At 70.7% G+C, this 54,273-nt stretch carries 49 protein-coding genes (1 of these 49 only partly in view); 26 read left to right on the top strand and 23 right to left on the bottom strand.

Features of this window, described 5'->3' with window-relative positions:
- Positions 1-143: 143 nt before the first annotated feature.
- Complete coding sequence (locus BM430_RS01830; protein ID WP_093564706.1) at positions 144-1,256, bottom strand: CaiB/BaiF CoA transferase family protein; 1,113 nt, start codon at positions 1,254-1,256, stop codon at positions 144-146.
- Between the two features lie 202 nt (positions 1,257-1,458).
- Here BM430_RS01830 and BM430_RS01825 point away from each other — a divergent pair, with 202 nt between their 5' ends.
- From BM430_RS01825 to BM430_RS01815, 3 genes are all read left to right on the top strand, one after another.
- A complete protein-coding gene (locus tag BM430_RS01825) occupies positions 1,459-2,220 on the top strand; it encodes an SDR family NAD(P)-dependent oxidoreductase (protein ID WP_093564705.1) in 762 nt (253 codons plus the stop codon).
- Positions 2,221-2,230: 10 nt separating this feature from the next.
- Positions 2,231-3,364: an acyl-CoA dehydrogenase family protein gene (locus BM430_RS01820; protein ID WP_210188393.1), complete on the top strand. Its 1,134-nt coding sequence runs from the start codon at positions 2,231-2,233 to the stop codon at positions 3,362-3,364.
- A 302-nt stretch (positions 3,365-3,666) separates the two neighbouring features.
- Complete coding sequence (locus BM430_RS01815; RefSeq protein ID WP_177302885.1) at positions 3,667-6,282, top strand: sensor domain-containing phosphodiesterase; 2,616 nt, start codon at positions 3,667-3,669, stop codon at positions 6,280-6,282.
- A 336-nt stretch (positions 6,283-6,618) separates the two neighbouring features.
- On the opposite strand, the gene BM430_RS01810 is transcribed toward BM430_RS01815, so the two are convergent.
- The gene (locus BM430_RS01810; protein ID WP_093564699.1) at positions 6,619-6,972 is read right to left on the bottom strand and encodes a hydroxyisourate hydrolase; all 354 of its coding nucleotides are present in this window, start codon (positions 6,970-6,972) and stop codon (positions 6,619-6,621) included.
- Positions 6,969-8,372, bottom strand: a complete 1,404-nt coding sequence (locus tag BM430_RS01805; RefSeq protein WP_093564697.1) for an amidase — start codon at positions 8,370-8,372, stop codon at positions 6,969-6,971. Before BM430_RS01805 ends, BM430_RS01810 begins: the two co-directional genes overlap by 4 nt.
- Positions 8,373-8,479: 107 nt before the next feature.
- On the opposite strand from BM430_RS01805, the gene BM430_RS01800 reads away from it, so the two are divergent.
- The 7 genes from BM430_RS01800 to BM430_RS01770 all read left to right on the top strand — a co-directional run bounded on the left by BM430_RS01800 (position 8,480) and on the right by BM430_RS01770 (position 15,394).
- Positions 8,480-9,589 carry an ABC transporter ATP-binding protein gene (locus tag BM430_RS01800; protein ID WP_093564695.1) on the top strand — a complete coding sequence of 370 codons (1,110 nt, stop codon included), beginning with the start codon at positions 8,480-8,482 and terminating at the stop codon, positions 9,587-9,589.
- A 20-nt stretch (positions 9,590-9,609) separates the two neighbouring features.
- Positions 9,610-10,653 carry an ABC transporter substrate-binding protein gene (locus BM430_RS01795; RefSeq protein WP_093564693.1) on the top strand — a complete coding sequence of 348 codons (1,044 nt, stop codon included), beginning with the start codon at positions 9,610-9,612 and terminating at the stop codon, positions 10,651-10,653.
- Between the two features lie 24 nt (positions 10,654-10,677).
- The gene (locus BM430_RS01790; protein WP_093564691.1) at positions 10,678-11,523 is read left to right on the top strand and encodes an ABC transporter permease; all 846 of its coding nucleotides are present in this window, start codon (positions 10,678-10,680) and stop codon (positions 11,521-11,523) included.
- 9 nt (positions 11,524-11,532) lie between these two features.
- Positions 11,533-12,345, top strand: a complete 813-nt coding sequence (locus BM430_RS01785; RefSeq protein ID WP_093564689.1) for an ABC transporter permease — start codon at positions 11,533-11,535, stop codon at positions 12,343-12,345.
- A 386-nt stretch (positions 12,346-12,731) separates the two neighbouring features.
- Positions 12,732-13,418 (top strand): GntR family transcriptional regulator, encoded by a 687-nt coding sequence (locus tag BM430_RS01780; RefSeq protein ID WP_244539252.1) that lies wholly within the window; start codon positions 12,732-12,734, stop codon positions 13,416-13,418.
- Positions 13,415-14,092, top strand: coding sequence for a hypothetical protein (locus BM430_RS01775; RefSeq protein WP_093564685.1), 678 nt, complete (start codon positions 13,415-13,417; stop codon positions 14,090-14,092). The genes BM430_RS01780 and BM430_RS01775 overlap by 4 nt, the downstream gene beginning before the upstream one ends.
- 156 nt (positions 14,093-14,248) lie before the next feature.
- Positions 14,249-15,394 (top strand): iron-containing alcohol dehydrogenase, encoded by a 1,146-nt coding sequence (locus BM430_RS01770; protein ID WP_093564683.1) that lies wholly within the window; start codon positions 14,249-14,251, stop codon positions 15,392-15,394.
- A gap of 21 nt (positions 15,395-15,415) precedes the next feature.
- On the opposite strand, the gene msrB is transcribed toward BM430_RS01770, so the two are convergent.
- The 3 genes from msrB to BM430_RS01755 form a co-directional block, all read right to left on the bottom strand.
- Positions 15,416-15,826: a peptide-methionine (R)-S-oxide reductase MsrB gene (gene msrB, locus BM430_RS01765; protein ID WP_093564680.1), complete on the bottom strand. Its 411-nt coding sequence runs from the start codon at positions 15,824-15,826 to the stop codon at positions 15,416-15,418.
- A 95-nt stretch (positions 15,827-15,921) separates the two neighbouring features.
- A complete protein-coding gene (locus BM430_RS01760) occupies positions 15,922-17,082 on the bottom strand; it encodes a YihY/virulence factor BrkB family protein (RefSeq protein WP_093564678.1) in 1,161 nt (386 codons plus the stop codon).
- A gap of 126 nt (positions 17,083-17,208) precedes the next feature.
- On the bottom strand, positions 17,209-17,865 hold the full coding sequence (locus BM430_RS01755; RefSeq protein ID WP_093564676.1) for a GntR family transcriptional regulator: 657 nt from the start codon (positions 17,863-17,865) through the stop codon (positions 17,209-17,211).
- A gap of 176 nt (positions 17,866-18,041) precedes the next feature.
- Here BM430_RS01755 and dctP point away from each other — a divergent pair, with 176 nt between their 5' ends.
- The 5 genes from dctP to BM430_RS01730 all read left to right on the top strand — a co-directional run bounded on the left by dctP (position 18,042) and on the right by BM430_RS01730 (position 24,494).
- Positions 18,042-19,079, top strand: a complete 1,038-nt coding sequence (gene dctP / locus BM430_RS01750) for a TRAP transporter substrate-binding protein DctP (protein ID WP_093564674.1) — start codon at positions 18,042-18,044, stop codon at positions 19,077-19,079.
- Positions 19,076-19,741, top strand: coding sequence for a TRAP transporter small permease (locus BM430_RS01745; RefSeq protein ID WP_093564672.1), 666 nt, complete (start codon positions 19,076-19,078; stop codon positions 19,739-19,741). The genes dctP and BM430_RS01745 overlap by 4 nt, the downstream gene beginning before the upstream one ends.
- Entirely contained in the window at positions 19,738-21,090 is a 1,353-nt protein-coding gene (locus BM430_RS01740; RefSeq protein WP_093564670.1) for a TRAP transporter large permease, read from the top strand. Before BM430_RS01745 ends, BM430_RS01740 begins: the two co-directional genes overlap by 4 nt.
- A gap of 166 nt (positions 21,091-21,256) precedes the next feature.
- Entirely contained in the window at positions 21,257-22,663 is a 1,407-nt protein-coding gene (locus BM430_RS01735; RefSeq protein WP_093564668.1) for a malonyl-CoA decarboxylase, read from the top strand.
- A gap of 307 nt (positions 22,664-22,970) precedes the next feature.
- On the top strand, positions 22,971-24,494 hold the full coding sequence (locus BM430_RS01730; RefSeq protein ID WP_093564666.1) for a malonate--CoA ligase: 1,524 nt from the start codon (positions 22,971-22,973) through the stop codon (positions 24,492-24,494).
- Between the two features lie 147 nt (positions 24,495-24,641).
- On the opposite strand, the gene BM430_RS01725 is transcribed toward BM430_RS01730, so the two are convergent.
- The 3 genes from BM430_RS01725 to BM430_RS01715 all read right to left on the bottom strand — a co-directional run bounded on the left by BM430_RS01725 (position 24,642) and on the right by BM430_RS01715 (position 27,364).
- Positions 24,642-25,061, bottom strand: a complete 420-nt coding sequence (locus BM430_RS01725; protein WP_093564664.1) for a hypothetical protein — start codon at positions 25,059-25,061, stop codon at positions 24,642-24,644.
- A 180-nt stretch (positions 25,062-25,241) separates the two neighbouring features.
- Positions 25,242-25,748 carry a GNAT family N-acetyltransferase gene (locus BM430_RS01720; protein ID WP_244539251.1) on the bottom strand — a complete coding sequence of 169 codons (507 nt, stop codon included), beginning with the start codon at positions 25,746-25,748 and terminating at the stop codon, positions 25,242-25,244.
- A complete protein-coding gene (locus BM430_RS01715) occupies positions 25,745-27,364 on the bottom strand; it encodes a glucan biosynthesis protein G (protein WP_093564662.1) in 1,620 nt (539 codons plus the stop codon). Before BM430_RS01715 ends, BM430_RS01720 begins: the two co-directional genes overlap by 4 nt.
- A gap of 747 nt (positions 27,365-28,111) precedes the next feature.
- On the opposite strand from BM430_RS01715, the gene BM430_RS01710 reads away from it, so the two are divergent.
- Both BM430_RS01710 and BM430_RS01705 read left to right on the top strand, forming a co-directional pair.
- Positions 28,112-29,278: a type III PLP-dependent enzyme gene (locus BM430_RS01710; protein ID WP_093564756.1), complete on the top strand. Its 1,167-nt coding sequence runs from the start codon at positions 28,112-28,114 to the stop codon at positions 29,276-29,278.
- A gap of 178 nt (positions 29,279-29,456) precedes the next feature.
- Positions 29,457-29,993 carry a GNAT family N-acetyltransferase gene (locus tag BM430_RS01705; protein ID WP_093564660.1) on the top strand — a complete coding sequence of 179 codons (537 nt, stop codon included), beginning with the start codon at positions 29,457-29,459 and terminating at the stop codon, positions 29,991-29,993.
- Positions 29,994-30,255: 262 nt separating this feature from the next.
- Here BM430_RS01705 and BM430_RS01700 read toward each other — a convergent pair whose 3' ends face one another.
- From BM430_RS01700 to paaG, 4 genes are all read right to left on the bottom strand, one after another.
- Entirely contained in the window at positions 30,256-30,885 is a 630-nt protein-coding gene (locus BM430_RS01700) for a TetR/AcrR family transcriptional regulator (RefSeq protein WP_093564658.1), read from the bottom strand.
- Positions 30,886-30,893: 8 nt separating this feature from the next.
- Positions 30,894-32,228, bottom strand: coding sequence for a phenylacetate--CoA ligase PaaK (paaK, locus tag BM430_RS01695; protein ID WP_093564656.1), 1,335 nt, complete (start codon positions 32,226-32,228; stop codon positions 30,894-30,896).
- A 235-nt stretch (positions 32,229-32,463) separates the two neighbouring features.
- Positions 32,464-32,910 (bottom strand): hydroxyphenylacetyl-CoA thioesterase PaaI, encoded by a 447-nt coding sequence (gene paaI, locus BM430_RS01690; protein ID WP_093564653.1) that lies wholly within the window; start codon positions 32,908-32,910, stop codon positions 32,464-32,466.
- Complete coding sequence (gene paaG / locus BM430_RS01685) at positions 32,907-33,713, bottom strand: 2-(1,2-epoxy-1,2-dihydrophenyl)acetyl-CoA isomerase PaaG (protein WP_093564652.1); 807 nt, start codon at positions 33,711-33,713, stop codon at positions 32,907-32,909. Before paaG ends, paaI begins: the two co-directional genes overlap by 4 nt.
- Before the next feature lie 234 nt (positions 33,714-33,947).
- Here paaG and BM430_RS01680 point away from each other — a divergent pair, with 234 nt between their 5' ends.
- The 4 genes from BM430_RS01680 to BM430_RS01665 all read left to right on the top strand — a co-directional run bounded on the left by BM430_RS01680 (position 33,948) and on the right by BM430_RS01665 (position 38,983).
- The gene (locus BM430_RS01680; RefSeq protein WP_093564650.1) at positions 33,948-35,105 is read left to right on the top strand and encodes an ABC transporter substrate-binding protein; all 1,158 of its coding nucleotides are present in this window, start codon (positions 33,948-33,950) and stop codon (positions 35,103-35,105) included.
- Positions 35,106-35,415: 310 nt separating this feature from the next.
- Entirely contained in the window at positions 35,416-36,453 is a 1,038-nt protein-coding gene (locus tag BM430_RS01675; protein WP_093564648.1) for a branched-chain amino acid ABC transporter permease, read from the top strand.
- Between the two features lie 2 nt (positions 36,454-36,455).
- A complete protein-coding gene (locus BM430_RS01670; protein WP_093564646.1) occupies positions 36,456-38,234 on the top strand; it encodes a branched-chain amino acid ABC transporter ATP-binding protein/permease in 1,779 nt (592 codons plus the stop codon).
- Positions 38,231-38,983: an ABC transporter ATP-binding protein gene (locus BM430_RS01665; protein ID WP_093564644.1), complete on the top strand. Its 753-nt coding sequence runs from the start codon at positions 38,231-38,233 to the stop codon at positions 38,981-38,983. The genes BM430_RS01670 and BM430_RS01665 overlap by 4 nt, the downstream gene beginning before the upstream one ends.
- Before the next feature lie 575 nt (positions 38,984-39,558).
- Here BM430_RS01665 and BM430_RS01655 read toward each other — a convergent pair.
- The 7 genes from BM430_RS01655 to BM430_RS01620 all read right to left on the bottom strand — a co-directional run bounded on the left by BM430_RS01655 (position 39,559) and on the right by BM430_RS01620 (position 43,899).
- Complete coding sequence (locus tag BM430_RS01655) at positions 39,559-41,028, bottom strand: site-specific integrase (protein WP_143131918.1); 1,470 nt, start codon at positions 41,026-41,028, stop codon at positions 39,559-39,561.
- A gap of 374 nt (positions 41,029-41,402) precedes the next feature.
- Positions 41,403-41,885: an HIRAN domain-containing protein gene (locus BM430_RS01645; RefSeq protein WP_093564640.1), complete on the bottom strand. Its 483-nt coding sequence runs from the start codon at positions 41,883-41,885 to the stop codon at positions 41,403-41,405.
- A gap of 6 nt (positions 41,886-41,891) precedes the next feature.
- On the bottom strand, positions 41,892-42,164 hold the full coding sequence (locus BM430_RS01640) for a hypothetical protein (protein WP_093564638.1): 273 nt from the start codon (positions 42,162-42,164) through the stop codon (positions 41,892-41,894).
- The gene (locus tag BM430_RS01635; RefSeq protein ID WP_093564636.1) at positions 42,161-42,430 is read right to left on the bottom strand and encodes a hypothetical protein; all 270 of its coding nucleotides are present in this window, start codon (positions 42,428-42,430) and stop codon (positions 42,161-42,163) included. The genes BM430_RS01640 and BM430_RS01635 overlap by 4 nt, the downstream gene beginning before the upstream one ends.
- The gene (locus tag BM430_RS01630) at positions 42,423-42,902 is read right to left on the bottom strand and encodes a hypothetical protein (protein ID WP_143131917.1); all 480 of its coding nucleotides are present in this window, start codon (positions 42,900-42,902) and stop codon (positions 42,423-42,425) included. Before BM430_RS01630 ends, BM430_RS01635 begins: the two co-directional genes overlap by 8 nt.
- Complete coding sequence (locus BM430_RS01625) at positions 42,866-43,609, bottom strand: hypothetical protein (RefSeq protein WP_093564632.1); 744 nt, start codon at positions 43,607-43,609, stop codon at positions 42,866-42,868. The genes BM430_RS01630 and BM430_RS01625 overlap by 37 nt, the downstream gene beginning before the upstream one ends.
- Positions 43,606-43,899, bottom strand: coding sequence for a hypothetical protein (locus BM430_RS01620; protein WP_093564631.1), 294 nt, complete (start codon positions 43,897-43,899; stop codon positions 43,606-43,608). Before BM430_RS01620 ends, BM430_RS01625 begins: the two co-directional genes overlap by 4 nt.
- A gap of 429 nt (positions 43,900-44,328) precedes the next feature.
- Between BM430_RS01620 and BM430_RS01610 the strand changes: the two genes are divergently transcribed.
- From BM430_RS01610 to BM430_RS01590, 5 genes are all read left to right on the top strand, one after another.
- Positions 44,329-45,327: a hypothetical protein gene (locus tag BM430_RS01610; protein ID WP_244539250.1), complete on the top strand. Its 999-nt coding sequence runs from the start codon at positions 44,329-44,331 to the stop codon at positions 45,325-45,327.
- A gap of 2 nt (positions 45,328-45,329) precedes the next feature.
- Positions 45,330-46,415, top strand: coding sequence for a hypothetical protein (locus BM430_RS01605; protein ID WP_093564627.1), 1,086 nt, complete (start codon positions 45,330-45,332; stop codon positions 46,413-46,415).
- A gap of 613 nt (positions 46,416-47,028) precedes the next feature.
- The gene (locus tag BM430_RS01600) at positions 47,029-47,400 is read left to right on the top strand and encodes a hypothetical protein (protein WP_093564625.1); all 372 of its coding nucleotides are present in this window, start codon (positions 47,029-47,031) and stop codon (positions 47,398-47,400) included.
- Positions 47,401-47,528: 128 nt separating this feature from the next.
- A complete protein-coding gene (locus BM430_RS01595; RefSeq protein ID WP_093564622.1) occupies positions 47,529-48,899 on the top strand; it encodes an efflux RND transporter periplasmic adaptor subunit in 1,371 nt (456 codons plus the stop codon).
- A gap of 14 nt (positions 48,900-48,913) precedes the next feature.
- Positions 48,914-52,168: an efflux RND transporter permease subunit gene (locus tag BM430_RS01590; protein WP_093564620.1), complete on the top strand. Its 3,255-nt coding sequence runs from the start codon at positions 48,914-48,916 to the stop codon at positions 52,166-52,168.
- A gap of 54 nt (positions 52,169-52,222) precedes the next feature.
- Here BM430_RS01590 and BM430_RS01585 read toward each other — a convergent pair whose 3' ends face one another.
- The 3 genes from BM430_RS01585 to lspA form a co-directional block, all read right to left on the bottom strand.
- A complete protein-coding gene (locus BM430_RS01585; protein WP_048463721.1) occupies positions 52,223-52,945 on the bottom strand; it encodes a cytochrome c biogenesis CcdA family protein in 723 nt (240 codons plus the stop codon).
- A gap of 36 nt (positions 52,946-52,981) precedes the next feature.
- Entirely contained in the window at positions 52,982-54,049 is a 1,068-nt protein-coding gene (locus BM430_RS01580; protein WP_093564619.1) for a L,D-transpeptidase family protein, read from the bottom strand.
- A gap of 88 nt (positions 54,050-54,137) precedes the next feature.
- Positions 54,138-54,273, bottom strand: the end of a protein-coding gene (gene lspA / locus BM430_RS01575; protein WP_093564617.1) for a signal peptidase II. It continues 377 nt past the right edge of the window; 136 of the gene's 513 nt are visible here — the last part of the coding sequence; the start codon falls outside the window, past its right edge; its stop codon occupies positions 54,138-54,140.

Genomic DNA, 54,273 nt, shown 5'->3' with positions numbered 1-54,273 from the left:
AGGACCAGCACCTGACCAAGGTCAGGCTTGCCGGCCCAGACTGTCTCGAAGATGGTTCAGCGGCCGGTCCGCGGGAGCGGCCGGCGCCGATGGGTGGTCGTATAGGCCCCGTTCCCGGAGCCGTCAACACTCATTTCTCCGGCTCAGCTTCGAAAACTCCCCTCCCCGCTCCAGCGGGCGATCGCCTCGGCCAGCGTCAGCGGTCCCGGCGGTGTCCGGATTGCCGAAGGTGTGCCGGAGAACCGGGGCGCCGGCGCGGGCTGGACCGTACCGGCGATCGTGACGAACGTTTCTCGCGCCGCGAGGTGCGGGTGGCCGGCAGCTTCGCTCAGGCTGAGGACCGGCGCTACGCAGGCATCCGTTCCCTCGAGGAGCCGGCACCACTCGTCCCGCGTCCGCTCGGCGAACAGAGCTTCGAGCTTGCGCCGCAGGATCGGCCACGTCTCCGGATCGTCGCGCCGGTCGAAATCCGGGTCGGACTCGAGGCCGGTCAGGCGGCGGAAGAGGGCGTAGAATTGCGGTTCGAGGGGGCCGATCGCGATGTGCCGTCCGTCGCGGCACGCATAGGTGCGGTACCAGGGTGCGCCGCCATCGAGCAGGTTCGCCGCGCGGCGGTCGCTCCAGCGACCCTGCGCGGTCAATTCCGAAAACATCGCCATCAGGGAGGCGGCGCCGTCGCAGATCGCCGCGTCGACGACCTGGCCTCGGCCCGTGCGGCCGGCCGAGAGCAGTGCGGCAAGGAGTCCCGCGACGAGGTAGAGCGAGCCGCCGCCGTAATCCCCGACCAGGTTGAGCGGCGGCACCGGGTGCTCCGCCGGCCCGATCGCCGCGAGGGCGCCGGTGACCGCCATATAGGTGATGTCGTGCCCCGCGGCGTGCGCCAGCGGGCCGTCCTGGCCCCAGCCGGTCATGCGGCCGTAGACGAGGCGCGGGTTGCGGGCGAGCACCACATCGGGCCCGAGGCCGAGCCGTTCCATCACGCCCGGGCGGAATCCCTCGATCAGGGCGTCGGCGCGATCCAGGAGCGCGAGGGTGCCGGCGCGGTCCTCCTCGTCCTTCAGGTCCACCGTCACGGACGGGCGCCCGCGGGAGACGATGGTCTTCGAGTAGGGATCGCTGCCGCCCGGCCGGTCGAGTCGCACCAGCTCGGCGCCCATGTCGGCGAGCAGCATGGCGGCGAAGGGGCCGGGCCCGATCCCGGCGAACTCGACGATGCGCAGGCCCGCGAGCGGCCCGCCCTGATGCGACGGGTTCATGTGCTGCCCTCCCCCGATAGCGCTCGTCCGGCGCTTGTCGTTGCCTGACCCGGCGCGCCTTGACGATGTCCGGTCTGATCCATAGCGATGGGACCCATGCCCTGCCGCGTAGCAGACCGGTTCGCCCTTCGCCACGGGCGCATGGTGCACGCGGCGGGCTCACCCACCGGACGAGTGGGGCCATGATACGGGAGGACGCGGCATGAAGGTCAACGGCGTAGCGGCGATCGTCACGGGCGGCGGATCGGGCCTGGGCGCGGCGACCGGCCGGGCGCTGGCGGCGGCGGGTGCGAAGGTCGCGCTCCTCGATCTCAACGAGGGGGCCGCGGCCGAGGTCGCCCGTGAGATCGGCGGAATCGCCCTGGCCTGCGACGTCGCGGACGCCGCGAGCGCCGAGGCGGCGGTCGCCCAGGCGGCGGAGGCGCACGGGCCGGCCCGCATCCTGCTCAATTGCGCCGGCGTCGCGACGGCGGGCAAGATCGTCGGCCGCAACGGCCCGATCGATCTCGCGGCCTACGCCAAGGTGATCCAGGTCAACCTGATCGGCAGCTTCAACCTGATGCGCCTCGTGGCGGCGGGCGCGCTCGCCCTCGATCCGCTGGAGGGGGGCGAGCGCGGCGTCATCATCTCCACCGCCTCGATCGCGGCCTACGAGGGCCAGGTGGGCCAGGCGGCCTACGCCTCCTCGAAGGCCGGGATCGTCGGCCTCACCCTGCCGGCGGCGCGGGAATTCGCCCCCGCCGGGATCCGGGTCTGCGCCATCGCGCCCGGCATCTTCGAGACGCCGATGCTGCGCGGCCTGCCGCAGGAGGTGCAGGATTCGCTCGGCGCCGCGGTGCCCTTCCCCTCACGCCTCGGCCGGCCGGAGGAATACGCGCGGCTGGCGCTCGCGATCATCGACAACCCGATGCTCAACGGCGAGGTGATCCGCCTCGACGGGGCGCTCCGCATGCAGCCGAAGTGAGGGGGCTCGCGTGATGCTGAGCGACGACCAGATCCTGATCCGCGACACCGCCCGCAGTTTCGCGCGGGAGCGCTTGAAGCCGTTCTCGGCCGAGTGGGACCGCGAGGCGCGCTTCCCCCGCGAGGCGATCGCCGAGATGGGCGCGCTGGGCTTCATGGGCATGCTGGTGCCCGAGGAGCACGGGGGCGCGGCCGCCGACCACGTCGCCTACGCGCTCGCCATCGAGGAAGTGGCGGCCGGCGACGGCGCGGTCTCGACGGTGATGAGCGTGCACAACTCGGTCGGCTGCATGCCGATCCTGAAGTTCGGCAGCGACGAGCAGAAGCAGCGGTTCCTGGGACCGCTCGCCCGCGGCGAGCAGCTCGGCGCCTTCTGCCTGACCGAGCCCGGCGCCGGCTCGGACGCCGCCGCCCTCAAGACCCGGGCGCGGCGCAAGGGCAATGCCTGGGTGCTCTCGGGCACCAAGCAATTCATCACCTCGGGGGCGAATGCCGACCTCGCCATCGTGTTCGCGGTGACCGATCCGGCGGCGGGCAAGCGCGGCATCTCGGCCTTCATCGTGCCGACGAAGACCCCGGGCTACAAGGTCGCGCGGATCGAGCACAAGCTCGGGCAGCGCTGCTCGGACACCGCCCAGATCGTGTTCGAGGAGATGGAGCTCACCCCCGACCTGATGCTCGGCCAGGAGGGCGAGGGCCTGAAGATCGCCCTCTCGAACCTCGAGGGCGGGCGGATCGGCATCGCCGCCCAGGCCGTCGGCATGGCCCGCGCGGCCTTCGAGGCGGCGCTCGCCTATGCGGGCGAGCGCGAGACCTTCGGCCAGAAGCTGTCGGGCCACCAGGCGGTCGCCTTCCGCCTCGCCGACATGGCGACGAAGATCGAGGCGGCGCGCCTCCTGGTGCTGAACGCCGCGCGGCTGCGCGATGCCGGGCAGCCCTGCCTGAAGGAGGCGGCGATGGCCAAGCTCTTCGCCTCCGAGATGGCGGAGGCGGTCTGCTCCGACGCGATCCAGATCCACGGCGGCTACGGCTACCTCGCGGACTACCCGGTCGAGCAGATCTATCGCGATGTGCGGGTGTGCCAGATCTACGAGGGCACCAGCGACGTCCAGCGCATCGTGATCAGCCGGGCGCTGACCGCGTGAAGCGACGATCCGGTCGTCGCACCCGCGACGGCCGGAGACCGGGCGCGGCGATCAAAGATCGACGAGCGCCGCGCCGGATCCAGACGACAATACTCGTTCGTTCAAGGGCAGTTCATCGCCGCGCGGCGGAGGATGCCGGCATCAAGCCGCACCCCGCCGTGACGTACATCGCCCGACCTAGGCCGTCTCGTCCACAGCGATAGAGCGCGGCGGGCGCGGTTTAACGGCCGCTTAACGTTTCTGACGTTGTGTCGAGTCCCGCCTGGCGTTCCAGCGCCGACCCGCCGGCAAGGAGCGTCGTGGTGCACCCTCGTCCCGACCGGGAGGCCGAACGCCTCTCCGCCCTGCACGCGCTCGGCATCCTCGACACGCCCCCCGAGGCCCAGTTCGACGCGGTCTGCCGGCTCGCCCGCGCGCTGTTCCGGGTGCCCTACGCGTGGATCTCGCTGGTCGATGCCGACCGGCTGTGGTGCAAGGCCTCTGCCGGCATCGTCTTCGGCCCCACCGCCCGGGATGCGGCCTTCTGCGACCGCGTCATCCTGGGCGACACCCCCCTCGTCGTCGAGGATGCGGGCCGGGACCCGCGCTTTCGCGACTCGGCGCTCGTGACCGGCACGGCGGGCGTGCGGTTCTACGCCGGCGTGCCCCTGGCGCTGCAGCCCGGCCTGGCGCTCGGCACCCTGTGCCTCGGCGACACCGTCCCGCGCCGGCTCTCGGAGGACGAGAGCGCGCAACTCGCCGACCTCGCGGCGGTGGTGGTGTCGCAGTTGCGGCACTACGAGGCCCGCATCGCCAGCGAGGCCGAGGCCCTGCGCCGGCGGGCGAGCGAGGAGGCCCTGGCCTTCGCCAACCGCAACCTGACGCTCGCCGAGCAGATGGCCCGGATCGGCCACTGGCGCGTCGATCTCGCCTCCGGCGCCGTCGCCTGGTCGGACGAGGTCTGCCGCATGCACGGGCGGGCGCCGGGCGATCCGGTGACCACCATCGCGGAAGCGCTCGATTACTACCACCCGGAGGATCGCGAGCGGATCGTGGCCCTCGTCGCCGAGGCGCAGGAGCGGCGGCACGGCTTCTCCTTCAAGGCCCGGATCGTGCGGGCGGACGGCGAGGTCCGGACCGTCGTCTCGCGCGGCATCTGCGAGCTGGACGAGGCGGGCGCGGCCGCGGCCCTGTTCGGCAGCGTGCAGGACGTGACCGAGGTCGACCGCGCCGAGGCCGAGCTGCGCGCCAGCACCACCCTCCTCGACGCCACCCTGGAGCACATGGACCAGGGCCTGATGATGGTCGACGAGGCCGGCATCGTGCGGGTCTGCAACGAGCGCGCCATCGCGCTCCTCGACCTGCCGCGGGAGCTGATGCGCTCGGGGCCGAGCTTCGACGCGGTGCGGCGTCACCAGCTCGGGCAGGACGATTTTTCGCGGTGCGACACCGCATTGCGCGAGCAGGTCGCGCACGCGCCGATCTTGCTGCACCCCCATACCTATGAGCGCGAGCGGCCGAACGGCACCGTCCTGGAGATCCGCACGGTGCCGCTCCCCACCGGCGGGGCGGTGCGCACCTATACCGACGTCACCGCCCGCAAGGCGGCGGACGCGCAGGTCGCCCACATGGCCCGGCACGACGGCCTGACCGGGCTGCCGAACCGGGCCCTGTTCCGCGACAGCCTCGACCGGCGCCTCGCCGGCTTACGGCGCCACGGCGGGACCTGCGGCGTGCTCTGCCTCGACCTCGACGCGTTCAAGGCGGTCAACGACACCCTCGGCCACTCGGCCGGCGACGCCCTGCTGCGCGAGGTCGCGGGTCGGATCCGCGACGCCCTGCGGCAGGAGGACCTGCCGGCGCGCCTAGGCGGCGACGAGTTCGCGGTCCTGCTCGGCGGCGAGCCTTGCGCGGCCAGCGCCGCCGCGACGGCCGAGCGGCTGGTCGCGGCCTTGCGCGCGCCGGTGGATCTCGGTGGGCGGGAGGCGACGGTCGGGGTCAGCATCGGCATCGCCTTCGCGCCCGAGCACGGGCTCGACAGCGACACCCTGCTCAAGCGGGCCGACGTCGCGCTCTACCGGGCGAAATCGGAGGGGCGCAACACCCACCGCCTCTTCGCCGCCGCCATGGACCGGGCGGCGGAGGAGCGCCACCGCCTCGGATGCGACCTGCGCCTGGCGCTCCAGCGCGGCGAGTTCGCCCTGCATTACCAGCCGGTCTTCGATCTCGCGGCGGGCCGGGTCGCGGCGGTGGAGGCGCTGCTGCGCTGGCATCATCCGGCCCGCGGCCTCCTCGGCCCCGCCGCGTTCCTGGCGCTGGCCGAGGAGTCCGGCCTCGCCGTGCCCCTCGGTGAATGGGTGTTGCGCGGGGCCCTGCGCGACGCGCGCGGGCTTCCGCCGGGGATGCGGGTGGTGGTGAACGTCGCGGGCGCGCAGCTGCGCCAGCCCGGCCTCGCCGCCACGGTGCGGGCCGCCCTGGCGGCGGCCGGGGAAGCGCCCGCGCGCCTGGAGCTCGACATCGCCGAGAGCGCGGTCGCGGAGGAGAGCGGCCGGCTGGCGGAACTCGCCGCCCTCGGCGTCGGCCTCGCCTTCGACGATTTCGGCGCCGGCGCCTCCTCCCTCGGTGCCCTGCAGCGCCTGCCCTTCGGGCGGATCAAGCTCGACCGGGCGCTCTCGGCCTCGGCGTCCTTGCGCGAGAGTGCCGGGCTTTTGCGCGCGGTCGTCGGTCTCGGTCGGGCGCTCGGCCGTGAGGTCGTCGCCAAGGGTGTCGAGACCGAGGCCCAGCTCGCCGGCCTGCGGGCGGCGGGCTGCACGGGGGCGCAGGGATTCTGGCTCGCCCGGCCGGTGCCGTTCGGCGAACTCGCGCCGATGCTCGGCAGCCGGGGCGGGCAGCAGGGCGGAGCGATGCGCGGCGGACCCGTGCCGCGCTGGCGCGCGTGATACGATTTCCGCTTGATCTGGTCAGATAAGGATTGAGCGCGTCTCCCCTCTCCCGTGTGGGAGAGGGGCCGGGGGTGAGGGTGACACGCTTCCGTGTGAAGCGCTGAGCGTGGTGCTGGCAGCTCAACGGTCGAGTTTCACACGGACGCGTGTCACCCTCACCCCTACCCCTCTCCCAAACGGGAGAGGGGATCCCGCGCTCTACTTGCTTCGGAAGAGATCAAGCGGAGATCGTATGGAACACTCCCCTTTCCCGGACGACTGAAACGAAGTGGAAGGAGATCCGGGAAAGGGGTGAGCCTGTGAGGACGGTTGCCGGCCCCGCCCACGGCTCCGTCACACCCCCCGGAACACGGCATAGCCGAAGCGCGTGAACTTCAGCGGCAGGTGGTAGTGCTCCGCCGCATCCGCGAGGGTGAAGCGGAACGGCACCTGGTCGAGGAAGTGCGGCCCCGGCTGCCCTCGCGCCGTGAAATACGCGCCGAGGTGGAACACCGCCTCGTAGATGCCGGGCCCGATCCCGGTGCCGCGCACCACCGGGTGGTCGAAGGTGCCGTCCGGGCCGATCACCCCCTCGGCGACCGGGCGCGGGCCGGATTCCTCGATCGCCGCGAGGGTGACCCGGAGGCCCAGCGCCGGGCGGCCCTCCGCCACGTCGACGGCGTGGACCGAGATGCCGCCGCTCGTCATCGGGACGCCTCCCCGGGCAGGGCGGGCCAGCGATCCGCGAAGGGGCGACGGCGCTCCAGCGCCTCGGCGAGGTCGAGGAGCAGGTCGTCGCGGCCGAACCCCGCCACGAGGTGGAGGCCGATCGGCATCCCGTCCGGCGCCGGATCGACCGGCAGGTTCAGAGCCGGCAGGGCCGCGGCGTTGACCCAGCCCGAATAGACCGCGTGGCCGCGGGGGCCGACCGGCTGCCCGTCGATCACCTCGGGATAGACCGCATCCGCCGCCCAGGGCATCGCCGCGGCCGAGGGCGTGACGATGAGGTCGAGATCCGCGAAGGCCGCGTTCGCGGCGTTGCGCAGGGCCTGCACCTTCTCGATGATGGCGGCGAGCAGCGTCGCGGGAGCACGCGCTCCCTCCTGGGCAAGCGCCCGGTACGGCGCGCTCGCCCGCGCGGCGAGGGCCGGATCGGCCTCGAACAGGCGGGCGAGGCCGATCTTGCCGATCTCCGGCCAGAGCGCGTTCAGCCCGGCGATCTCGAACGGCAGCGGCCCCTCCTCGACCGCGACGCCCAGAGCCGCGAGGTCGTCGAGCGCCCGCCGGCAGGAGGCGGCGATGACCGGGTCGAGGGGCGCGTCGCCGATGCGCTCGACGTAGCGGGCGCGCAAGGGGCGCTCGGGGCGCGGCAACGGAGCGAAGGTCGACCACAGCACCCGCGGATCGGCGCCCTGCAGCAGGCTGAGCATCGCGCGGCTGTCGGCGACGGTCCGGGTGAGCGCGCCCGCCACCTCGAAATCGAGCAGCGGCGAGGGCAGGCCGCCGAGCCGCGGCACCCGGCCGAGGCTGCTCTTCAGCCCGACGAGGCCCGTATGGGCGGCGGGCCGGCGCAGGGAGCCGCCGCCGTCGGTGCCGAGCGCGACCGGCGCGTAGCCGGCCGCCGTCGCCGCGGCACCCCCGCCGGTCGAGCCGCCGGGGGTGAGGCGTAAGTTCCACGGGTTGCGGGTGACGCCGAAACGGGCAGATGCCGTATAACCTTGCACGGCGAATTCCGGCATCGTCGTCTTGGCGAGCGTCACCAGGCCGGCGCGGCGGGCCCGCGCGACGGGCAGCTCGTCGTGGGGCGAGGCCGCCGCCTCCCCCGGCTCGGCATAGGTCGAGGGCAGGCCCTCGGTGACCAAAAATTCCTTCACGGTCATCGGCACGCCGTCGAGGGCCGAGAGCGGCGTCCCGGCGCGCCAGCGGGCGGCGCTCGCCTCGGCCTCCGCCCGCGCGCCCGGATTCTCCCGCGCGATGGCGTTGAGATGCGGCTCCCAGGCGGCGGCGCGGGCTTGCGCCGCCTCCAGGGCCTCGACCGGCGAGACCTGCCCCGAGGCGAAGAGCCGGCCGAGTTCGAGCGCCGACAGGCGCCACAGCTCCGTGCTCACGCAACGCCTCCGACGGTCAAGTGGTGGACTGACATAGGCTTTCCCGGAAATGGCATACGATTTGCGATCGACTCGGCAGCAAGATCGATGCCGCAGGAACCACCACCGTGACACTATCCGGATCGCGTGAGCGCGCCCAGGCGGAGGGCCGGTCCGTCGTGCTCGACGGCATCACCCACCGCTACGGCGGCGCCGTCGCGGTGGACAATATCAACCTCGACATCCGGGGCGGCGAACTGGTCTCGCTGCTGGGGCCCTCGGGCTGCGGCAAGACCACGTTGCTGCGCATCGTCGCCGGCTTCCTGCGCCAGACCGAGGGGCGGGTGATCGTCGGCGACCAGGTCATCGACGCGCTGCCGCCGAGCCGGCGGGCCGTCGGCATCGTGTTCCAGAACTACGCCCTCTTCCCGCACCTGACGGTGGCCGAGAACGTCGCCTACGGCCTCGCGGCCCGCGGCGCCCCCCGGGCCGAACAGGCTTCGGAAGCCAAGCGTCTCCTCGACCTCGTGCAGCTCGGGCATGCAGGCACCCGCTACCCGCGCCAGCTCTCCGGCGGCCAGCAGCAGCGGGTGGCGCTCGCTCGCGCGCTCGCCATCCGTCCGGCGGTCCTGCTCCTCGACGAGCCCTTCGCGGCTTTGGACAAGAACCTGCGCCTCGACATGCAGATCGAGGTGAAGCGGCTCCAGCGCGTCGCCGGGGTCACCACGCTGCTGGTCACCCACGACCAGGAGGAGGCCCTGTCGCTCTCCGACCGGGTGGCGGTGCTCTCGAACGGGCGGCTCGAGCAGTTCGCTGCGCCGACCACGGTCTACGACGCGCCCGAGAGCCTGTTCGTCAATACCTTCGTCGGCTCGGCCAACGCGGTGCCCGGCGTGCTGCTCGGGCAGGACGGGGCCGGGCCGCGGATCGCGCTGGATGCCGGCGGCGAGGTCCTGGCCCGTCCCCTCGCCCGGCCGATCGCGCCGGGATCGCGCGTCACCCTGTGCCTGCGGCCCGAGCACCTGCGCCTCACCGACGGGCAGGACGGGATCGCGGGCGTGGTCGAGATGGCGTTGCCGCTCGGTCCCACCGTCGTCCACGAGGTCCGGGTCGGCGCCGGCCGCCCGCTCAAGATCGCCGAGCCGCGCCTCGGCGGTGGGCTTTTACGCCCGCCCGGCACGCCGGTGCGCATCGCCGTCGCCCCCGGCCTCGCCTCCGCCTTCCCGGCCGCCGCCTGACTGTCCAAGGAGCTTTTTCGATGCTCGACCGCCGCACCCTCCTGACCACCGCCCTGTCGCTCGGCGCGATGGAGCTGTTCCCCGGCCTGTCCTTCGCGCAGGCGCGGCCGCTGGTCTTCGCCACCTTCACCGGCAGCTGGGAGGAGGCGCACAAGGCCGTGCTGGTCCCGGCCTTCCGCAAGGAGACCAACAACGCCCCGATCGTCCTCGACCCGATGCTGTCGGTCGACCAGATCGCCAAGGTCTCGGCCGCCAAGGCCAACCCGCCGATCGACGTGATGCTGCACGATCCCGGCCCGGCCCTGACGGCTTTGGCCCAGGATCTCGTCGAGCCCTACCCGGTCGAGCGCAGCGCCGCCTTCAAGGAGCTGATCCCGGACGCGCAGGACCCGCACGGCCCGGCCGCCTTCTTCCAGGTCGTCGGCCTGACCTACAATCCCGACACGGTGAAGACGCCGCCGACCTCCTGGGCCGACCTGTGGCGGCCCGAATACAAGGGCCGGGTCGGCATCACCAACATGAACTCGACGCTCGGCACCGGCTTCATGGTCGAAATCGCCAAGATGCATGGCGGCTCGGAATCGAACATCGACCCCGCCTTCAAGGCGATGGAAAAACTGAAGCCCAACCTCTCGGCGGTGGCGGCTAATCCCGGGGCGCTCGCCACCCTCTTTCAGCAGGGCCAGGTCGACATCTCGCCCGGCAACTTCAACGCGATCCAGATCCTGAAGGCCAAGGGCGTGCCGGTGGAGTTCGTGGCACCGAAGGAGGGCGCGATCGCGTTCAAGACGCTGATCCAGATCGTCAAGAACTCGCCGAACCGCGAACTCGCCTTCAAGCTGATCGAGGCGGCGATCTCCGAGCCTGTCCAGACCCGGCTGATGCAGGCGCCCTACCTGGTGGTCCCCACCAACACCAAGGTGAAGATGACCGGCGAGATCGCCCGGGTCCTGGCGAAGGATACGGACGACCTGAAGAAGAAGTTCGTGTTCCAGGACTGGAAGACGATCAACGCGCAGCGCCCCGCCTGGATCGAGCGGTTCAACCGCGAGATCAAGCTCTAAAGGATCGAGTCTGAGGATTTTGCCGTGGCCCTGCCGGACGTCACCACCTACCCCTTGCGGCTGGCGAGCCCCCTCGCCCTGTTCTTCGCGGCGTTCTTCGCCGCGCCCCTGGTGGCGCTCCTCGCTCTGTCGCTCCAGGGGCCGGACGGGCATCTCGGCCTGTCGCAATACGCAGCTTTCTTGAGCGACGGCTTCAGCCTCGGCGTGCTCCTCGGCACGCTCTGGCTCGGGCTGAAGGTCACGATGGCCTGCCTCGTCCTCGGCCTGCCGCTGGCGCTGGTCGCCACCCGGGCCGGGGGCTGGGTGCGGGGCGTGATCATCCTGGCGGTGCTGACGCCGCTCCTCACCAGCGTGGTCATCCGCACCTTCGCGTGGATCGTGATCCTCGGGCGCCAGGGGGTGGTCAATTCCGTCCTCTCCTCCCTGGGGCTGATCGAGACGCCGTTGCGGATGCTCTACGCGGAGGGCGGCCTCGTCGCGGCTCTGGCCCAGGTGCAGATGCCCCTGATGGTGCTGCCGCTGATGACGGCGCTCGCGCGCATCGATCCGAGCCTGTGGGACGCCTCCGAGGCGCTCGGGGCCGGGCGCTGGCGCACGTTCTTCCGCGTGACCCTGCCGCTCTGCCTGCCGGGCCTGATCGCCGGGGCCGTGCTCACCTTCGCGGCGGCGATCTCGGGCTTCATCACCCAGTCGCTGATCGGCGGCGGGCAGATGCTGTTCATGCCCGGCTACATCTACCAGCAGGCCATCGCGCTGCAGAACTGGCCCTTCGCGGCGGCCATGTCGGTGATCTTCCTCGTCGCGGTGCTCGCCGTGGTGCTGGCCTTCAACGCGCTCGGCCGCCTCGCCCGCGGCTACGCGCAGACCTGAGAGGTGACGATGTCCCGTCCTCCCGGCGCCCTCGACCGTCTCAGCTTCGAAGGGGTCCTGTACCTCCTCGCGGCGCTCGCCCTGGTGCTGCTGCTGGCTCCCACCGTGATCGTGCTGGTGGTCTCGTTCACCGACGGGCTGTCCCTGCGCTTCCCGCCGCCGGGTTATTCCTTCCGCTGGTACGGGGAGCTGATGGAGGCCTGGCAGCTGCACTACGCGCTCAAGAACAGCCTGACGGTCGCGGTCTTCGCCACCGTGCTGGCGGTCGGGCTCGGGGTGCTGGCGGCTTTGGCCGTCGCGCGCTCGCCGCGCCTCTCGGCGCGCCTCCTCGACAGCCTCTTCCTCTCGCCGCTGATCCTGCCGGCCCTGGCCTTCGGCCTGTCGAGCCTGATGTTCTTCTCGCTGCTGGGCTGGCCGGTCTCGGTGGCGACGCTGGTGCTCGGCCACACGGTGGTCTGCGTGCCCTACGTGGTGCGCAACACCGTGGCGGCGCTGACCCAGCTCCAGCCGTCGCTGCTCGAAGGCTCGGCGAGCCTCGGGGCTTCGCGGCTCTACACCTTCCGGCGCATCACCCTGCCGCTGATCCGGCCCGGCATCCTCTCGGGCGGCTTTCTCGCCTTCATGGCCTCGTTCGACAACATCCCGGTCTCGCTGTTCCTGCGCGACGCCGCCACCGACATGCTGCCGATCCGGATGTGGCAGGACCTGGAGGGCCGCCTCGACGTCACCATTGCGGCGCTCTCGGGCATCCTGATCGTCGCGACGATCGGGGGGATCGCGGTGATGGAGCGGGTGACGGGGTTGTCGCGGCGGCTGGTGTGAGGCGCAGCTTCCTTCCCGCCGGGGCAGGGCCGTTCGGGGAATAGGTGTGGCGCGGGTATCCCCTCCCCCCCTCTGCGGGGGAGGGTGGCGAACGAAGTGAGCCGGGAGAGGGGAACCACGCTTCCGGAAAAGCCTGAACCGTTGTGAAAGGCGCCTCCTGGATCAGCGTCGCGCTGCCCCTCTCCCGCCCGGCTCCGCCGGGCACCCTCCCCCGCAGAGAGGGGAGGGAGAAACCCGCGCTATTTCGTTTCCCCGGACAGCCTTGCGCGGACGGGGAGAGGAGAAATCCAGAGCCTCTTCTGTTCACAGACCATCTCTTCGTAGAGGCGAAAGGTACGAACGCCTTCGATGTGTTCCCTTCGAACGGACCGATGATCGAGGCTCATTTGGCAGAGTCACGTCCCGCCTCCCCCGACACGCCCTCCCGCCCCGCCCCCTCCCTCACCGAGCAGGCCGCCGCCGCCCTGCGCCGGCTGATCCTGCTCAACCTGCTCCCCCCCGGCGAGGTGCTGAACGAACCCGATCTGGTCGCCCGCCTCGGCGTCTCCCGCACGCCGGTGCGCGAGGCCCTGAAGCTGCTCGCCGGGGAGGGCCTGGTCACGTTGCGCCGCAACCGGGCCGCCCTGGTGGCGCGGCTCGACCCTGACGACCTCGTGCCGCTGTTCGAGCTGGAAGTGGCGCTGGAGAGCTTTTGCGCAGGCCTCGCCGCCGAGCGGATGACCGTGCCCGAGCTCGACCGGCTCGACCGGCTCCAGGCCGCCCTGGAGGCGGCGGATCACGACCGCGACGCCTATACCCGCCTCAACCGCCAGGCCCACCGGCTGATCGTGACGGCGGCCCGCAGCCCGGCGATCGCCGAGGCGCATGGCCGGGCCTTCGCCCGGCTGGAACGGGCCCGCAACTTCGCCCTCGCGGCGGAGGGCCGGGTGGCGGAATCGCTCGCCGAGCATCGGGGGATCCTGGAGGCACTGCGGGCGCGCGATCCGGAGCGCGCCCGGACCCTGATGCACGCCCATGTCGCCCGCACCCAGGCCCTGATGGTGGCCCGCCTGACCGAAGGACCGCGCCGATGACCGACACGATGGACGGCGAGGTCCTGGCCCTCGGGGTGATCCTGCCCTCCTCCAACCGCGTGGTCGAGCGGGCGACCGAAGCCCGCCTCGCCGGCCGGCCCGCCGCCGCCTGCTACGCCCGGGTGCCCTACGGGGCGATGCTGAAGGGCGAGGCTTACGACGAATCCGTCTTCCTCGCCGCCGCCGATCTCCTGGCCGATGCCGGCGTGGCGGCCCTGTGCTGGAACGCCACCCGCGGCGCCGCCCTCGGCTTCTCGCCCGACGAGCGCCTGTGCGCGACGATCACCCGCCGCACCGGCCTGCCGATGGTGACGACGGCCCTCGCCACCCGGGAGACGATCGTCCGCGCGGGCTACCGCCGTCTCGGCCTCGTGGTGCAGGGCGGTAGGGAGGAGGCCGATCTGGTTCGTGCCCGTTTCGGGGAGGCCGGCATCGCGATCGGCACTGCCGCCACCCTCGGCATCACCGAGAACCGCCTCGCCGCCGCTGTGACCCCGGCCCGCCTCGCGCGAGCCGCGCGGGAGGTGGCCGTCGGGACCGAGGCGGTGCTGGTCTGGAGCACCAACCTGCCCGGCTGGCGCCTGCCCCCCGCCCTCGACGGCGTACCGCTCCTCGACGCGACCACGATCGGGACGGAGGCGCTGCTGGCGGCCGCCGGGCTCATGGGCGCCTGACGCAATCCGCATGGCCTCTCCTGTGCGCCCGACCGACGCCCTGTGCTAAGGCTGTCGCCACGCCCGGGAAGAGGCGTGCGGGAGGCAAGGACGGGCGCAAGGCCGCGCCCCCGCGCGCTCAGGAATCCGGGCTCCGGATCACGTCAGGCAGCCCCCATGAGCCTCATCACCTATCTCACCCGGATCCAGTTCGAGCGCGGCGCCGTCCGGCTGATCGGCGAGGAGCTGGCGCTTCTCGGCGCGAAGAAGCCCCTGATCGTCACCGATCGTGGCGTCGTGGCGGCCGGCCTGATCGCCCGCGTCCTCGACGCTGCCGGCCTGGCCGCGGACACCCCGGTCTTCGACGGCACGCCCGAGAACCCGACCGAGGAGGCGACGCTCGAGGCCCGCGACCGCTTCAAGGCGGAAGGGTGCGACTCGGTGATCGCGGTCGGCGGCGGCTCGCCCCTCGACCTCGCCAAGGGCGTGGCCCTGCTCGCCACCCATGACGAGCCGCTCGCCACCTATGCGGCGATCCTCGGCGGCATCCCGCGCATCCGCGCCGACCAGCCACCGGTGATCGCCGTGCCGACCACCGCCGGCACCGGCAGCGAGGTCGGCCGCGCGGCGCTGATCACGCTCGCCGACGGGCGCAAGCTCGGCTTCATCTCGCCCCACCTGATCCCGAACGTGGCGATCTGCGACCCCGAGCTGACGCTCGGCCTGCCACCCGGCCTGACGGCGGCCACCGGCATGGACGCCCTGACCCACTGCATCGAGACCTATCTCAGCCCTCGCCACAACCCGCCGGCCGAGGCGATCGCCCTCGACGGCCTGTCCCGCGCCACCCGCTCGCTCCTCCGCGCGGTGCGCGACGGCAGCGACATCGAGGCCCGCGAGGACATGATGATGGCGGCGCTTGAGGGCGGCATGACCTTCCAGAAGGGCCTCGGCGCGGTCCACTCGATGTCGCACGCGCTCGGCGGCCTGAAGGCGAAGCGCCTGCATCACGGCACGCTCAACGCCGTGATCCTGCCCCACCTGCTGCGCTTCAACGCCCCTTCCTGCGCCGGGAAGTACGGCGCCCTGCGCAAAGCAATGAATCTGCCCGAGGGCGCCGACCTCGCCGCCGCGATCGAGGCGCTGAACCGCGACCTCGGCCTGCCGACCGACCTCGCCGCCATGGGGGTGACGGAAGAGGATTGCGAGGCGCTGATCACCCGCGCGGTCGAGGATCACTCCACGGCGACCAACGGCCGGCCGGTCGGGGCGGAGGAGTTCCGGGAGTTGTTCCGGGCCTCGCTGCACGGTCGGGCGGCGTGAACGGGGGCCGGACGGCCCCCCCTACGCCTCCGGCTCGAACCCCATCGCTACCCCGTTCATGCAGTAGCGCAGGCCGGTCGGAGCCGGGCCGTCGTCGAAGACGTGGCCGAGATGGCCCTGGCAGCGGGCGCAATGGACCTCGGTCCGGGTCATGAAGAACGAGCGGTCGGTCTGCGTCTCGACCGCGCCGTCGAGGGGAGCGGAGAAGCTCGGCCAGCCGGTGCCGGACTCGAACTTGGCGGCGGCATCGAACAGCGGCTGGCCGCAGCCGGCGCAGGTGAAGGTGCCGGCGCGCTTCTCGTGGTTGAGCGGGCTGGTGCCCGGGCGCTCGGTGCCGTGCTCGCGCAGCACGCGGTATTGTTGGGGCGTCAGGGTCCGGCGCCACTCCGCATCGGTGCGGGTCTCGGCGGTGCCGGTCTCGGTCGCGGCCATCGGGGCCTCTCCTCGTCGCGAATGTCAGGTGACGAGGCCACAAGATGGGGGCGGGCGCCGCATCCGGCGAGGGGCTGCGGCGCCGCGGCGAGGCTTCAGGCAGGGGCCCCGACCGTGTCGGCCATCCGAGCGCGACGCGTGCCCATCGGCTGCTCCGGCCCGGTGGTGGTGTCCCGGGCGGTCTGGTGCTCCAATTCGGCGTTGATCTCGCCGCCGAGCAGAACGATCGTCGAGGAGATCCAGATCCAGGTCATGAAGCCGATCGCGGCGCCGAGCGAGCCGTAGGTCTGGTTGTAGTTGCCGAAATGCGCGACGTACCAGGAGAAGCCGATCGAGGCGACGAGCCACACCGATCCTGCGGTGAGGCTGCCCGGCGTGACCCAGCGCCAGCGCGGCAGGTCGCGGCTCGGCCCGTAGCGGTAGAGGAGCGCAAGCGCGAAGAGCAGCACCGCGAGGAGCGCCGGCCAGCGCAGGAGCGCGATGTACCAGGCCGTCGGGCTGATCCGGATGCCGAAATTGCCCAGAAAATTCAGCGCCACCGGCAGCACCACGATGCAGCCGAGCGCCACGACGACGAAGACCAGGGCGCCGAAGGTGAAGGTGAGCGAGCGCAGGTTGAGCTGGATGAAGCTGCGCTTCTCCTGCTCCTCGTAGACGATGTTGAGCGCGTCGAACATCGCCTTCATGCCGGCGTTGGCGCTCCACAGCGAGATCGCGAGGCTGGTGAAGAAGGTGATGCCGAGCGTGGTGCCGCCCTTGGCGGTGATGCGCTTGACCTGGTCGCCGATGATGTCGAGGGCACCCGACGGCAGCACGCCCTGGAGCAGGGAGAGGTGGTCGTTGATGCTGCTAGGATCGGTGAACAGCCCGTAGAGGGACACGAGCGCCGCCACCGCCGGGAAAAGGGCGAGCAGGGTGTAGAAGGTGACGCCGGCGGCCACCGACAAAACCCGGTCCTTCTGGAACTCGAGGTAGACGCGATAGAGCACGTCCTTCCAGCCCTTGGCGGGGATCTCGGTCGGCGTGTCGGCCTTGCGCCCGCGGTCGCCTTCCGTGTCCGCGACCCATTGGGCGGGACGTCCGGAATACGACTTGGCGCCGCCGCCGAGATGCCGGGTCGGGTCCGGCGCCGCATCCATGACCCCGTCCGGCCGCCTCGCCGTGACGAGGCGCACGAGCGCGAGGCCGAGGAAGACGGTCCACAGGGTCGAGGTCACGCCGGACGGGGCGGAACCGGAGCGGGGTTCGGGCGGCATCGCGACACCGGATCAGGAGGACGTGTCGCCCACAAGCGTGGGCGCTCGGGAGTCACAACGTCGCGTCGCAGGGAGCGTTCCGACTCCGATAAAATGCCGTGCGGTCAACGGGTTGACCCAGCGGGATCACGCCGCCGCACTGCCCCCCGGCAGGCTGCGGATCAGCTCCGCGAAGCGGTCGCCCTGCACCAGCACGTGGGCGCGCAGGCGCTCGCCGGCCAAAACCTCGTCCCCGGCCAGGATCGCTTCCACGGCGCCCTCGTGCTCGGCGAGCGACTGGCGCAGCCGGTTGCGGGCCCGGAGCTGGATGCGCCGGAACGGCGCCAGGCGCCGGCTCAAGGTCACGGCCTGCTCGCACAGGAAGCCGTTGCGCGAGGCCCGGTAGATGACGGCGTGGAACACCGCGTTCTCGGCGTAATAGGCCTCGGTGTCGCCAGCGGCGGCTGCCGCCCGGCAGGCGTCGAGGGCGGCGACGAGGTCGCGCTGATGCGCGTCGGTGAGCCGGCGCGCGGCGAGGCGCCCGCAGGCGGCCTCAAGCTCCGCCATGGTCTCGAACATCTCGATCAGCCGCGCCGGCTCCGGCGTGCTCACCACCGCGCCGCGCCGCGGCTTGATCTCGATCAGGCCGGTGACGGCGAGCTGCAGCAGGGCCTCGCGGATCGGGGTGCGGGAGACCCCGAACCGGGCGGCGAGCTGGACCTCGTCGAGCCGGTCGCCGGGGCGCAGGATCCCGTCCACGATCTCGTCCTCGATCGTCTGCCGCAGCCGCTGGGCGTGACTCACATGGGCATGACTCATGGCCGATCCCGCCTTCCACCATCGGTGAATATGCACCCGCGTTGACAAAATATACAAGATCGGGATCTTCTGGATGTGCGAAGCGGCGGGACGACAACCTGCCCATGCGTCACCACCGCGAGACGCGGGACGAGAGCCGCGCTCATCTCAGAGGAAACGCCATGGCCTTCACCCGCCGCCCCCTCGCGACACGCAGGTCCGTCCTGGCCGCCGGTCTCGCCGCGCCCGCCCTGATCGGCCTCGGCCGCGCCGCGCAGGCAGCCACGACGCTGAAGCTCTCGCACCAGTTCCCCGGCGGCACGATCGACGAGGGCGATTTTCGCGACCGGATGTGCCGCAAGTTCGCCGCTGCGGTGAAGGAGCGCTCGAAGGGCGCGCTCGACGTCCAGGTCTATCCGGGCTCGTCGCTGATGAAGACGAACGCCCAGTTCAGCGCGATGCGAAAAGGCGCGCTCGACATGAGCCTCTACCCGCTTCCTTACGCCGGCGGCGAGGTGCCGGAGACCAATATCGGGCTGATGCCCGCGCTCGTGACCTCCTACCCGCAGGCGATGGCCTGGAAGGCGGCGCCGGTCGGCCGCAAGCTCACCGAGATCCTGCTCTCGAAGAACATCGTGCTCGTCTCCTGGGTCTGGCAGGCGGGGGGTGTGGCGAGCCGCGACCGCCCGCTGGTGCGGCCGGAGGACGCCAAGGGCATGAAGGTCCGCGGCGGCTCGCGCGAGATGGACCTGATGATGAAGGCGGCCGGCGCCGCGACCTTGAGCCTGCCCTCGAACGAATCCTACGCGGCGATGCAGACCGGCGCCTGCGACGCGGTCATCACCTCCTCGACCAGCCTGATCTCGTTCCGGCTCGAGGAACTGTCGAAGTCCCTCACCTCGGCCCGCGGCCGCTCGTACTGGTTCATGCTCGAGCCGATCATGATGTCGAAGGCGATCTTCGACGGCCTGCCCAAGGACCAGCGCGACCTGATCATGGCGGTCGGCGCCGAGCTCGAATCCTTCGGGCAGGAGGGCGCTCAAGGAGACGACACGCGGGTCGAGCAGATCTTCGGCAAGGCCGGCGCCAAGGTCGAGGCCCTCGACGAGGCGACGCTGAACCGCTGGCGCGACATCGCCCGCGACTCGGCCTGGAAGGACTACGCCGCCAAGTCGTCGTCCTGCGCCGAGATGCTGAAGCTCGCGGAGGCGGTCGCGTGAGCCACGCCTTCGACGCGGCCTCCGCCGCCGCGGAGCCGGAGCGCGCCGGCGTCCGCCCCCGGCTCCCCGGCCCGCTCGCGGCGATCGACGCCGCGATGGCGGGCTTGAACCGGGCGATCCTGCTGCTCGGCGGCGTCGCCCTCGTCGCCGCCTGCCTGGTGCTGAGCTACAGCGTCGTCGTCCGCTACTTCCTGAAAATTCCGACCGAGTGGCAGGACGAGACGGCGGTGTTCCTCATCGTCGGCGCCACCTTCCTGTCGGCGGCGGGCGTCCAGGCCAAGCGCGGCCACGTCGCCATCGAGGCGCTGACCGGCCTCCTGCCGCCGCGGGCGAACCGCCTGCGCCTGCTCTTCGCCGACGTGGTCAGCCTCGGCTTCGTGGCCTTCTTCGCCTGGAAGAGCTGGACCCTGCTGCACGAGGCCTGGGAGGACGGCCAGATCTCGCAATCGACCTGGGGCCCGCCGCTCTGGATCCCCTACTCGCTGATGGCTCTCGGCATGACGCTGCTGGCGCTGCAGTTCCTGCTCCAGATCGCCGAAGCCGTGGCGCGGGGCCCGAATGCGGCCGGCTTCGCCGACCCGAAGGTGGGCCTGGGCGCCGATCTCGAGCGCGCCAAGAAGCAGGACAACAAGACGCAGGACAAGAAGGGGGCCTCCCGATGAGCACCGCGATCATCGGCACCCTCTACGCGGGCGCCACCCTCGGGGCGATGCTGGCCGGCATCCCGATCGCCTTCGCGCTCGGCGCGGTGGCGCTCGTCTTCATGCTGGCCTTCATGCCCGGCGCCTCCCTCGATACGGTGGCGCAGAACGTCTACGAGGAGATGGCCTCGATCACGCTCCTGTCGATCCCGCTCTTCATCCTGAAGGGCGCGGCGATCGGCCGGTCGAAGGCGGGCCAGGACCTCTACTCGGCGATGCATGCCTGGATGCACAAGATCCCGGGGGGGCTGGGCATCGCCAACGTTTTCGCCTGCGCGCTGTTCGCCGCCATGGCGGGGTCGAGCCCGGCGACCTGCTCGGCGATCGGCTCCGCCGGCATCCCGGAGATGCGGAGACGCGGCTATTCCGGGGGATTCGCCGCCGGCATCATCGCGGCGGGCGGCACCCTCGGCATCCTCCTGCCGCCCTCGATCACCATGATCCTCTACGCGGTGGCGGCCGAGCAGTCGCTCGGGCGGCTCTTTCTCGCCGGCATCGGCCCGGGCCTGCTGCTGGTCCTGCTGTTTGCGGCCTACGCCGCCTGGCGCTTCCGGCGCGAATTCGCCATGGCGCGAGCGGCCTACGTCACCGGCGGGCCGGAGCATCCGATCCTGGCGGAAGACCGCTACTCGATGGCGCAGCGCTTCTCGACCCTGCCGCGGGTGCTGCCCTTCGTGGTGCTGCTCACCGGCGTCATGGTGGCGCTCTATGGCGGCTACGCCACGCCCTCCGAGACGGCCGGCCTCGGCGGCCTCCTCGCGCTCGCGCTGATCGCCGCGATCTACGGCGTGTGGCGGGCCAAGGACGTCAGCCCGATCCTGATCGCGACCCTTCGCGAGTCGACCATGCTGATGCTGATCATCGGCATGTCGCTGCTCTACGCCTACGTGATGAGCTACCTCCACATCTCGCAGGCCGCCGCCGCCGCGATCGTGGCGATGCACCTCTCGCCGTGGCTGCTGCTCCTGACCATCCTGCTCCTGGTGGTGGGCCTCGGCTTCTTCCTGCCGCCGGTCTCGATCATCCTGATGACCGCGCCGATCATCCTGCCGCCTTTGCGGGAGGCGGGGTTCGACCTCGTCTGGTTCGGCGTCGTCATGACGATCACCATGGAGATGGGGCTGATCCACCCGCCGGTCGGCCTCAACATCTTCGTCATCAAGAACATCGCGCCCGACATCCCGCTCTCCGAGATCATCTGGGGCACCCTGCCCTTCGTGATCCTGATGGCGGTGGCGATCCTGGTCCTGTGCGTCGCCCCCGGCATCGCGCTGTGGCTGCCGGATCTCCTCTTGCCCTCGACCAAGTAGAGGCGCCACCATGGCAGAGCCGCCGCCGGGACCCGCCCGCGACACCCGGCGGCGGTCCTCCCTCCTCTCCGCTGCCGCAGCGGAGCCCTATCTGACAACGGGCGGCGCGACGGATCCGGGCAGCGGATCCCGGGCAGCCGCGCAACGCGACGGTGAGCAAGGCCCCATGGCGGCGATCTCGTTCCTCGGCGACCTCCTCCAGAGCATCTCGGACCGGGGCCGCGGGCTGATCGCCTTCGGCCGCGACGACCCCGCCAAGGCGAGCGTCGCCGAGGTGGTGAAGCTCTGCGAGGACCTGATCTCCCGGCGCGGCGAGGCCTCGGGGGTCGCGCTGGCCCGCATCATCCTCGACCGCTACGACAGTTTCGGGCGCGCCGACCGGCACGACTTCCTGCGCCGCATCGCCCTCGATTTCGGGGCCGACCACGGGGCGGTGGCGGGCGCCATCGCCGCCTACGCCAAGGCGCCGTCCCGGGCGGCCCTGGGGCGCCTGCACGAGGCGGCCGAGCCGCGCTCGCAGGAGCTGATCCGCCGCCTCAACCTCGCCCGCGACGGCACGATCGCGCTGGTGCGGATGCGCGAGGACCTGTTCACCCTGCGCGACGCCGCCCGCAAGGCCGACAAGCCGGACCCGGCGCTGGCGGAAGCCGTCGAGAGCCTGGATTCCGATTTCGAGCACCTGTTCGCGTCGTGGTTCAACCGCGGCTTCCTGGTCCTGCGCCGGATCGACTGGACGACGCCGGCCCACATCCTGGAAAAGATCATCCGCTACGAGGCGGTCCACGCGATCTCGGACTGGGACGACCTGCGCCGCCGCATCGAGCCGCCGGACCGGCGCTGCTTCGCCTTCTTCCATCCGGCGCTCCTCGACGAGCCGCTGATCTTCGTCGAGGTGGCGCTCACCACCGGCATCGCCGCGGCGATCGCCCCGATCCTCGCCAACGATCGCCGGCCGACCGACACGCGCGAGGCGACGACCGCGATCTTCTACTCGATCTCGAACTGCCAGAAGGGGCTGGCCGGCATCACCTTCGGCAACTTCCTGATCAAGCAGGTGGTGGAGGACCTCTGCCGCGAGATGCCGGCGCTGAAGACCTTCGTGACGCTCTCGCCGGTGCCGACCTTCCGCACCTGGCTCGACCGCGAGCGCCGGGCCGACGCGCCGCAGGGGATCACCCGCGACGACGTCGAAACCCTGCGCGCCCTCGACCAGCCCGACTGGCACACCGACAAGGCCAAGGCCGACGCGGTGAAGAAGGCCCTGCTGCCGGCCGCCGCCTACTACTTCCTGCGCGCCAAGACCCCCCGCGGCAAGCCGGTCGACCCGGTGGCGCGGTTCCATCTCGGCAACGGCGCCCGGCTGGAGCGCCTGAACTTTTTGGGCGACGTCTCGCCGAAGGGCCTCGCGCAGGGCTACGGGCTGATGGTCAACTACCTCTACGACCTCGCGGCGATCGAGAAGAACCACGAGACCTACGCCAATCTCGGCACCGTCTCGGCCTCGCTCACCGTCAACCGCGAACTGCGCCAGAACCTGCCGCCGGCGCGGTCGGTGGCGCTGGCGGAGGCGTGAGCAATCCTCCTCTCTCCGCCCCCCGGGCTGTCCGGGGACAAGGGAGGACGCGGGCTTTTTCCCTCCCCCCTCTGCGGGGGAGGGTGCCCCACGGAGTGGGGCGAGAGAGGGGCAGCGCGACGCTGATCCAGCGGGCGTCCGTTACCGCGGTCGCGACCCTTCCGGAAGCGGCGTCCCCTCTCCCGTCCCCTGCTGACGCAGGGGCCACCCTCCCCCGCAGAGGGGGGAGGGAAAAGCCTGCGCCCTTTCCTTTCCCGGATCGCGACGGCGTGGCCGCTCATCTCGCCGACGACTGAAGAGTTCTCCCATGTCCAACCACTTCTTCGACATCGTCCGCTCCCGCCTCCCCGCCGATCCTTCGGCCAAGGTCTTCCTGGAGACCGCCGAGGGCCTGCGCTGGAGCTACGCCGACCTGATCGCCGAATCCGGCCGCTACGCCGCGGCCTTGGTCGGCCTCGGCGTCGCGCCCGGCGACCGGGTGGCGGTGCAGGTCGAGAAGAGCCCGGCGGTGATCGCGCTCTATCTCGGCTGCGTGCGGGCCGGCGCGGTCTTCCTGCCGCTCAACACCGGCTACACTCCGGCCGAGATCGCCTACTTCCTCGGCGACGCCGAGCCGGCCCTGTTCGTCTGCGATTCGGGGAAGCTGGACGCCCTGAAGCCTGTGGCCGAGGCGGCGAACGTCAAACAGGTCGGCACCCTCGACGCCAAGGGCGAGGGCACCATGGCGGCCGAGGCCGCGGGCCAGACCGGCGACTTCGCCGACGTGCCACGCAGCCCGGACGACCTGGCGGCGATCCTCTACACCTCGGGCACCACCGGGCGCTCCAAGGGCGCGATGCTGACCCACGACAACCTGTCGTCGAACGCGCTGACCCTCGTCGATTACTGGCGCTTCACGCCGGAGGACGTGCTGATCCACGCGCTGCCGGTGTTCCACACCCACGGCCTGTTCGTCGCCACCAACACGGTGCTGATGTCGGGCGCCGCGATGATCTTCCTGCCCAAGCTCGATCCGCCGCTGATCCTGTCGCTGATGGGCCGGGCGACGGCGCTGATGGGCGTGCCGACCTTCTACACCCGCCTGCTCAAGGAGCCGGGCCTGACCCGCGAGGCGACCGCGGGGATGCGCCTGTTCGTCTCCGGCTCGGCGCCCCTGCTCGCCGAGACCCATCGCGAGTGGCAGGACAGGACTGGCCACCCGATCCTCGAGCGCTACGGCATGACCGAGACCAACATGAGCACCTCGAACCCCTATGACGGCGACCGGGTCGCCGGCACGGTCGGGTTCCCGCTGCCGGGCGTCTCGCTGCGGGTGGTCGATCCGGAGACCGGCCGGGGACTCGCGGCCGACCAGGTCGGGATGATCGAGGTGCGCGGCCCCAACGTGTTCAAGGGCTACTGGCGCATGCCGGAGAAGACCGCCGCCGAGTTCAAGGCCGACGGGTTCTTCATCACCGGCGACCTCGGCAAGGTGGACGAGCGCGGCTACGTCCACATCGTCGGGCGCGGCAAGGACCTGATCATCACCGGCGGCTTCAACGTCTACCCGAAGGAGGTCGAGACCGAGATCGACGGGCTGCCCGGCGTGCTCGAATCGGCGGTGATCGGGGTGCCGCACCCGGATTTCGGTGAGGGCGTCACCGCCGTGGTGGTGCCGCGCGGGGCGGAGGCCCCGAGCGAGGCCGCGATCCTCTCGGCCCTCGAAGGCCGGCTCGCCAAGTTCAAGCTGCCGAAGCGCGTCATCATCGCGGACGAGCTGCCCCGCAATACGATGGGCAAGGTGCAGAAGAACCTGCTGCGCGAGACGCACAAGGGGTTGTACGGGGGGTGATGCGATTTCCGGACGATCGGTTCGGACATCGTATCGCCAGCCCGTGCGGTGGAGCCTCCGGCTCCACACACGTGAGCGAGGCCGATTTCCGCATCGCGACAGCGATTGCGCAGCAATCGCCGAGCGATCAACCGGAAATCGACTTCGTCACATCGCCCGCGTCGATCGACCCAGCATCGCCTGCACGCTCCCGGCGCGCTCGGCCAGACGATCGTTCACGCACATCTGCACGGTGGTGCCGTAATACAGCATGCCGCGGCTCTTCTGCTTGTGGCACTCGTAGGCCGGCTGGGCGACGAGGCTGCCGGCGACCAGCGCCGGCAGGGCCAGCACCTTGGCGACGAGTGCGAGCCCGCCGAGGAGGCGACTGCCCGACGGGGCGGGTGCCGTCGTCCAGACGATCTCAATGGTGCGCACGTCGCGGTTCTCGCGCGGGGCGGGCCGGGACAGGTCCCGCTCGATGCGCGCCGGCATCCGGTCGGGCAGGGTCAGGGGCGGGAGCGGACGGGCGGCGGTCTCGCGGGTCTCGGCGATCATCCTGCGGAAATCGGCGTTGCTCAGGGCCATGGCTGCAACCTCGTCGCAAGATCTCGGAACGAGGCGCCTTACCTTGCGCCTCGGCTGCCGGGTTACTTGCGTCTGGCGTGCCAATCGAAACCATTGGGAAACCATGCCGCTACGGCACATTTTCGCCGGGACGGTGGAATCGGTGGAATCGCGACCCGTCCCGCTCGTAGCGTGGTTGTATCAGGACGGGGCAGCCGTCCCGGTGCCCTTCCCCTCTCCGAGCTCCTTCTCGTAGCGCCAAGCGGTGGTGCCGTCCTCGTAATACGCCTCCACGGTCTCGAAGCGGCGGTAGCCGCTGCGCTCGTAGAGGCGGATGCCGGCGCCGTTATCCTCGCGGACCTCCAGGCGCAAGAAGCCGCAGCCCCTGCCCAGGGCCTCGGCCTCGGCGGCGTCGAGCAGCACCCGGCCGAGGCCGGTGCCGGCCCGGCTCGGCGCCACGGCGATCGAGGACAGGCGGGCACGCCGGCTGCCGCGCCGGCGCTCGATCGTGGCGGCGCCGACCAGCACCGCACCGTCGAGGGCGACCAGCAGCGAGATCGACGGCGACGCGATGGCGTGGCGGATCGCCCGGCGCTCCGCCCGATCGGTAGCGAAGGCCGCAACCTCGAGCGCCATCAGGGCGTCGAGGTCCTCGGGAATCGCCGGCCGGATCGCGACGGCCGACGAGGGAGCGGGCTGGCCGCTCACGCGGCCTTCCACGGATATGTCCAGGTCTCGGTGAGCGTCTGGCCGCGGGCGCGCAGGAAGGCGCGCAGCTCGGTCGATTGCCCGGCCTGGTCGAGCCGCACGTCGATCGCCGCGCGAAACCCCTTCACGTGGAGGTTCGGCACCAGCGAGACCGCGGTGATCTTGCCCTGCGTCGTCGAGGGCACGATCTCGACCGCCTTCGGGTCGGTGAGCCAGTAGGCGAGGTCGCCGCCCGAGAAGTCGACGAGGAAGCGCCGGGTGCGCGGCTCGCTGGCATCCGCGGTGCCGCCGCTCGCGGTCGTGCGGGCGACGTAGGTGTTCACCACCCGGCCGCCGGGATGCAGGTCGTCGGTGTCGGCCAGCGCCCGGATCTTGTAGGACAGCTCCACCGCCTCGCCGGGCTTGTAGGGCTGCTTCGGCTGCCAGGAGGCCACGATGTTGTCGTGGGTCTCGTTCTCGGTCGGCAATTCGACGAGGCGCACCGTGCCCTCGCCCCACTCGCCCTGCGGCTCGACCCAGTAGCCCGGCCGGCGGTGGTAGAACGCCTCGAGGTCCTGGTAATCCTCGAACACCCGGTCGCGTTGCATCAGCCCGAAGCCCTTCGGGTTGCGGTCCTCGAAGGCGGAGATCCAGCGCTCCTTGGGGTTGCGCAGGGGCCGCCAGATCCACTCGCCGCCGCCGGACTGCATCAGCAGCCCGTCGGAATCGTGCAGTTCGGGGCGGTAATCGTCCGAGTGGTGCCGGTCGTTCTCGCCGATGAAGAACATCGAGGTCAGCGGCGCGATGCCGACCGTGGTGAGCTCGCGGCGCGGATGCAGCGAGCAGCGCACGTCGACGACCGTCTCGTCGCCCGGATAGACCAGGAACTGGAACGCGCCGGTGCAGGACGGCCCGTCGAGGAGGGCGTAGATCACCGCCCGGTCGGCGCCCTTCGGCGGCATCTCGATCCAGAACTCGCGGAAGACCGGAAACTCCTCCGGCCCGCCGACGCTCTCGACATTCACGGCTAGGCCCCGGGCCGAGAGGCCGTAGAGCTGGTCGCGGCCGAGGAAGCGGTAGTAGCTGGCGCCGAGGAACGAGATCAGCTCGTCGAGGATGCCGGGCTTGTTCAGCGGGTAGTGCAGCCGGAAGCCCGCGAAGCCGAGATTGACCGGCAGCGGCTTGTCGATGGTGGTCCGGCCGTAATCGAACAGGCCGGGCTGGTAGGGGATCGGCGTCGGCACCCCGTCGCGCACCACGTTCACGGTGACCGGGCGGGTATAGAGGAAGCCGAGATGGAACAGCTGGAGCCGGAACGGCCCGTCCTGGTCCCCGAGCAGCGCCTTGTCGGGCCGGAAGCGGATGTCGCGCCAGGCGTCGTAGTCGAGGGAGCCGAGGGGCGCCGGCAGCGGCGCCACGGTGGCCTCGAACGGCGCACCGGCGAGGGCCCGCGCCCGGCGCACCACCTCGTCGAAGCGGAAGCGGGGCGGGCCCGACGGCGCCGGCGCCGGATCGGGCGGCGGCAGGGCGCTCGGGCCGGGCTGGGTCGGCCCGACCTGGGCGGAGGCGGCCCGGCTCAGGGCGGCGGAGGAGAGCAGGCCGGCGAGGAGCGCGCGGCGCGAGGGTGCGAGGGTCATGGCGATCCGGATATAAGGCGCGCGTTCGGAGCGCGCGTGCGCGTCGGCCGGTTGAATGGCCCGTCCGGCGCCGCTTGAGAAGGCCCCGCGGACGGGAAGCGTTCCGCGGCGGAGGTGCCGGTGCCGGAAACCGTGGGACTTCGGACCGTGGCACCTCGGACCGTGGCACTTCTGACCGTGGCACTTGGGCCACCCTGAGGAAATCCGGCGGAAATCGGTGCATCGGGGCTTGCGGCCGGGGGCCATGGTCCGTATCTACCGCCTTGCCCAATTTCGCACGTGCCTGTGGCCGCGTGCCGGTTGGTGGGCATCCGGACAAGAGGCCGGACAGCCGCCAGGGGTCTTAAAGGATCGATGGCCGGGAAGGGTGGATCCCTCCGGCCGGCATCCAGGTGGAAACACCGGACCCCGACAACAACCGGCAGCCGGAGGCAAAACCGGCGAACCCCGCTCTCCACGGGGGACGCAGCTTAAAGCAACGACGAACGGGCTTTTTTGGTCTCGTCTGCCCTCCAAAGGCCGACACCGAAGAGGCTTGTTTCTCCTTGCCCCGAGTGCGGATCGGGTTTCCCCGTTCCAAGCAAAGGCAGCTTCCGGGTGCTCTGCGCCCGCGTCGCACGGCGTGTCTCCACAGCACGTCCGCGCCGCGTCGCAACGCCCCCTGACGCCGGACGGCCGACGCGTGCCGTCTCGATCTCGACTTCGGGTTCCCGCGGGAGCCCTCTCGAACCTTTGGTGGGGCTGATCATGACCGATCGCATCCGCGATTTCCTGCGCGTGCGCCGCGAGCTCGGCCGGGACGAGGGTCCCGTGATGGTCCTCGACCTCGACGTCGTGCGCGACAACTACACCGCCTTCGCCCGCGCCCTGCCGGACACCCGGGTCTTCTACGCCGTCAAGGCGAACCCGGCCCCCGAGGTGCTGCGCGCGCTCGCCGAGATGGGCTCCTGCTTCGACACCGCCTCGGTGGTCGAGATCCAGATGGCGCTCGCCGCCGGCGCCACCGCCGACCGGGTGTCGTTCGGCAACACCATCAAGAAGGAGCGCTGCATCGCCCGCGCGCTTCAGCTCGGCGTGCGGCTCTTCGCCGTCGACTGCCAGGCCGAAGTCGACAAGATCGCCCGCGCCGCCGACGCGGTCAAGGTCGCCCGCGAGGACGTGCAGGTGTTCTGCCGCATCCTGTGCGACGGCGCCGGGGCCGAGTGGCCGCTCTCGCGCAAGTTCGGCTGCGTGCCGGAGATGGCGGTGGACGTACTCGAGCACGGCACCCGGCTGGGGCTGCACGCCTACGGCGTGTCGTTCCACGTCGGCTCGCAGCAGGGCAACACGGAAGCCTGGGACGGGGCGCTCGCCTCGGCCTCGATGATCTTCCGCGAATGCGCCCTGCGCGGCATCCACCTCTCGATGGTGAACCTCGGCGGCGGCTTCCCGACCAAGTACCTCAAGGCGGTGCCGGGCGTGGAATCCTACGGCGACGCGATCTTCCGGGCGCTGACGAAGCATTTCGGCAACCAGCTGCCGGAGACGATCATCGAGCCGGGCCGCGGCATGGTCGGCAATGCCGGCATGATCGAGGCCGAGGTGGTGCTGGTCTCGCAGAAGTCCGACGCCGCGGACGAGGTGCGGTGGGTCTATCTCGACATCGGCAAGTTCGGCGGCCTCGCCGAGACGATGGACGAGTCGATCCGCTACCGCATTCTCACCGACCGCGACGAGGACCGCACGGTGCCGTGCGTGCTCGCCGGCCCGACCTGCGATTCGGCCGACGTGCTCTACGAGAAGACCCCGTACCCGCTGCCGATCTCGCTGGCGATCGGCGACAAGGTGCTGATCGAGGGCGCGGGCGCCTACACCACCACCTACGCGGCGGTGGCGTTCAACGGCTTCCCGCCGCTCCAATCCTACGTGATCTGATCCTTCGGCGCCCTCCGGCGCCGAAGCTTCGGAACGATGCGCCGGGTTTCCCGTTCTACCGGGCCCGGCGCGTCCGCGCCTCCACCATCCCCAGAAGTCCCGGACGGCCCGCCGCGTCGCGGCGGGTGCGAGGGCTGTCCTTTGCCCGTTTTTGCGTGAGTCTCGGGAGAGTACGGCCGTGATCCAGATCCGCGACGAGCGCGCCGCCGATGTCGCCGCCCGCGAGCACCTGCTCGACGTCTGCTTCGGCGAGGCCCGCTTCACCAAGACCTGCGAGCGCCTGCGCGAGGGGCGCCTTCCGGCGGAGGGCCTCGCCCTGGTGGTCGAGATGGACGGCCGGCTGGTCGCCACCGTGCGCCTGTGGGACGTCGATGCCGGCGGCCGACCCGCCCTGATGCTCGGGCCGATCGCCGTCGATCCGGGCCTGCACGGGCTCGGCATCGGCCACACGCTCATGCGCGAGGCTTTGTCCCGCGCCGCGGCTCTCGGCCACCGCGCCGTGATCCTGGTGGGCGACGCGCCCTACTACGCCCGCTTCGGCTTCACCCACGAGCGGGTCGGCAGCCTGAGCCTGCCCGGTCCCTACGCACCGGAGCGGTTCCTCGCCCTCGACCTCGTGCCGGGGGCGCTCGACGGTGCGAGCGGCATGGTCCGGGCGACCGGGCGGGTGGTGCCGAGCGTTCTGCCGACGCAAGAGTTCCGCGTCGCGGCGTGATGCGTCGGGACGGGTTCCACCCCCGCCCCTTTCCCGGACGACTGTAACGCAGTGGAAGGAGATCCGGGATCCAGCATGGAAAGTCGCGAAGCGTCTGCTTGTCTGCGACGTTGCAGCATGCAGAGCCGCTCCGCGGCACTTTGCAGAGCCGCTCCGCGGCACTTCTCGTGCTGGATCCCGGATCTCCTTCCGCTATCGCTTCAGTCGTCCGGGAAAGGGCGCAGCGTTCATTTCTCAAATGCTGAGGCTGACGAGCCGCCGCTCATCCCCCCACCACCCTCACCTCCGGCACCTTCTCCCCCGCGATCCCCCTGGCCCCCTCGGCGATCAGCCGGGTGACGAGATCCGCGTAATCCGCCCGGGTCAGCCCCGCCCCCGGCCGGAACCAGAGATAGTGCCAGTTGACCATGCCGAAGAACGACATGGTCACGGGCTTGAGCAACGCCGTGCCGGCGAGATGCGGCGCCACGCCGGCGATGGCCTCGGAGAACAGGCGCACGAGCTCGCGCTCGCTCGCCTTCAGCTCCGCCTGCCGCTCACCCGAGAGCAGGCCGAGATGGTTGATCTGCACCTTGTGCTGGGCGTCGGCGTCCCGATAGGCCTCGAGCAGCGCCGTCGCGAGGCTACGCAGGCGTGGTTCGGGCGCCAGCCCTGGCCGGTCGGCGGCCTCGACGGCCTCCAGCAGCTCCTCGAGGTGCAGCCGGATCACGTCGAACAGGATCTCGTCCTTGTCGCGATAGTAGTGGTAGAGGTTCGCCTTCGAGACGCCGCAGGCCTCGGCGATCCGGCTCATCGAGGCGCGGTCGTAGCCATGGGCGGCGAACAGCTCGGCCGAGCGATCGAGGATCGCCCGGCGCTTGTCGTCGTAGTCGCTGGCGCGGGTGCGGGCCATGCTCGTCGCTAGTCCCGGGGGCGCTGGTCGATGACGCGGCGGGCCTTGCCGAGGGAGCGCTCGATGCCCCCCGGGGGCAGCACGTCCACCGTCGCGGTGATGCCGATCGTGTCCTTGACCGCCTGGCACAGCCGGTCGGCCGCCGCCTCGCGCAAGTCGGCGATGTCGGCCTCGGGCCGCGCCTCGACGCGGATGGTCATGGTGTCGAGCCGGCCCTCGCGGGCGAGCACCACCTGGTAATGGGCCGAGAGGGCCGGGATGGTGAGGATCTTCTCCTCGATCTGGCTCGGGAAGACGTTGACCCCGCGCACGATCATCATGTCGTCGGAGCGTCCGGTGATCTTCTCCATCCGGCGCATCGCCCGGGCGGTGCTGGGCAGCAGCCGGGTCAGGTCGCGGGTGCGGTAGCGGATCACCGGCATCGCCTGCTTGGTGAGCGAGGTGAAGACCAGCTCCCCCTCCTCCCCGTCCGGCAGGACCGCGCCGGTGCGCGGGTCGACGATCTCCGGGTAGAAGTGGTCCTCCCAGATGTGGAGCCCGTCCTTGGTCTCGACGCACTCGCTCGCGACCCCCGGCCCCATCACCTCGGACAGGCCGTAGATGTCGACGGCGTGGAGGTCGAAGGCGTCCTCAATTTCCTGACGCATCGCGTTGGTCCAGGGCTCGGCGCCGAAGATGCCGACCTTGAGCGAGGAGGCGCGCGGGTCGAGTCCCTGACGGCGGAACTCGTCGAGGATCGCCAGCATGTAGGAGGGCGTCACCATGATGATGTCGGGCTTGAAGTCCTGGATCAGCTGGACCTGGCGCTCGGTCATGCCCCCCGACATCGGGATCACCGTGCAGCCGAGGCGCTCGGCGCCGTAATGGGCGCCGAGTCCCCCGGTGAACAGCCCGTAGCCGTAGGCGACGTGGATCAGCATCCCGGGCCGCCCGCCCGCGGCGCGGATCGAGCGCGCCACCACGTCGGCCCAGACGTCGATGTCGGCCTTGGTGTAGCCCACCACGGTCGGCTTGCCGGTGGTGCCGGACGAGGCGTGGATGCGCGCCACCTGCTCGCGCGGCACCGCGAACATCCCGAAGGGGTAGTTCGCCCGCAGATCCGCCTTGGCGGTGAAGGGGAAGTGGGCGAGGTCCGGCAGATCCGAAAAATCGCGTGGATGCACGCCGGCCGCGTCGAAGGCGGCGCGGTAATGCGGGACGTTGGCGTAGGCGTGGTGCAGGGTCTCGCGCAGCTTCTCGCGCTGCCATGCGGCGAGTTCGGCCCGTGAGGCGGTCTCGAACCGGTCGAGCTCGGAGGCCTCCGGCACCATGCGGGCGAGCTTGCGGGGGGCGATCTGAAGCATGGCGTCTTCTCCCTGAAGTATTTTTATGGATTCCTGCACAAGATCATCGACGGATCTGAAACCCTCGATGTCATCCCGGGGCTCGCCGAAGGCGAGAACCCGGGATCCATAACCGCCGGCCTTTCCTGGCAGGGCGGCTGGCGTCCCGCCTCATCCTGCCACCTCGGCGGTTATGGATCCCGGGTTCCGCTACGCGGCCCCGGGATGACGCGGAGAGTGGACGAACCGTGGGGGATCACCTGTGATCCGCCCCACCCTCCCCCGCCAGCACACTCCCCGGCACCGTCCGCGAATGCCCGCGGAACTCCGCCACCACCTGACCCTCCGCGTCGGTCACCGTCACGTCGTAGATCCCGGAGCGGCCCTCGCGCACCCGCTCCACCGCCCGCGCCGTCAGCACCTCGCCGCGCTTCCCCGGCCGCAGGAACGTCACCGCGCAATGCTGCGCCACCGCCCGCTGATCGTAGGCGTTGCACGCGAAGGCGAAGGCCGAATCGGCGAGCGCGAAGATGAAGCCGCCATGGCAGGAGCCGTGGCCGTTCACCATGTCGTCGCGCACCCGCATCGACAGCACCGCCTCGCCGGGCCCGGCATGGTCGAGGGACAGGCCGAGCCCCTGGCTCGCCCGGTCCTCGGCCCATAGCGCCGCGGCACAGGCGCGGGCCGTCTCCTCCGGCGTCACCGGGAGCGCCCGGTGAAGCGCGCCGGGCGCTTGTCCAGGAAGGCCGCCACGCCCTCGCGGTAATCCGGCGAGCGCCCGGCCTCGCCCTGCAGGTCGCGCTCGACGGCGAGCTGCGCCTCGAGGTCGTTCGTCTCCGAGGCGTCCAGCGCCCGGCGGATGAGAGCGAGGCCGTAGGTCGGCGCCTGCGCCAGCTGCGCGGCCAGCTTATGCGCCTCCGCCATCAGCTCCGCGTCGTCGATCACCCGCCAGATCATGCCCCAGGATTCCGCCTGCTCGGCGGTGATCGGCTCGGCGAGGAGCGCCATGCCGCGGGCGCGGGCCCGGCCGGCGAGGCGCGGTAGCAGCCAGGTGCCGCCGGCATCCGGGATCAGCCCGAGCTTGGCGAAGGCCTGGAGGAACTTGGCCGAGCGCGCCGCGAGCACGAGGTCGCCGTGGAAGGCGAGGCTGGCGCCCGCGCCCGCCGCCACGCCGTTGACGGCGCAGATCAGCGGCATCGGCAGGTCGCGAATCTGCTTGACCAGCGGGTTGTAGAATTCTTCGAGGGTGCGCGAGAGGTCGGGCTCCACGTCCGGCGCGAAGTTGCGGGCGGCGAGGTCCTGGCCGGCGCAGAAGCCGCGGCCGGCCCCGGTGAGGATCAGCGCCCGGCACTCCGGATCGGCGGCGGCGGCGCTCAAGGCGCTCCGCAGGGCCAGATGCAGCGGCTCGTTGAAGGCGTTGAGCCGGTCGGGCCGGTTGAGCACCAGCACGCGGTAGCCCGCATGATGCTCCGTCAGCACGAGAGTCTCGCCTGTTGCCTCGCTCATGGTGCGCCCTCCTCGTCGCGCCTGTGCCGGGCATCCCCGCCGGCGCGATCTATTGACCAACCGGACGGTAAATTATAAAGCTGTGCGGGTGAAGTCAAACGCGTGTGCCGTTAGCCGAACGCCAGGGTGGACGGAGAGCGCGCGGGGCTGCAAAGCACGGACGGGTTCAATGAAGCCCGGGACGCCGGCGACCGGATTCCAACCGGCGCGGCCCGATAGCGGGAGGACACCACCATGAGGCGCATCGTCTGGGCGCTCGCCCTCGCCGGCACCGTGCTGGCCGGACCCGTGCTGGCGCAGCCGATCAAGATCGGCGTCACCATCGCCAAGACCGGCCCGGCGGCCTCGCTGGGCATCCCGCAGGCCAACACCGTGACGCTGCTGCCGACCGAGATCGGCGGCCAGAAGGTCGAGTGGATCGTCCTCGACGACGCCACCGACACTACCAAGGGCGTCGCCAACGCGCGCAAGCTCGCGAGCGACGACAAGGTCGACGCCATCGTCGGCTCCTCGGTGACCCCGGTCTCCCTGGCGCTGATCGAGGTCGCGGCCGAGGCCAAGGTGCCGCTGATCAGCTTGGCCGCCTCCTCCAAGATCGTCGCCCCGATGGACGACAAGCGCCGCTGGGTGTTCAAGGCGCCGCAGAACGACGGCCTGATGGCCGAGGCGATCGCCACGCACATGGCCAAGGCCGGCGTGAAGTCGGTCGGCTTCATCGGCTTCAACGACGCCTACGGCGACGGCTGGCTGGCCGAGGTCACCCCCCGGCTCGAGGCCAAGGGCATCAAGCTCGCCGTCACCGAGCGCTTCGCCCGCACCGATACCAGCGTCACCGGCCAGGTGCTGAAAGTGATGGCGGCGCGTCCCGACGCGGTGCTGATCGCGGGTTCCGGCACCCCCGCGGCGCTGCCGCAGAAGACGCTCAAGGAGCGCGGCTACGCCGGCAAGTACTACCAGACCCACGGCGTCGCCAATGCCGACTTCCTGCGCGTCGGCGGCAAGGACCTGGAAGGCACCGTGCTGCCGGCGGGTCCCCTGCTGGTCGCCGAGCAGCTGCCGGAATCGAACCCGGTGCGCAAGGTCGCCCTCGACTACACCAAGGCCTACGAGGCGAAGTTCGGGGCGGGCTCGCTGGCGACCTTCGGCGGCCACGCCTACGACGCCGAGGTGCTGCTGGCGAACGCGATCCCCGTCGCGCTCAAGACCGCCAAGCCCGGGACCCCTGAGTTCCGCGCGGCGCTCCGCGACGCGATCGAGGGCCTGAAGGAGGTCGTCTACACCAACGGCGTCGTCAGCATGACCCCGACCGACCATGTCGGTCAGGACGACCGCGCCCGCGTGATGGTGACGATCGAGAACGGCAAGTGGAAGCTGCTGTCGGCGACGAACTGACGGGTGGAGCCGCCCTCGACAGCCTCTTGGGGTCGAGGCGACACCAATCGGGACGCCTGGCCGGTTGATCCCGACAGTCCTGACACCCTCCGGGTCATCCCGGGGCCGCGGAAGCGGAACCCGGGATCCATAACCGCCGACGGTGCAGGAAAAGGCGGAACGCGATACGCTCCGTTCTTCCACGTCAGCGGCTATGGATCCCGGGTTCTCGACTTCGTCGAGCCCCGGGATGACGCGGAGTGCTTCAGACGCGTCGATACAATCGCGATCACGATCATCAAGTCATAGAAGCAGCCCCGAGCCCTCCCCCGTGGACGCCACGATCCTCCTTCTCCTCCTCCAGGACGGCGTGGTGAACGGCGCGATCTACGCGCTGATCGCCCTGTCGCTGGTCCTGGTCTTCACCGTCACGCGGGTGATCCTCATCCCGCAGGGCGAGTTCGTCGCCTACGGGGCGCTGACGCTCGCGAGCCTTGAGGCCGGCACCCTGCCGGGCACCGTGCCGCTGCTCCTCGGCCTCGGCGTTCTCGCCTTCCTGGCCGATTGCGCCGAGGCGCGGCCGACGATGAGCGGGCGCGTGCTCGGACGCCTCGCGCTGCGCGACCTCGCCCTGCCGGCGGTCGTCGCGCTCGCGGCCTGGTTCCTCGCGCCGACGAAGCCCGGCCTCGTCGTCGAGATCCTGCTGACGCTGGCCATCGTGACGCCGATGGGCGGGTTCCTGCACGCGGTGGCGTTCCGGCCGCTGGCCCACGCCTCGGTGCTGGTGCTGCTGATCGCCTCGGTCGGCGTGCATCTCGCCTTGACCGGCCTCGGCCTCGTGTTCTTCGGCGCCGAGGGCTCGCGCACCCCGCCCTTGTCGGAAGCCTCGTTCCCGGCCGGCCCCCTGCTGGTCAGCGGGCAGTCGCTGTGGATGATCGGCCTGACCCTCGCGATCATCGTGGCGCTCTGGCTGTTCTTCTCGCGCACGCTGCTCGGCAAGGCGCTGATCGCCACCGCCGTCAACCGCCTCGGCGCCCGGCTGATGGGCATCGCGCCCTCGCTGGCCGGCCGGCTCAGCTTCTCGGTCGCGGCCTTCATCGGGGCCTTGTCGGGCGTGCTGATCGCGCCGCTCACCACCGTCTACTACGACACCGGCTTCCTCATCGGCCTCAAGGGCTTCGTCGCGGCGATCATCGGCGGGCTGGCGAGCTATCCGGCGGCGGCCGCCGCCGCGATCCTCGTCGGCATCATCGAATCCGTCGCCTCGTTCGAGGCCAGCGCCTTCAAGGAGGTGATCGTGTTCATGGCGATCATCCCGGTCCTGCTCTGGCGCTCCCTGCGCTCGGCCCCGGTGGAGGACGAGGAATGACCATGCCCGCCCGCCTCACGCCCACCACCATCCTGGCCGGCCTCGCCGCGCTCGTCGTCGTCGCCCTGCCGTTCCTGCCCGGCGTGCCGCCGTTCTGGCTCACGCTGCTGACCTATGCGGGCCTCTCCGCCATCGTGGTCACCGGGCTCGTGGTGCTCACCGGGGTCGCGGGCATCACCTCCTTCGGGCAGGCGATGTTCGTCGGCATCAGCGCCTACGCCACCGCCCTTCTCACCACCCAAGGGGGGCTCTCGCCCTGGCTGTCCCTGCCGGTGGCCCTGCTCCTGTCGGCCGCCGCCGCCTGGGTGATCGGCGCGATCACGCTCCGGCTCTCGGGCCATTACCTGCCGCTCGGCACGATCGCCTGGAACATCTCGTTCTTCTACGTGCTCGGCAACACCGACGCGCTCGGCCGCTACGACGGGCTCACCGGCCTGCCGCCGATTTCGATTCTCGGCCACCCGGTGCTGGGCGGCGGCGAAGCCCTGCTGCTGACCTGGGCCTTCCTGGCCTTGAGCCTGTGGCTCACCCACCGCCTCTTGCGCTCGCGCACCGGCCGGGCGATCCGGGCCCTCAAGGGGGGCGTCGTCGCGGCGGAATCCTTCGGGGTCGACACCGCGCGGGTGAAGATCGTCGCCTTCGTCTATGCGGCGATGCTGGCGGCCCTGTCGGGCTGGCTCTACGCCCACATCCAGCGCGCCATCAACCCGACGCCGTTCGGCATCAATGCCGGCATCGAGTACCTGCTGATGGCGGTGATCGGCGGCGCCGGCTCGATCGGCGGCGGCGTCTTCGGCGCCGTGCTGGTGACAGTGTTGAAGGACCAGCTCCAGAACGTCCTGCCCTTCGTGTTCGGCGCGCAGGGCAACTTCGAGGCGATCGTGTTCGGCGTCCTGCTGGTGCTGATGCTCCAGCGCGCGCCCGACGGGCTGTGGCCGCTGCTCGTCCGCCGCTCCGTCGCGGCGCCGCCCGATCGCGGCCCGGCCGGCGAGCCCCTGGCGGCCCGCCCGGCCGCCGCCCCCGGCACGGTGCTGCTGGAGGCCGCCAACCTCAGAAAGACCTTCGGCGGCCTCGTCGCCGTCAACGACATCGGCTTCCAGGTCGCGGCCGGCGAGGTGGTGGCGCTGATCGGGCCGAACGGCGCCGGCAAGAGCACCACCTTCAACCTCGTCACCGGCGTGGCCCGCCTCACCGCCGGAGCCGTGCGGTTCGCCGGCCGTGACGTCGCCGGCCTGCCGGCCCGGCGCATCGCCCGGCTCGGCTGCGCCCGCACCTTCCAGCACGTCAAGCTCGTCGCCGGCATGTCGGTGATCGAGAACGTGGCGCTGGGCGCCCACCTGCGCGGGTCGGCCGGGCCGTTCCGCGGCGCGCTCGGCCTCGACGCGGCGGAGGAGGCGGCGCTCTTCGCCGAGGCCGACCGCCAGCTCGCCCGGGTGGGTCTTGCCGCCTGCCGCGACCTGCCGGCCGGGAGCCTGGCGCTCGGCCAGCAGCGCATCGTCGAGATCGCCCGGGCGCTCTGCCTCGGGCCCCAGCTCCTCCTCCTCGACGAGCCGGCCGCCGGCCTGCGCCATCAGGAGAAGCAGGCCCTCGGCGACCTCCTGCGCCGCCTGCGCCAGGAGGGGTTGGGCATTCTCCTCGTCGAACACGACATGGATTTCGTGATGGGGCTCGCCGACCGGCTGGTGGTGATGAATTTCGGCGCCAAGCTGTGCGAGGGCGCGCCGGCGACCGTGCGGCGCGACCCCGCCGTGGTCGAGGCCTATCTGGGGAGCGCCGCATGACGCAGGCCATGCTCGAGGCCGAGAACCTCTCCGTCGCCTACGGCAAGGTCGAGGCGGTGCGGGGCGTGTCGCTGGCGGTGCAGCCCGGGCGGCTCGTCACGGTGCTGGGCGCCAACGGCGCCGGCAAGACGACGCTGCTCAACGCCCTGATGGGAGTGCTGCCGGCCCGCGGCCGCCTCCTGTTCGAGGGGCGCGACCTGACGCGGCTGCCGGTCGAGGCACGGGTCGCGCAGGGCCTGAGCCTGATCCCCGAGCGCCGCGAGCTGTTCTCCACGATGAGCGTCGAGGACAACCTGAAGCTCGGCGCCTTCCGCTTCCGCAACACGGGCGGGGGCGGAGACCTCGGGGAGATGTACCGCCTCTTCCCCCGCCTCGCCGAGCGCCGGCGCCAGCATGCCGGCACGCTGTCGGGGGGCGAGCGCCAGATGCTCGCCATGGCCCGGGCCCTGATGGGCCGCCCGCGCCTGCTGATGCTCGACGAGCCGAGCCTCGGCCTCGCCCCGCTCATCGTCGCCGAGGTGATGCGCACGGTGGCGCGCCTGCGCGACGAGGGGGTGGCGATCCTGCTGGTCGAGCAGAATGCCCGCGCGGCCCTCCAGATCGCCGATTACGGCTACGTCCTCGACGGCGGCAGCGTGGTGCTCCAGGGCGACAGCCGCACGCTCCAGGGCGATGCCCGGGTGGTCGAGACCTATCTCGGCAGTCTCTCGGTCGACGAGCCGCCGAGCCGGGCCGCCGCCGGGCGCTGAGCCGGGGATTTTAGCCTGGAGTGCCGGGCCGGGATCTGCCGATGGTCGCGGTCGCGCTATCATCGAGGATGGACTGGGTGGCGGCTCGATTCGCGCCGGAGCCTGTTTCGGGTCGCCCCACAGTCTCAAGACCCTCCGCGTCATTCCGGGGCCGCGCAGCGGAGCCCGGAATCCATAACCGCAGGTGGCTCCAGAACAGAGCGGCGCTCGTTCCGCTTCACTCTTCAGCCCCGGAGTTTCTGGCTTCCGGGCTCCGCTGCGCGGCCCCGGAATGACGCAGAGCGTTTCAATTCTGCGCAAGCTAAGCGATCAGGCGTCGACATCGAATCTGCTCGCACCGATTCGCGCCATCACCCAAGCTCGGCGAACCTACGATTGGGCCATCTCTCGGAGATTCAATCGTCGGGAGTCTTGGTGGGCCCGGTAGGACTCGAACCTACAACCAGACCGTTATGAGCGGTGTGTAGCGAGCTTCTGCGCCCTTGGGAAGGGCGAGAACAAAGCACGTACCGGTACCGCTATTCCCCCCGTTTCCCGCCCATTCCGGTTCCGGTCCGGTTCCGGTACCGAAACCCTCAGGCGGCCTTCGCCTCCCCCGCGGTTGCCAGGGACCGGAGCGGCAGCCCGAGCCGCGCCAGCCGGGCGTCCCGGTTCGCCGCTGCCACCCGCAGGTCCTTGTCGCGGTGGTAGTGGATCGAGAAGGCGTCGTGGAGCTCGGGCGGCGGGAGCGACCGCTTCTTGCGGCCGCCGGCGATGCCGGTTTGGTAGTCGGCGGCCCAGTGGCCGTAGACCTCCAGCAGCACCTTCTCCGACATGCCCAAGAAGTTCGCCGCGTCCCACGACTTCACCCCGCGCTGGAGCAGCCACGTCGCCGTCGTGTGCCGCAGCATGTGCGGCGTGCCCTTGAGGCCGGCGTCGGCCAGGGCCACGCCGAAGCCTTTGTTGACCTGCTCGACCGGGGCTCCATTGAATTCGACGACGTATTCCTTGCTGATGCCGAGGCGTTTCCAGCGGCGGATGTGAGCGAGCAGCCGGTCGGGGATACGGACCGGGGGTTGCCTTTTGTTGGTGGCGCCCTGCCCGACGGCGAGGCGATGGAAAGTGCCCGTCTCCAGGTCGAGCCAGCTTCGGCCGGGGATGCGGTCGAATGCCGCCGTCGCGATGGTCCCGGCCCGGGTGCCGGTGTAGATGCCGAGCAGCGTGAACCGCGTCAGATGCCGGTGCGGACGCTTCTTGGACGTCACCACCTCGCCGGCGCGAGTCGGGCTGTCCTTTCGGACGGTCATGACGGCCCGCTTCCGCCACATGCCGAGGAGCAGGCGAGCCGCCTCGGGGCGGTCGAGGTGGTGCTCCTTTCGCTTCCCCTTTGCCGGCAGCGCGACCTCGACGACCTCTCGGCAGTAGCCCCGGCCGCGGTGCCAATTGATGGCCGCGCGCATGTCCTCAAGCTCGCGCCGCGCCCCCTGGGGCGAGACCATCTTGGCATCGTTGCCCGTCTCTTCGGGCCGAGCGCTCTTCCAGGCATGCCCGCACCGCCAAGCGACGTACTCGTCGCAGGAATCGCCATCGACGTCGGCGAGCGTCTTGCCCTGCCACCACTCGCCGAGTTGGAGCAGCCGTGCCATGCACCGGGCAGCGCGTCCCTCGTAGATCGGCGGCTTCTCATGGACGATGCCAGCCTTGGCGTCCTGGGCGCGCAGGTCCTCGACCCGCTTCTGGACGACGCGCTCGCCCCACATCAGGAGGACGTCGACGACGAGGATCTCGTTGGCGCCGCGGCCCTTCTGGACAGAGGGGCGGTGCTTGGCGGTGATGTAATCGGCCAAGGCCTGATGGGCCTTCGCCTCCTCGGCCTCGTTGTAGGCTAGCGCCTCGGCCTTGTCGGCGCCCTTGAGGCCGCGGACATCGCGCGCAAAGCAGCCAGTGGGTCGACGGACCCCGCCGTCGTCTTTGATGTGCCACTGCGCGAGCCGCTCGACGGCGCCGTTCTTGCCGTGCTCGGCTGGCCTGAGCCAGAGCCTTGGTCCTGAGTTCCTGCGCGGCATCCTTCCCGCCACTCCCTTAGTATGCGTCGCGTGATGATGATGTTCCGACCGTGCCGCTCCGGCCGAAGGTCCCCCCGGTCGATGGCCTCCCGAAGCTGCCTGACCGAGAAGGCCGGCCACCAAGAATGCTCCCGCGCGCCGGGCCACCGTGCCGGAACAAGGAGTTCCGGCGCCCAAATTGCGGTCTCAAGATCGAGCGGCGTGTGGTCTAGCGCGACCGCGGCTATCGCCGGGCGGTCTTCGAGAATGTCGCGGTCGACGATGATTTCGAATGCCATAAGCGGACGATCGGGTGTTCGCCGGAACCGCGCAACGGCACCGGTCGCAGGTTGATTGCGTAGGGTTAAGGTCGTGGCCGCGCCGGTCCTGGGACATCAGAAGGGGATGTCGTCATCCGCCGCCGCTGCCACGGCAGGCAGACGGCATGGCTCGTCTAGGGGCGGCACGTCCATTTCGGCGAGGGCCTCCCCGACGAGGAGGATGCGCATGCTCCACGCCGTACCGTCGCCCGAATGCGCGCAGTACGCCCGCAGGGGGCGTCCGACGTCGAGCGGGCCGGCGACCCAGGATGCGACATCCGCCGGGAGATGGCCGAGCATCGTCGAGTTGCCCAGCCAAACCTCGACCGCGTTCTCGTCGAAGGCGTTGTCGGGCGCGCGGACGAGCCCGAGCCGCTGCCCATGACGCGGCCGGACGGGCTCGACGGCGAGCCCTGCGTCGCCGTAGCCGTAGAACTGAACGCCGGCGACCGGCGCATCGTGCCACGGCTCCCCGGCCTCGATCCGGTCGCCCTCGACGGCGGCGTCCGTTTCGGCGAGGAGGACGACGCCAGGGAGCTCGAAGGGGGACTCGATCATGGCGGCTTACCTTTCGCACTCCCGTGAGATCTGCGCAGCCATCCTGCGTCCGCGCAGCCTCATCCAGTCGATGTCTTTCTGAGACGGGGTACCCTGGCCCTTGAGCCATCTGCGCACGACCTGGTGGTCGTGCCCTAGGTCTTCTGCAACGGGTCCGATCCACCAGCGCCCGTACATCGCCTTTCCGATGCGGGCGATGATGTCGACATCGCGCTCGTCCAGGGGCGGGGAGCCGTTCCCGCCGGCGGCGGGATGGGGCAAGTCGATGCTGCGCGTCATGGCGTTTCCTCCACAGCGCGGATCACGCGGGCGATGTGGTGCATGGCCGAGAGCTTGACCGTCTTGAGGTCGTAGGCAGTGGGACAGCCCGTGCCGGCAAGCCACCTACGCACGGTCTGGTGCGGTAGACCGATGTCGTAGGCCAGTTTTCCGACCCAGAGATCGCCATATCGCGCGCGGCCGATGCGCTCGATGGAGACGATGTATGGCTCGGTGGGAAGCCAGGCGTCGAACGTCTCGCGCTGGTCGATGCGGGCTTCAGACATCGAAGTCCGCCATCTCAAGCTCGGGCAGGTCGAGGCCGTCGGCCAAGGCCTGGTACCAGGCCTCTAGTTTGGCGGGCATGCGGTACGTCGAAAATCGGGCGGGTGGGCCGTCGGGCACGAAGGGACGGGCTGGGGGGCGAGCCTGGTCGATGTCAGCCCTTACGAACCGGACGGCCTCGTCCGGCGTGATCCCCTCGCGCCGCGCCAGTGTCACCGCCCAGGCGAGGTCGTCGACGGACAGACGTCCGTCCGACAGCATGGGTGTGACGGGGAGGCGGATCGGCTCCGGGGGCGGCGCGGGCGGGACCACCGCGACCGGGGCGGGCTTGCGGTTCAGGCCGAGGCGGCGCCAATGCGCGTAAACCGCTGCAGGTGTGACCTCCCAGTCCGCCGCCATCTGCGCGGCGCTTTTGCCTTGGGCGTGCTCGGCAACGACTACGTTGTCCGTGGGCATAAGACGGCGGCGGGGCATCGGGCGGGTCTCCAGGGTAGGTTGCGGTTCGGTGACGGTGACGGGGGGCTCGGGCTCAGGCTCGGCCGGTTCAGGCTCCAGCGCGGCGAGGTCGGGGAAGACGACGGCGACGGCGGCCAGGTCCTCGTCCCGGACGCCTCCGCCAGGGCCGCGTCGGACGGCGGCAGGGCGTATCGACCGATAACCGGTTGCTCGGGGACCAGGGCGAGGGCCCGGCGGACGACGGACCCGACGGCGCGCTCGAAATCGAGGCGGGCCTGCCAAGCGGCGGCCGCCTCGGCGTCGCCGCGCCGGGCGCGGGCTCCAAGCGCGGTGGCGACGCCGCGCTCGGTCGAGGAGATCGTCGGCGGCGTCAGGCCCCGACGGGAGTAGAGGCCTTGCGAGCCGACGCTGATGCCGGCCGCGCGGATGCCCCGCTGGGCCGACCCGAGGGCGTAACCCGCCTCGATGGCGACGGCCGCCTCGATGGCGACGGCCGCCTCGGCTTCCGAGCACGACATCGAGCGACCGCCGGCACGGGGCGGGGGGACGCGGCCTGCCTGGGCGCGCCCCTGCTGCGCGAGGGAGGACAGCGTGCGCTCGCCCAGCCAGCACCATCGCTCGCAGGCCATATCCAGGCCGTGCGAATCGACGATCCGCGCGACGAGCGACGGCGAAGGCGTCTCGTAGACGTCGCCATCGATTGAAGAGATCGAGCCCCCGTTCACAGCAGCCTCCCCTGCGAGGAGGTGCGGCGGGGATCGGCGTCCGGCATGCGCACCTGGCGCCGCGGCACGGGGCGGGGCGCCGCGGCCGGGACGGTGCGGACCGCGGCGACGGGGCGCGCGTCGACGGGCGCGGCCGGGGGCATCTCCGACGGGATGTCGACGACCGGCGGGCGGGCGGCACGCCGGTTGTAGGCGGGGCCGGCTGCCTGGCGCTCGTGGGCGAGGAGCTCACGGAGGAAGTCGGGCAGGTCGCGCAGATCCTCGTCGTCGAGGTGAGGGTTACGCGACATGGCGCGCGCCCTCCATCGGCTCGACGGGGACGATGGCGAGCTCCAGTCCGAGAGCCGCCAGCAAGCGCCGGCTGGCCGGGCGGCGCCCGTGGCGGACGTCCAGCATGTACGCCGCGGACACGCTCAGTGCGGCGGCGGCGACTCGCGCTGAGCCGGCCTCCTCGATGCGGACGCGGAGGACCTCCTGTAGATCCTGAGGGGTGAAGACAGGTCGCGTCAAAGTTATCATCCCTTGGTAGGGGGTGGACTGGCTTCCTGCCCTCGAATCCACGACTGGCAGTTGCCTACAGCCCAGCACCAGCGGCGACATATGTCAATGAGACAGCTTTTTTTGTCTCATTGAACGCGGCCTACAAGGATTGTCGATCCAATCCTTCGACTTTCGAAGCTTTGAAATACTTGTTGACGCGGGCCGACGCGAGGGGGAGCATGCGGCAGTTGCCAACCGCCATGCAGGATTTGCCCGTGCTCTCCCTCGTCCTCCTCGCTCTAGCCGCCGCCGGGGTCGTCATCCCCGTTCTGGCCGCCGCCATCGCCGCCTCCAGGGGCGGTCCCGAGCCCGCCCCGGCGGCTCCCGCTCCCCTCGGGGCGGCCCTGCCCGTCGCCGCCCTCGGTCTCACGTGGCGCCGCCTGCGAGACGTCCGAACCCAGCGGGGCGACCGGACGCTCTGGGCCGGCGACGGGGATACGGCGACCTACAGCCGCGCCTATCGCCTCCTCCGGGGCCCCCTCGCCGAGGTCGGTTTCTCATGGGGGACGGCCGAACGTTCGGGGGGCGTCGTCCAGCCTCTATGCTGGGAAGACACGACCCGGGGTGATCAGGCCATCCTCGACGCGCTCGCCGACGCCAAGGAGGCCCTCGCTTACGACGACCGCCGCATCGCCCGGGAAGAGGAGCGGCGCCGGCAGGCCGATGCCCTCGACGACGAACGGCATGGCGAGAGCCGCCGGGCCGACCTGCACCGGCTTCGCGAATCGCTGCGGGACGTGCACTGGGCCTGGAGCAAGAAGCGCAGGGAGCTCGCCGAGGGGCTGCTCCGTGAGCCTCTGGCCGAGAGCGGCGCTCCCAAGGTCGTCGTTGCGAAGCTTGCCCGGGACCTCGTCGCGGACGTGGACGAGACCATCCGCAGGGTCCGCGAGCGCATCGCCGCGGACCCGTCGAAGGATTGGCTGAAGCTGGCCGAGAACCAGGCCATCCATGACCCGCTCCGGACCGCCCTGCAGATCCTCTCCAGCCACGACGAGGATTTCGCGACGCTGGAGAACGGCGTGGGCTGGGGCAAAAGCCATAGCCACGCCGGGCACGTCCTGGCCGGCATGACCGAGTTCACCGTCATCGAGGCGTCCCAGGGACTCGCGGCGGTCTGGAGGCACCGCAAGCAGCTTCGGCCGGACCTCAGGGCGGCCATCTTCGGTTCGGGGGCGTGATCATGGCCAAGCGCAAGCAGAACCCCTTCCAAGGCGACCTCTTTGTGGCCGACGCCTCGGTCTACACCGTCGCCCACGACGCCATCGTCGGCGAAGTGATGGAGGCGATCAAGGACGTGCTGCCGCCCGGCGTGCCGACGTACGTCAAGGAGGTTCGCTCGGCCGTGCGCGACGCTCTCGGCAGCCTCTCCGCGACGCTCGTCCTGTTCGATGGGCAGATCCAGCACCTCCGCATCAGCGGCCACAAAGGCGCCCGTCGCTATTCCTGGCCGGATCTCCAGGTGCCCTTCGGTTGGGACGATGAGCTGAAAGCCTGGCATCGGTACCCTGAGGGCGACGCGGCCGCGGTCGACGCCGTCGATCAGCCCGAGCCCGACGTCGCCCTGACGCCTGGGGAGCGCCTCGTAGTGGCGGGGATCGGCGACGCGCATTGGGTTCGGCTCGGCGGCGACCTGCGTGACCCTGATGCTCCGGAGAAGCCGCGGTCCCTGGCCACGCCCCTGTTCGCCAAAGTCCTCGGGTCGGGCGAAGTGCGCCTCTTCCTGAATTTCCCATCGGCCAGCGGCTTGGCGTTTGTTCAGCGGGTCGAGGCCATAAGCGGCTTGAAGGCGGCTTGGGACACCGAGGAGATTGACAGCCCCTTCCGGTACCGCGGGCACCACGCCGAGGATCTAACGACCGACGCGGGCTGGGAGTCCCTCGCGGCAACACTGGAGCACACCACCGCAGACTACGTCGCCATGTACGCCGCCCGGGCGGCCATCGAAGGCAGGCTCGCCATCGCGAACGCACGATCCCTCATGGACGCCGCGGGGGTCCCGGAACCCGAGTCCCCCGGCCGGGAAGCTGCGATAGCGAGGCTCCAAGTGCAAGCGTCCGGGCAGGTCATGCCGGTCGTCGAGGACGCCTGGGCCGTCATCCACGCGGCGGAGGATGGCTTGATCAAGCCGGGCGGCTGGGCGAACGGCTACCAAATCCCGGCCACGCTGACGGAGGCGGGCCGGGTGCGGTTCGGGCTCGCGCCGAAGCGGCAATTGAAGGCGTTGCAAATCAGCAGCGCGTCACGGGTGCGGCCGAATGCACGTTAATCATGGAGCTAGTGCTTGATTGCCGCTCGTCCGTGCGAGCGGTAGATTTTTACACACGGTTGCCGCACCTGTTGACAAGCAAGTTGAGCCTAGCTGTGTCGCGGCTTGTTTTAAAATCTACGACAAAGATTGAGGCGGGTATGAGCGATAAACTGAAGTTTTTCGTGAAAATCAATGGGACCGGCCGCATCGAGACAGTTATTGCCGACAGTCATGAGCATGCGGCCCAGCGCTTTCTTCTCAGAGTCGCTCGACGCGACTTAGGGTCGAGAGCCTATAAACCTCAAGTTATTCGCGAAGGGGTTACAGATACTGGCGCGAATTGGTGGAGAGGAGAGTTGTGGCGTCGAGCGCGCGACGGTAACGGTTGGGTAACCGATGATTACCGCGCCATATTCACAACGCGAGAAATACCTCTTGAATCGTGAGGCGATAAGCAACCAGCGGTCTCATCATGGCGCCGAGATTGGGGCGAATTCCTCGGAAGTCGTGTACAGACTGAGATCTCGCTAGCCTGCTCTCTCTGAGCTTCGCCCTATCGACATCCGCGCAGGCTTCGTCCCGCGTGGGAGCACCTTGTGCGAACCCGGGGAAATCGCACATAAGGCCGGAGATGGTCTCGCGAGACGGGCATAGCCGCCGACGGGCGGCACGGGGATGGTGGGCGCTCGCCGCCCGCCTGCTCGCTCTCGCCCTCGCCCTGTCGTTGGTCGCGCCCGTCACGGGCTACGCAGACGACCTCGCCTACCACGGGAGGCACCGGCAGGCCGCGCAAGTGACGCTGTCGGCCTCCGCGCCGGACGCGGGCGAGGCCGACCCCGGCCTGGCCTGCCACATCCATTGCGGCTGCCACCAAGTCACCCCGGCGGCGGCCACCGGTCCCGTCATGCCCCGCATCGAAGCCGTGCCCCCGGTCTACGCCAGCTTGACCGAGACGGCCTCGTCAGTCGACCCCGACCGCCTGCCAAGACCCCCTCGCGCGTGAGGTGACGGCGCCGTCGCGGCGCGTCCCCGCCCTGCGCCGTCCGCGGTGCCGGGTCCCTCACGTGAACATACGGGTCCGACCGCGCACGCCTCCCCGCGTCGAACGGAAGCCCGTCCGAGCAGGCCCCCATGCGTATCCTCCTCTCCGCGGTCCTCCTGGCCGCCGGCGTCGCCATCGGTGCCGCCGTCCCCGCCGTCACCGGCTTCGTCCAAGGCAGCCTATCCGCCGCCGGCCTGTCGCAAGACCTGTTCGCTTTCACCGCGGGCCCGGCTCCCGCCAAGCCCGAGTCCGCACGAGCCGGGGCCGGGCAGGACGACGATGACGACAAGGGAGCCGCGTCTCCCGAAAAGGCCCACGGTAAGGAACCCGGAGGGCACGGTCACGAGGCGGCCGAGGGGCACGCCGAGGCCGAGGCAGGCGTGATCAAGATGGCCCCCGAGCAGGTCTCGGGGCAGGACATCTCGGTTGTGAAGGTCGAGGGCGGCACCCTCGCCCGGCACCTTCTGGTGCCCGGCACCATCACCCCCGATACCGACCGGATCGCCCGTGTCCCGGCTCGGGTCGTGGGTACCGTCGCGGAGATGCGCAAGCGTCTCGGCGATCGGGTTGCCAAGGATGAGGTCGTCGCCGTCCTCGAAAGCCGGGAGGTCGCCGACGCCAAGAGCGAGTATCTCACCGCCTCCGTGCGGGCCGAGCTGGAGAAGACCAACTACGATCGCCAGCAGGCGCTCTGGGACAAGCGCGTCTCGTCGGAGCAGGTCTACCTGCAGGCCAAGGCGACCTATACGGAAGCCACCCTGCGCGTCGACCTTTCCCGCCAGAAGCTCTCCGCCCTCGGCCTGAGCGCGACCGAGGTCGCGGCCGCGCAGAAGCGGGACGAGGCGACGCCGAACCAGTCCACCCTGCGCCGGTATGAGCTCCGCTCGTCGCTCGCCGGCCGCATCGTCGAGCGCAAGGTCGACGTCGGGACGAAGGTCGGCGGAGAGGGGGACCCGGCCGACGTCTACACCGTTGCCGACCTCTCGACCGTCTGGATCGAACTCTCGGTGCCGACCACCGAGCTTGCCAAGGTGCGGGAGGGCGCACCGGTCGCGGTCACCCCGGCCCAGGAAGGCGGCGACCGCCACGCCGACGGCAAGGTCGTCTTCGTCAGTCCGTTCCTGAACCCGGACACCCGCTCGGCCCGGGTCATCGTCGCCCTGCCGAACCCGGACCTCGCCTGGCGCCCCGGCACCTTCGTCACCGCCGAGGTCGAGATCGCGCACGACGCGGTCGAGGTGCGCGTCCCGAAGGCTGCCCTGCAGTCGGTCGGGGGTGAGCGCGTCGTCTTCGTGCGCACGGAGGAAGGCTTCGAGAAGCGCGAGGTCGAGCTCGGGCGCTCGGACGACGATTCCTACGAGGTTGTCTCCGGCCTGAAGCCGGGCGACCCCATCGCGGTCGCCAACTCCTTCCTCCTCAAGGCCGAGCTCGGAAAGTCCGAAGCCGGCGACGACGACTGAGCAGGAGACCGGACATGATCTCCCGCATCCTCGACTTCTCCGTCCGTCAGCGCTGGCTCGTCGTGCTCCTGTCGCTGCTGGCCGCCAGCTTCGGCGTCCACGCCCTGACGAAGCTGCCCATCGATGCAGTGCCCGACATCACCAACAACCAAGTGCAAATCAACACCGTCGCGCCCGCGCTCTCGCCCTTCGACATCGAGAAGCAGGTCACCTACCCGGTCGAGACCGCGCTCGCCGGCATCAAGGGCCTCGAATACACCCGCTCCCTCTCGCGCAACGGCTTTTCCCAGGTCACGGCGGTCTTCGCCGACGACGTCAACGTCTACTTCGCACGCCAACAGGTGGTTGAGCGCCTGAGCGAGGCGCGCGAAGGGCTGCCGTCGGAGATCGAGCCGCACATGGGGCCAATCACGACCGGCCTCGGCGAAATCTACATGTGGACCGTGCGCTACGCGGCGCCCGGCGAGCGGAAGGCGTCCCGTCCGGGCAAGCCCGGCTGGCAGGCGGACGGCAGCTATCTGACGCCCGAGGGGCAGCGGCTCGCGACCGAGCTGGAGCGCGCGGCCTACCTGCGGACGGTTCAGGACTGGGTGATCCGGCCGCAGGTCAGGACCGTGCGGGGCGTCGCCGGCGTCGACAGCATCGGCGGCTACGAGAAGCAGTACCATGTCCAGCCGGACCCGACGAAGCTGACCGCGCTAGACCTGTCCTTCGGCGACGTCGCCCGGGCGCTCCAGGCGAACAACGCGAACCAAGGCGCCCGCTACCTGGAGGACAACGGCGAGGGCTACGTCGTCCGCTCCTCCGGTCGCCTGGAAAGCATGGACGAGATCGGCAACGTCGTGGTCACGACCCGCGGCGGCGTCCCGGTCCGGGTGAAGGACATCGCCGAGGTGCGGATCGGACGCGACCTGCGCACCGGCTCGGCCAGCGAGGACGGCCGGGAAGCCGTCGTCGGAACCGCCCTGATGCTCATCGGCGAGAACAGCCGCACGGTCGCGGCCGCCGTCGACGCCAGGATGCGCGAGATCCGGCGCTCGCTCCCGCCGGGCATCGAGGTCCAGACGGTCCTCGACCGGACCCGTCTGGTCGAGGCGACCATCCGGACCGTGGCGACGAACCTCACTGAGGGAGCGGCCCTCGTCGTCGTCATCCTGTTCCTGCTGCTCGGCAACATCCGCGCCGCCGTCATCACGGCCCTGGTGATCCCGGTCGCGATGCTGATGACGACGACCGGCATGGTCGAGGCCGGCATCTCGGCCAACCTGATGAGCCTCGGGGCGCTCGACTTCGGCCTCATCGTGGACGGGGCGGTGATCATCACCGAGAACGCCCTGCGCCACCTCGCCGAGCGGCAGCACGCCCTCGGGCGGGTCCTCACCCTGGAGGAGCGCCTAGCCACGGTGCGGGCCTCGGCCGAGGAGATGATCAAGCCCTCCCTCTACGGGCAGGCCATCATCATCCTGGTCTACGTGCCGCTCCTGACCTTCACCGGGGTCGAGGGCAAGATGTTCGAGCCGATGGCGCTGACCGTCATCATCGCCCTTGCGGCGGCCTTCGTCCTCTCCCTCACCTTCGTCCCGGCAATGGTGGCCATCGTGGTCACCGGCAAGGTCACCGAGAAGGACAACCTCATCATCCGCGCCCTCAAGACGGCCTACCGCCCGATGCTCGGTGCCGCGGTTCGCGCCCCGCTGGCCTTCGTGGCGTTGGCCCTGCTGCTGCTCGCCGGGAGCGGCGCGCTACTGGCCCGGCTCGGCACGGAGTTCATCCCCACCCTCGACGAGAAGAGCATCGCGCTGAACGCGCTGCGCATCCCGTCAACCTCGCTGTCGCAGTCCCAGGCGATGCAGCTCAAGGTGGAGGAGGCCATCGGACGCTTCCCCCAGGTCGCCTACGTCTTCTCGAAGACCGGCACGGCGGAGGTGGCCACCGACCCGATGCCGCAGAACTCCTCGGACACCTTCGTCATCCTCAAGCCCCAGGAGGAGTGGCCCGACCCAGGCCTGTCGAAGGCGGAGCTACAGGAGGAAATCGAGAAGGCGGTGGGCCGGCTCGCCGGCAACGTCTACGAGTTCTCCCAGCCGATCCAGCTCCGCTTCAACGAACTCCTGGCCGGGGCCCGCGGCGACCTTGCCGTCAAGGTCTTCGGCGACGAGTTCGAGCCGATGACGCTGGCGGCCGACCGCATCGCCGACATCCTGCGGGGCACGCTGGGCGCGGAGGACGTCAAGGTCGAGCAGACGGCCGGACTTCCGATCCTGGAGATCAAGGTCAACAAGACCGAGGCCGCGCGCCTCGGGCTCAGCACCGGCGCCATCCAGGAGGTGATCGGCGCGGCCATCGGAGGCCGGCAGGCGGGCCTCCTGTTCGAGGGCGACCGGCGCTTCCCCATCGTGGTGCGGCTCACCGACAAGGTGCGCGAGGACCGCGAGGCGCTGGAGAACATCCCGGTTCCGCTGCCGCCCGGGCCCAACGGGCGCTCGACCTCCGTCCTCCTGAAGCAGGTGGCGAGCTTCTCGGTCTCGGAGGGACCGAACCAGATCAGCCGCGAGAACGGCAAGCGGCGCGTCGTCGTCACCGCGAACGTGCGCGGGCGCGACATCGGCTCGCTCGTGGCCGAGGTCCAGGGGAAGGTCGCCGAGCAGGTGCGGATGCCGCCCGGGTACTACGTGACCTGGGGCGGTCAGTTCGAGAACCTCGCCTCGGCCAAGCGGCGGCTGACGGTGGTGGTGCCGGCGTGCTTCTTCCTGATCTTCCTCCTGCTCTACTCCGCCCTGGGCTCGGTCCGGGACGCGCTCCTCGTGTTCAGTGCGGTGCCGCTCGCCCTGACCGGAGGCATCGCGGCCCTGTGGCTGCGCGGCATGCCGTTCTCTGTGCCCGCCGCCGTCGGCTTCATCGCCCTGTCCGGGGTGGCGGTCCTCAACGGCCTCGTGATGCTGACGTTCATCAAGCAGCTCGTCGCCGAGGGACGCCCCCGCCGAGAGGCGATCCTGGAGGGCGCCATGACCCGGCTGCGGCCCGTCGCCATGACTGCCCTCGTCGCCTCGCTCGGGTTCGTTCCGATGGCGTTGGCGACTGGGACAGGCGCGGAGGTCCAGAAGCCGCTCGCGACCGTGGTCATCGGCGGCCTGATCAGCGCCACCCTGCTGACCCTGGTCGTCCTGCCGGCCCTCTATGCGCGCTTCGGCGGCGCCCGCGCCACGCCGCCGGTCAGCCATGACGAGGACGCCGATGGCGCCGCGCCGTTCCGGCAGGCCGCCGAATAGCCCGCCTGCCGCAGGCATCGAGGGGCAGCCCGAGCCCCTCGATGTCTTCTCCGTTCAGCCGATCCGACCTAGCGCCGGAAAGGTCTCCATGATGAGGGAGGCCACATCGGTCATGCGGTCGGTGACCATCAGCAGCCCCATCGCCACCATCACGCCCCCGCCGACGAGCTGAAGCGCACGGCCGAACCAGCGTAGGGTCCGGAGGCGCGCGACGAAGCCGGACAGGAACAGGGCCGCCGCCACGAACGGCACGCCGAGCCCGAGCGAGTAGACGGTGAGCAGGGCGACGCCCTTGCCCGAGGCCGAGGAGGCCGTGACCGCCAGGATGGCACCGAGGACGGGACCGATGCATGGGGTCCATCCGAAGGCGAAAGCCGTTCCGAGGAGATAGGCAGCGACGGGTCCCCGACCCGGCGGATCGCCGTGCCAGCGTAGCTCGCGCTGCAGCCAGGCGGGCCGCAGCAGACCGGCAGTGAACAGGCCGAACAGGATCACCAGCAAGCCGGAGGCGAGGTTCAGCGTCTCGCGATGAGCGAGCAGGGCGAAGCCGAGCGCGCTCGCCCCCGCGCCGAACGCGACGAAGACGGTCGTGAACCCGAGCACGAAGCAAAGGCTCAGGCCGAGCGTGCGAAGGCTGTCGCGCTCGCCGGCGGCCGACTGCCCGGCGACGTAAGACACGTAGCCCGGAACGAGAGGCAGCACGCAGGGCGATAGGAACGATACGGCGCCGGCCGCGAAGGCCGCGAGGAAGCCCACGCTTGAGGCGTCGATGGCCATCGGTTCAGCCCCGGCGGAGTAATGGACGCAGGATCGTCACTCCTGATCGGCCCCGGCCGCGGCGAAGATCTTGAGAAGGCGTTGGCGCTCCGCCTCGGTCCCGCCGGGCCCCGTCGGCTTGAGCGCCGCCGCGCCCCGGACCGGATCGCGCTTGCCGACGAGAGCAACCGGGCCCGCGGCCGGCACAGCGACCTCACGCGGCCCTGCGGCCAGAGCCTCGGGGCGGCTCACCTGGCCGAGACCGCCTCCGGCCGCGACCATGGTCTCTCGGAACGACCGGTGCTGGCCGCCGTCCTCGTACACCAGCCGGACGGCGGGCGTCCCGCTCGCCACGAGGGCGGCGACCTGCCGCTCGTCATCCGCCTGCTTCCGCGCGACCGCGCCAGCCGTGGCCTCGTCGCCGGCATCGAACACGTATCGGCCATCGGCGACGCCGACGCCCGGCTCGGCCCTCGTGACCTCGAACCGGTCGGACCCCTCCTTGAGGTTCCTCCAGAACGCGATATTCGGGTCCTGCCGGTGCCGGGCCATGTTTTCCGGCGTCATACGGAACGGGTAGGACTGGAACTGGACGGCGCGCTGGCCGCCCGCGAAGGCCTCCCGCACCACGGCATAGAGTTCCGAGATCGCCTCGTCCGTCATCGCGAAGCAGCCCCGCGACGAGCACGAGCCGTGCACCATCAGGTGCGCACCGGTGTGCCCCAGGGAGCGGTCGTACTCGTTCGGGTACCCGAGATTGAACGAGAGGTAGAGGCTCGAATTCGGGTTCATGGACGCGGGCGTCACCGCGTAGAAGCCCTCCGGCGCCTGCCGGTCTCCCTCCCGGGTCTTGGGCCCCAGCTGACCCGACCAGCGGCACATCGGGTAGGTCTTCAGGAGGGCGTAGTTGCCGTCCGCGCCGCGCTTCCAGAGCTCGATCTCGGACTCCTTCTTGTAGGCCCGCATCAGGATCGGGTCCGCCGGCGAGACACCCTTGGCCGACATCAGGGCCAGGGTCGCCGGCGGGATTGGCGCGAGGTGGCGCGTCGAGGCCGCGTACTGGCCGTCCTGGCAGGCGGACAGCGCCAGGAGGAGGGCCAGACCGAGCGTTGTCGTCTTCAGCATGTCGGCCTCGCCGAGGTCGGCCTCCGAGCCTGGGCTCGAAGGGTTGATGACAGGTTGCCGTGGCTGCGGTTCGGCGGAATCGGGCCCCTCAAGGGATTGGCTCCCCGGCGCTGCGATGCCTCCGCCGCAGAGGAAGTCCGTCGAGGAGCAGCATCACCACACCCGCCGAGATCCAGACGTCCGCCAGGTTGAAGGTGAACCAGCGGATGCCGCCGGTGTGCAGG

Origin of the sequence: Methylobacterium sp. 174MFSha1.1, assembly GCF_900116815.1 — a bacterium.
Taxonomy (GTDB): Bacteria; Pseudomonadota; Alphaproteobacteria; order Rhizobiales; family Beijerinckiaceae; genus Methylobacterium.
Note: the sequence above shows the minus strand (reverse complement) of the source record. Positions and strands in the feature narration are given on the sequence as shown.

Excerpts from the sequence above, each read along its gene's own strand:
- BM430_RS01830 (WP_093564706.1), bottom strand. The coding sequence starts at position 1,256 with ATGAACCCGTCGCATCAGGGCGGGCCGCTCGCGGGCCTGCGCATCGTC.
- BM430_RS01825 (WP_093564705.1), top strand. The coding sequence starts at position 1,459 with ATGAAGGTCAACGGCGTAGCGGCGATCGTCACGGGCGGCGGATCGGGC.
- BM430_RS01810 (WP_093564699.1), bottom strand. The coding sequence starts at position 6,972 with ATGACGAGCGGCGGCATCTCGGTCCACGCCGTCGACGTGGCGGAGGGC.
- BM430_RS01795 (WP_093564693.1), top strand. The coding sequence starts at position 9,610 with ATGCTCGACCGCCGCACCCTCCTGACCACCGCCCTGTCGCTCGGCGCG.
- BM430_RS01785 (WP_093564689.1), top strand. The coding sequence starts at position 11,533 with ATGTCCCGTCCTCCCGGCGCCCTCGACCGTCTCAGCTTCGAAGGGGTC.
- BM430_RS01775 (WP_093564685.1), top strand. The coding sequence starts at position 13,415 with ATGACCGACACGATGGACGGCGAGGTCCTGGCCCTCGGGGTGATCCTG.
- BM430_RS01770 (WP_093564683.1), top strand. The coding sequence starts at position 14,249 with ATGAGCCTCATCACCTATCTCACCCGGATCCAGTTCGAGCGCGGCGCC.
- msrB (WP_093564680.1), bottom strand. The coding sequence starts at position 15,826 with ATGGCCGCGACCGAGACCGGCACCGCCGAGACCCGCACCGATGCGGAG.
- BM430_RS01760 (WP_093564678.1), bottom strand. The coding sequence starts at position 17,082 with ATGCCGCCCGAACCCCGCTCCGGTTCCGCCCCGTCCGGCGTGACCTCG.
- dctP (WP_093564674.1), top strand. The coding sequence starts at position 18,042 with ATGGCCTTCACCCGCCGCCCCCTCGCGACACGCAGGTCCGTCCTGGCC.
- BM430_RS01740 (WP_093564670.1), top strand. The coding sequence starts at position 19,738 with ATGAGCACCGCGATCATCGGCACCCTCTACGCGGGCGCCACCCTCGGG.
- BM430_RS01735 (WP_093564668.1), top strand. The coding sequence starts at position 21,257 with ATGGCGGCGATCTCGTTCCTCGGCGACCTCCTCCAGAGCATCTCGGAC.
- BM430_RS01730 (WP_093564666.1), top strand. The coding sequence starts at position 22,971 with ATGTCCAACCACTTCTTCGACATCGTCCGCTCCCGCCTCCCCGCCGAT.
- BM430_RS01725 (WP_093564664.1), bottom strand. The coding sequence starts at position 25,061 with ATGGCCCTGAGCAACGCCGATTTCCGCAGGATGATCGCCGAGACCCGC.
- BM430_RS01715 (WP_093564662.1), bottom strand. The coding sequence starts at position 27,364 with ATGACCCTCGCACCCTCGCGCCGCGCGCTCCTCGCCGGCCTGCTCTCC.
- BM430_RS01710 (WP_093564756.1), top strand. The coding sequence starts at position 28,112 with ATGACCGATCGCATCCGCGATTTCCTGCGCGTGCGCCGCGAGCTCGGC.
- BM430_RS01700 (WP_093564658.1), bottom strand. The coding sequence starts at position 30,885 with ATGGCCCGCACCCGCGCCAGCGACTACGACGACAAGCGCCGGGCGATC.
- paaK (WP_093564656.1), bottom strand. The coding sequence starts at position 32,228 with ATGCTTCAGATCGCCCCCCGCAAGCTCGCCCGCATGGTGCCGGAGGCC.
- paaG (WP_093564652.1), bottom strand. The coding sequence starts at position 33,713 with ATGAGCGAGGCAACAGGCGAGACTCTCGTGCTGACGGAGCATCATGCG.
- BM430_RS01680 (WP_093564650.1), top strand. The coding sequence starts at position 33,948 with ATGAGGCGCATCGTCTGGGCGCTCGCCCTCGCCGGCACCGTGCTGGCC.
- BM430_RS01670 (WP_093564646.1), top strand. The coding sequence starts at position 36,456 with ATGCCCGCCCGCCTCACGCCCACCACCATCCTGGCCGGCCTCGCCGCG.
- BM430_RS01665 (WP_093564644.1), top strand. The coding sequence starts at position 38,231 with ATGACGCAGGCCATGCTCGAGGCCGAGAACCTCTCCGTCGCCTACGGC.
- BM430_RS01655 (WP_143131918.1), bottom strand. The coding sequence starts at position 41,028 with ATGCCGCGCAGGAACTCAGGACCAAGGCTCTGGCTCAGGCCAGCCGAG.
- BM430_RS01645 (WP_093564640.1), bottom strand. The coding sequence starts at position 41,885 with ATGATCGAGTCCCCCTTCGAGCTCCCTGGCGTCGTCCTCCTCGCCGAA.
- BM430_RS01640 (WP_093564638.1), bottom strand. The coding sequence starts at position 42,164 with ATGACGCGCAGCATCGACTTGCCCCATCCCGCCGCCGGCGGGAACGGC.
- BM430_RS01635 (WP_093564636.1), bottom strand. The coding sequence starts at position 42,430 with ATGTCTGAAGCCCGCATCGACCAGCGCGAGACGTTCGACGCCTGGCTT.
- BM430_RS01630 (WP_143131917.1), bottom strand. The coding sequence starts at position 42,902 with ATGCCCCGCCGCCGTCTTATGCCCACGGACAACGTAGTCGTTGCCGAG.
- BM430_RS01620 (WP_093564631.1), bottom strand. The coding sequence starts at position 43,899 with ATGTCGCGTAACCCTCACCTCGACGACGAGGATCTGCGCGACCTGCCC.
- BM430_RS01610 (WP_244539250.1), top strand. The coding sequence starts at position 44,329 with ATGCGGCAGTTGCCAACCGCCATGCAGGATTTGCCCGTGCTCTCCCTC.
- BM430_RS01605 (WP_093564627.1), top strand. The coding sequence starts at position 45,330 with ATGGCCAAGCGCAAGCAGAACCCCTTCCAAGGCGACCTCTTTGTGGCC.
- BM430_RS01600 (WP_093564625.1), top strand. The coding sequence starts at position 47,029 with ATGGTCTCGCGAGACGGGCATAGCCGCCGACGGGCGGCACGGGGATGG.
- BM430_RS01595 (WP_093564622.1), top strand. The coding sequence starts at position 47,529 with ATGCGTATCCTCCTCTCCGCGGTCCTCCTGGCCGCCGGCGTCGCCATC.
- BM430_RS01590 (WP_093564620.1), top strand. The coding sequence starts at position 48,914 with ATGATCTCCCGCATCCTCGACTTCTCCGTCCGTCAGCGCTGGCTCGTC.
- BM430_RS01585 (WP_048463721.1), bottom strand. The coding sequence starts at position 52,945 with ATGGCCATCGACGCCTCAAGCGTGGGCTTCCTCGCGGCCTTCGCGGCC.
- BM430_RS01580 (WP_093564619.1), bottom strand. The coding sequence starts at position 54,049 with ATGCTGAAGACGACAACGCTCGGTCTGGCCCTCCTCCTGGCGCTGTCC.